Origin of the sequence: Pseudomonas sp. GL-RE-26 (assembly GCF_019956275.1) — a bacterium.
Lineage (GTDB): Bacteria > Pseudomonadota > Gammaproteobacteria > Pseudomonadales > Pseudomonadaceae > Aquipseudomonas > Aquipseudomonas grandcourensis.
Map to the genome: position 1 here is coordinate 57,672 of NZ_JAHBDI010000013.1, position 43,832 is coordinate 101,503.

The following is a 43,832-nucleotide window of genomic DNA, read 5'->3' on the forward strand; positions in this document are numbered from 1 at the left end:
GCTGGCCATCGTCAAGGCGATTGCGCTGATGCATGGCGGGGATGTGTTCGTGCGCAGTGATCATGGGATGAATACGTTCGGCATACACCTTCCCGTCTGAAACACACAAACTACTGTGGCGAGCGAGCTTGCTCGCGCTGGGCTGCGAAGCGGCCCTAAAAACCTGTGTGCGCGTTCTTTCAGACAGTCCATATTCCTCGGACCTGCGACTGCTGCGCAGCCGAGCGGGAGCAAGCTCCCTCGCCACAAAAGCGCTCGACACCACCAACTGTTGCTCAAGTCGCAACAGTCCTTTCATGAATCCGCTCTTTTTCCCCTCGCCTCATATCCTTATCTTTGCCCGCACCAAACAGCACTTGCCAAGCAAGAAGGTTTTAAAGATGTCCAACAGTATGGGTATTGCCAGCGCTTTCGTTTTGTCCTCTTTGTTCCTGTCGCCATTGGCGATGGCGGAAGAATCGCAGACTTTCGTCGCGCATAACGCCGCACGCGCTGCGACGTTCGAAGAGCATCAGGTCGAGATGACAGCCAAGGCTGCCCAAGATACCCAAGCCCCGCAAGCGTCCAGCATCCAGGCCCAGCCACGGGTCGAGAAAGACAGCTGACCGGCACCGATCACCCCCGTTTTCATCGACACTTTTCATCGGCTCTTCCCTTTGAAAAGTTGTCTCCAAAGCCGCTGCTGTCAGCGGCTTTTTTTATAGTGGCGACTCGGCCTTCTTTGCAATTTCTGTAACGAAAGTCACTGACGCCCACGCCATTGATCAATCGTTCGAGCAACAGGAAGGATTCACTCGGCTGCTACGTTTATGCAACTACGCTTAGAGCGTCCCTTTAGCAGACGTCAGCCCTATGACCGCAAGCCGCACCGCACATTTTCAAGGCCCGACCGGGCGACCCGAGATCTTGGTGATCTTCGGCAGCACCCTGACAGTCATCTCGATCCTGTGCATCGTCACCTTCCTGCTGATCCGCGAACACGCCAACGCCCAGCAGACCGCCACACGTAGCGCGACCACCATCGCGCAACTGATCGACGCCGATGTCTTGCGTACGGTCGAGCTCTATGACTTGACCCTGCAGGGCCTGATCGCTGCCGCCCAGCGGGACGACCTTAAACAGGTTGCACCGCAGATCCGTCATCTGGTGCTGTTCGACCGCTCCACCACTGCGCGCTACAAGGGCGACATCCTGCTGCTGGACAAGCACGGCGACGTACTGGCCGACTCATCATTGATCGAGCCGAAACCGGGGAACTTCGCTGACCGCGATTATTTCCTGGCCCATGTCTTCAATCGCGACACCGGCATGTTTATCAGCCGGCCGTTCAAGCCACGCTGCGACTGCGATGACAGCGACGAATGGCGCATCAGTTTCAGCCGGCGCATTTCATCGCCCACGGGTGAGTTTCTGGGGGTCGCGGTAGCGTCGATGCGCATGAGCTATTTCGATCAGCTGTTCAGCAGCCTCGACATCGGCAATGGCAGTACGCTTGGCATCATCAACGACGACGGGATTCTCCTGGCGCAGAAACCGTACCGTGAACAAAACGCCATCGGCAAAAGCATCTCCAGCCGCCCTAACGTCGTACGCATGCTGCGCGAGCGCAGTGGCACCTTTGAAAGCGTGTCGAGTGTCGATCATCAACGGCGCCTGTACACCTTTACCCGGGTCGGCAATCTGCCGTTGACCGTCATCGTGGCCCTTTCCATCGACGAAGTGTTCGCTACCTGGAACCGCACAGCCTATGCGATCAGCGGTGCAACAGGGGTTTTGTGCATCGGCCTGTTGTGGCTGACCTGGCTGCTCTGTCGGGAGCTGCGACGGCGCCAAAGTGCCGAGCAGGAATTGGCGCAACTGGCGGCCACCGATGCCTTGACCGGCGTGGCCAACCGTCGATCCCTTGATCAGACCCTGCGCCATGAATGGTTTCGCGCGCAGCGCAGCGGCAAGCCGTTGTCATTGCTGATGATCGATGCCGATCACTTCAAGGCCTTCAATGACCGACACGGGCATCAGGCCGGCGACGAAGCCTTGCGGGCGTTGGCCGAGGTCATCCGCGCCAATGTCCATCGCCCGGCGGACCTGGTGGCTCGCTATGGTGGCGAGGAGTTTTCGGTGATCCTGGCCGAAACTGACAGTGAAGGCGCGAAGCAGATCGCCGAGCACATCCGCGAGGCGGTGCAGAAACTGCCACTGGTGGACCCCGGTGAGCCGCCGATGAGCGTGAGCATCGGCATTGCCACCTGGACGGCGGCCAGCGATATCAACCTGGAGCAATTGCTGTTCAGCGCGGACAAGGCGTTGTATCAGGCCAAGGAAGGGGGGCGGAACCGGGTGGTGTGCGCCGGCTGATTTTTTTGTTGAGTGGACGGACGTCATCGCGAGCAGGCTCGCTCCTACAAGGGAATACAATCCACTGTGGGAGCGAGCTTGCTCGCGATGAGGCCAGCCGAGGCAACACAAAATTCGGGACATAAAAAAAGGCCACCCGAAGGCAGCCTTTAAAAACTAGAGAGGTTTTTTGCTTACACCGCCGCAACCGGGCGCATGTAAGAGATTGGTGCGGTGCTGGCGTCTTCGAACGTCACGACTTCCCAGGCATCTGTCTGCTCAATCAACTTGCGCAGCAGCTGGTTGTTCAGTGCGTGGCCGGACTTGAAGCCCTTGAACTCACCAATCAGGCTATTGCCCAGCAGGTAGAGGTCACCAATTGCATCGAGAATCTTGTGCTTCACGAATTCGTCTTCATAGCGAAGGCCGTCTTCGTTCAGTACGCCATCGGCGTCGACCACGATTGCGTTTTCAACGCTGCCGCCGAGTGCGAGGTTGTGCTTGCGCAGGTACTCGATGTCACTCATGAAACCGAAAGTACGGGCGCGGCTGACTTCTTTTACGAACGAAGTGCTGGAAAAATCCACGCTTGCACTTTGGGTGCGGTCCCGGAAAACCGGGTGATCGAAATCGATCTCGAAGCTCACCTTGAACCCTTCGAAAGGGACGAAAGTGGCGCGCTTGTCGCCGTCTTCCACTGTCACTTCACGCAGGATGCGGATGAATTTCTTGGCGGCGTCCTGTTCTTCCAGGCCTGCCGATTGAATCAGGAATACGAAGGGTCCAGCGCTGCCATCCATGATCGGGACTTCGGACGCGGAGAGCTCGACGTAGGCGTTATCGATGCCCAGGCCAGCCATGGCCGAGAGCAAGTGCTCTACCGTGTCCACTTTGACGTCGCCATTGATCAGCGTGGTCGACATAGTGGTTTCGCCGACGTTTTCCGCGCGGGCAGGAATCTGCACCACAGGGTCGAGGTCAGCGCGACAAAACACAATGCCAGTGTCGACAGGCGCAGGCTTGAGGGTCAGGTAGACCTTCTCCCCGGAGTGCAGGCCTACACCTGTGGCACGGATAATATTTTTCAGTGTGCGTTGTTTAATCATGGCTTGGGCCGCTTCAGCGCAAATTGCGAACTGGTATCAACAAAGGCTGGCGATGATAGCAGACCGAGCCTTTGCTGAACACCAATCACCTTCATAGCCCTGATACATTCCATCAATCGGCCTGACGACGCAGGAAAGCCGGGATGTCCAGGTAGTCCAGGTCATCTTGCGGATTCATCTTCGCGGCAGTCGCAGCACCGGCCTGGGCCTGGTTGCGCATGACGGTCGGACGGTCCAGGTCACGGTAGTTAACCGCTGGAGCTTCCTGACGAACAGGGGCCTGTTGTTGTGGCTGTGCAGCCATCGAAGTGTGAACGGTGTTGTCGATGACCTTCACAGGCTTCTCGATTTTAGCGCCAAGACCTGTGGCAACGACAGTCACGTGCAGCTCGTCGCGCATGTCCGGATCGATAACGGTACCGACCTTGACCATCGCGTGCTCGGAAGCGAAGGCTTCGATGATGCTACCCACGTCGGAGTACTCACCCAGGGACAGGTCAGGACCGGCGGTGATGTTCACCAGGATGCCGCGTGCGCCTTGCAGGTTCACGTCTTCGAGCAGCGGGTTGCGGATGGCCGCTTCGGTTGCTTCGCGTGCACGGTTCGGACCGCTGGCGCAGCCAGTGCCCATCATCGCCATGCCCATTTCGCTCATCACGGTACGCACGTCGGCGAAGTCGACGTTGATCATGCCCGGACGCTTGATGATGTCGGAGATACCGCGAACGGCACCGGCCAGTACATCGTCAGCCTTGGCGAAAGCCGACAGCAGGCTTGCGTCTTTACCGAGGATGGTCAGCAGCTTCTCGTTGGGAATGGTGATCAACGAGTCGACGCTTTCAGACAGCAGACGGATGCCTTCGTCGGCGATCTGCATACGCTTGCGGCCTTCGAACGGGAACGGACGAGTCACGACCGCAACGGTCAGGATGCCCATTTCCTTGGCCACTTCGGCGATGATCGGCGCAGCACCGGTACCGGTACCTCCGCCCATGCCAGTGGTGATGAACACCATGTTGGTGCCCTGCAGGACTTCGGCAATGCGCTCACGGTCTTCCAGAGCAGCCTGACGACCTACTTCAGGGTTGGCGCCAGCGCCCAGGCCCTTGGTCACACCGGTACCCAGTTGCAGGATGGTCCGCGCGCCGATGGATTTCAGCGCCTGGGCATCAGTGTTGGCGCAGATGAACTCGACGCCTTCGATGTTGCTCTTGACCATGTGGTTGACAGCGTTGCCGCCGCCACCGCCGACACCGATAACTTTGATTACCGGGCTTGCGGGGATGTTGTCTACGAGTTCGAACATTTTCCCTCTCCTTTCAATTCTCTAGTTTTTTCGCCTACTGCGTGCTTCGGTGTAACGGTATTACGGTAAATCTTCAGAAATTGCCCTGGACCCACTTCTTCAGGCGGTCCAGCAGCGGAGCCTGTGGCTCTTCGTTGCTGTAGCTGTCGCGGCTGCCGATGCCCGAGAACGAGATGCCGTCGGACTGCTTCTGCAGGCCGTACATCAACAGGCCGACGCCGGTGGAATAGATCGGGTTGCGCACCACGTCATCCAGACCTTTCACGCCGTGAGGCACGCCCAGGCGCACCGGCATGTGGAAGATTTCCTCGGCCAGTTCAGTGGCGCCTTCCATTTTCGCGGTACCGCCGGTCAGCACGATGCCGGCCGGGATCAGGTCTTCGTAGCCGCTGCGGCGCAGTTCGGCCTGGATCAGCGTGAACAGTTCGTCGTAGCGCGGTTCGACCACTTCGGCCAGGGCCTGGCGGGACAGTTCGCGCGGCGGACGGTCGCCGACGCTTGGCACCTTGATGGTTTCGCCGGCACCAGCCAGTTTGGCCAGGGCGCAGGCGTAACGGATCTTGATTTCTTCGGCGTACTGGGTCGGAGTGCGCAACGCCATGGCGATGTCGTTGGTCACCTGGTCACCGGCAATCGGGATCACAGCGGTGTGACGGATCGCGCCTTCGGTGAAGATCGCGATGTCGGTAGTACCGCCACCGATGTCCACCAGGCACACGCCCAGCTCTTTCTCGTCATCGGTCAGTACCGAGTACGCGGAAGCCAGTTGCTCGAGAATGATGTCGTCGATTTCCAGACCGCAGCGGCGCACGCATTTTTCAATGTTCTGTGCAGCGTTGACGGCGCAGGTGACCACGTGGACCTTGGCTTCCAGACGCACGCCGGACATGCCCAGCGGCTCGCGGACGCCTTCCTGGTTATCGATCACGTAATCCTGCGGCAGGGTGTGCAACACGCGCTGGTCAGCCGGGATCGCCACGGCCTGGGCGGCGTCGAGCACGCGTTCAAGGTCTGCCGAGCTGACTTCGCGATCCCGAATCGCCACGATGCCGTGGGAGTTCAGGCTGCGGATGTGATTGCCGGCCACGCCGACGAACGCCGAGTGAATGCGGCAACCGGCCATCAACTGCGCTTCTTCGATAGCGCGCTGGATCGATTGCACGGTGGATTCGATGTTCACCACCACGCCTTTTTTCAGGCCACGGGACGGATGAGTACCGATCCCGACGATTTCCAGCGTGCCGTCGTCCGCGACCTCGCCCACCAGCGCCACCACCTTGGAGGTGCCGATATCGAGACCGACGATCATTTTGCCGCTTTGCACGTTTGCCATGGGTCCTGCCTCTTCTTAATTCTTCGCGACAGCGGGTTGGGCTGCCGTGGGCGCTACAGGTTCCCGCCAGCCAACAGCGAGGCCGTTGGCGTAGCGCAGATCGATGCGCGCAATGTTCGTAATCTGTTCTTTGAGCGTCTTGTCATAGATGGCGATGAAACGGCGCATCTTTTCCACCTGGTTGCCGCGTCCCAGCAGCAGTTCGATCCCGGGACCCGCACTGCCGGGGCCGGTGGTCAGGAACCAGCTGCCGCGATCACGCAGTTCCAGGCGTGCAATCGAGAAGCCCAGCGGCCTGAGCATCTGGCTCAGCACCTGGTATTGCTGCATCACTTGCTGCTGGGCCCGTTGTGGGCCGAACAGCTGTGGCAGGTGTTCATAGTTCGCCAGCTCGCGCGGGGTGAAGGCCTGGCCCTGGTTGTTCAACAGCGACTCGTCGCCCCAACGGGCCACCGGCAGTTGTTCTTCCAGGCGGATCACCACTTGATCCGGCCACACCCGGCGCACTTCGGCATGGGCAATCCATGGCATCGTTTCCAGCTCGGTGCGCATGCTCGCCAGGTCGATGGTGAAGAAGCTCGACGCCACGTACGGGGCGATCCGCTGCTGCACTGCTTGCTGGCTGATGTAGCTCAGGTCGCCCTGCACGTTGATCTTGGTGATCGGCCGGTCGGCATACGGCAACAACCGTGTAGCGCCTTCGTAAGTACCGAACCCCAAAGCCACCAGCAGCACCGGCCAGAACAACGCTTTGAGAAAACCGAAGTTGGCTTTCGGCAGGCGCGCGGACATCGGCTCTTTGGCCACCATTCGGCTGGCGCCCCGCGGTACCGGCTTGCGGCCGGTCGGTGCGGTGGGCTGATGTCTGAGCTGAGCGCCTTGCATGGCCTTAACCTCTCGTCGACTCTTGGTTACCGGCAGCATTGCCGGCAACGCTCTCGGCCAGAATGGCCAGAACCAGTTGCTGGAAATCCAGACCGGCGGCACGGGCCGCCATCGGCACCAGGCTGTGATCGGTCATGCCCGGTGCGGTGTTGACTTCCAGGAACCAGAACTGCCCATCGGCGTCCTGCATCACGTCTGCCCTGCCCCAACCGGCGATACCCAGCGCTTCACAGGCTTTCGCCGTGAGGTCCATGAGTTCCTTTTCCTTGGCGCTGTCCAGACCGCACGGAATGCGGTACTGGGTATCGTTGGCGATGTACTTGGCGTCGTAGTCGTAGAAGCTGTGCGTCGTGCCCAGGGCAATTGGTGGCAACACCTGGTCACGCAGGGTGGCGATGGTGAACTCCGGACCGTGAATCCATTGCTCGACCAACACTTGCGAATCGTAGGTACTGGCCGCTTTCCATGCGTCGATCAATTCGGACGCTGAACTCACTTTGGCCATACCGATACTTGAACCTTCATGGGCCGGTTTGACGATCAAAGGGAAGCCCAGTTCCGTGGCCGCCGAAATACAATCGGCCTCGCTGCTCAGTACCGCGTGACGTGGGGTCGGAATGCCCAGGCTGTGCCAGACCTGCTTGGTGCGCAGTTTGTCCATCGCCAGGGCCGACGCCAGAATGCCGCTGCCGGTGTACGGAATGCCCAGGCATTCGAGCAGGCCCTGCATGCTGCCGTCTTCACCGCCACGACCGTGGAGGATGATGAAGGCGCGGTCGATCTTTTCGTTGAGCAGACGCTGCAGCAGGTCATCGCCCACGTCGAGGCCGAACGCGTCCACACCGGCGCTTTGCAGTGCGTCCAGAACAGCGTTACCCGACTTCAGGGACACTTCTCGCTCGGCACTCTTGCCGCCGAACAGCACGGCGACGCGGCCGAAATCTTTCGGCGCGATCGTGGAGACCAGGTTGGCGTAGGCAGCAGTCATTTCAACGTCCCCTTCTCCGGCGCGGCAACGGCACCGGCGAACAACTCACTTTTCAACAGTTTTGGTGCGAGACCGCCGATATCGCCGGCGCCCTGGCACAGCAGGATGTCGCCGGCGCGCAGCAGCGGCTTGACCACTGGCGCCAGGTCAACACCACGCTCGATATAGATCGGATCAAGCTGGCCACGCTGACGGATGCTGTTGCACAGCTTGCGGCTGTCGGCGCCCGGAATCGGCTCTTCGCCGGCCGGATAGACTTCCATCAGCAGCAGTACGTTGGCGTCGGCCAGTACATTGACGAAATCGTCGTACAGATCACGGGTGCGGCTGTAACGGTGCGGCTGGTAGACCATCACCAGGCGGCGCTCCGGCCAGCCACCGCGTACGGCCTTGATCACGGCCGCGACTTCCGTCGGGTGGTGACCGTAGTCATCGACCAGCATCACATTGCCGCCGTCCACCGGCAGTTCGCCGTAGACCTGGAAGCGTCGGCCGACACCCTGGAACCCGGACAGGCCCTGGACGATGGCTTCATCGCTGACGCCTTCGTCAGTGGCGATGCAGATGGTCGCCAGTGCATTCAATACGTTGTGGTTGCCCGGCATGTTCACCGAAACATCCAGCGGCTCGCGGTCAGGGCGCAGCACGGTGAAGAAGGTCTGCATGCCTTGCTGGCGCACGTTGATGGCGCGCACGTCGCAGTCTTCGCCGAAGCCATAGGTGACCGTCGGGCGTTTGACCTGCGGGAGGATTTCACGCACCACCGGATCGTCCAGGCACACCACCGCCAGGCCGTAGAACGGCAGGTTGTGCAGGAATTCGACGAAGGTTTTCTTCAGCTTGTTGAAGTCACCGTCATAGGTCGCCATGTGGTCAGCGTCGATGTTGGTGACCACGGCCACCAGCGGCTGCAAGTGCAGGAAGCTGGCGTCGCTTTCGTCGGCTTCGGCGATCAGGTAGCGACTGGTGCCGAGCTGGGCATTGGTGCCCGCGGCATTCAGGCGTCCACCGATCACGAATGTCGGGTCCAGGCCACCGGCGGCGAACACCGAAGCGATCAGGCTGGTGGTGGTGGTTTTGCCATGGGTACCGGCAACGGCGATGCCGTGGCGATAACGCATCAGCTCAGCCAGCATTTCTGCACGCGGCACCACCGGGATACGGCGTTCCAGCGCGGTAGCGACTTCCGGGTTGGAGGTGTTCACAGCGCTCGACACCACCAGCACGTCAGCGGCCGCGGCGTTCTCGGCGCGATGACCGATGAAGATCTGCGCCCCGAAGGACTCCAGACGCTCGGTCACCGGCGAAGCCTTCAGGTCAGAGCCGGACACGGCATAACCCAGGTTCAGCAGCACTTCGGCAATCCCGCACATGCCCACACCGCCGATACCGACGAAGTGGATACGACGGATGCGGCGCATTTCCGGTTGCGGCATGGCTTTCTGACTCTCAACCATGGGCCACCTCCAGGCAGCTATCGACCACGTTACGGGTGGCATCGGGTTTGGCCAGGCGGCGTGCCGCGGTAGCCATTTCGTTGAGTCGTTGTGGTTGCATCAGGACCTCTGTCAGGCGAGCGGCAAGATCCGCTGCACCAGTCGTTCTTTGCGGCATCAGGAAGGCTGCGCCTTCACGGGCCAAATATTCGGCGTTGCGGGTCTGGTGATCGTCGATGGCGTGAGGCAAAGGCACCAGCATCGAGGGCAGACCGGCGGCGGCCAGTTCACTGATGGTCAGCGCGCCTGCGCGACATACCACCAGGTCGGCCCAGCTGTAGGCTTGAGCCATGTCTTTGATGAAGGGCTGCACCTGCGCCTCGACGCCAGCCGCGCGATAGCGCTCTGCAGTCACTTCATCGTGGTTTTTGCCGGCCTGATGGAACACTTCCGGACGCAAGTCGGCAGCGACTTGCGACAGGGCTTCAGGCAGCAACTTGTTCAACGGTTCTGCGCCCAGGCTTCCGCCCAGGATCAGCAAACGCGCCTTGCGACCGGCCAGGGCAGGTCGCGATGTCTCGAGGAACAGCTCGGTGCGCACCGGATTACCAGTGGTCCGGCGGCTGTCCGACAGGGTAAAGGTGTCGGGGAACGCTTCACAGACTCGGGCGGCCAACGGCACCAGCAACCGATTGGCGGTACCGGCCACGGCGTTCTGTTCGTGAACGATCACCGGCACGCCGGCCAGTTTTGCCGCGACGCCGCCAGGACCGGTCACAAAGCCACCAAAACCCACGACGCAGACCGGTTGCAGACGGCGAATGATCGCCCGCGCCTGCCAGACCGACTTGAACAACATGAACGGCGCCTTGAGCAGGGACAATTTGCCCTTGCCGCGCAGACCGCTGGCGTTGATCCGGTGCAGCTCGATACCGGCTGCCGGTACCAGATCGTTCTCGATGCCACGCGGGGTGCCGAGCCAGTGCACGGTATAGCCGCGCGCCTGGAATTCGCGGGCACAGGCCAGCGCCGGGAACACGTGGCCACCGGTACCGCCTGCCATGATCATGACGTTAGCGCCCATGGTTCGGCTCCTCAGCGAAGTCGCTCTCATGGAACTCCATCTCTTCACTGCCCAGGTGGGTTCGACTTTCCCACTCGATGCGCAGCAACAAGCCGAGACAGGCACAGCAGATCACCAACGAACTGCCACCATAACTGAGGAACGGCAGGGTCAGACCCTTGGTCGGCAGCAGGCCGACGTTCACGCCGATGTTGATCAGGAACTGGCCGATCCACAGGAACGACAAACCGTAGGCAACATAAGCGGCGAAAAACTGCTTGGCCTTTTCCGCCCACAATCCGATGTACATGCCGCGAATACACACGAAGACGAACAGTGCCACGGTACACAACGAACCCACGGCACCCAGTTCTTCGGCCAGGACCGAGAACACGAAGTCGGTGTGGGCTTCCGGCAGGTAGAACTGTTTCTGCACGCTGTTGCCCAGGCCGACGCCCAGCCATTCGCCGCGACCGAAGGCGATCAAGGCTTGGGACAGCTGATAGCCGGCACCGAACTGGTCGGCCCACGGGTCGGCAAAGTTGGTCAGGCGCGCCATTCGATACGGCTGCATTTGAATCAACAGCACCACCGCGCCGACAGCCAGCACCACCATCAGGGAAAAACGGAACAGCCCGACGCCCCCCAGGAACAGCATCGCCGCCGCAGCGCCCATCATCACGACGGTGGCACCGAAGTCCGGCTCCATCAGCAGCAGGCCCGCCATCGGCAGCAGCACGATGAACGGCTTGAAGAAGCCCATCCAGCTTTCGCGCACTTCTTTCTGGCGACGCACCAGATAACCGGCGAGGTAGATCACCACGAACACCTTGGCGATCTCGGAAGGCTGGACGTTGAAGAAACTGAAGCCGATCCAGCGCATCGAGCCGTTAACTTCACGGCCGATCCCCGGAACGATCACCATCACCAGCAAGCCGAACGCACCCAGCAGCATCAGCCAGCCCAGACGTTGCCAGGTAGCGATCGGGATCATCATGGTGACGATGCAGGCACCCAGGCCCAGCACCACGTAAATAAGGTGGCGAATCATGTAATACAGGGCGCTGCCCGACTGCACGGCCGCCACTTCGGTCGATGCCGAGGCGATCATGATCAGCCCCAGGCCGAGCAGCGTCAGGCAACCGGCAAGCATCGGGAAGTCGAGGTCGATACCGCGCCCGGTGATGAGCGGCGATGGATACGGCTTGATGATGCCTTTTAGGCTCATGCCAGATCCTCCACGGCTTGGACGAACTGGTGACCACGGTCTTCGTAGTTCTTGAACATGTCGAAACTGGCGCAGGCTGGCGACAGCAGCACCACGTCGCCCGGCTGGGCTACGGCGCGGCATTGCTCGACGGCTTCGATCAGGGAGCCGGCGCCGATCAGCGGTACGGCATCGCCGATGGCCTCGCCGATCTTGTCGGAATCGCGGCCCATCAGGACCACGGCGCGGCAGTTGGCCGCCACCGGATCGCGCAGCTCCTTGAACTCGGCGCCCTTGCCATCGCCACCGGCGATCAGCACGACCTTGCCGTCAATGTCCGCGCCCAGGCCTTCGATGGCAGCCAGTGCAGCGCCAACGTTGGTGGCCTTGGAATCGTTGTAATAGCCCACGCCGTCGAGGTCACGGACCCACTGGCAGCGGTGTTCGAGACCGGCGAAGGTGCGCAGGCTCGACAGCATGGCATCGAATGGCAGGCCGACTGCATGGCCCAGGGCCAGGGCTGCCAGGGCGTTGGACTGGTTGTGGGCGCCGCGAATCTTCAATTCTCGCACTGGCATCAGAGTCTGGAATTCGAAGGCCAGGTATTTCTCGCCGTCTTCTTCACGAATACCGAAAGCTTTGAAATCGGGTTTGCTCAGGCCGAAGGTCCAGCATGGCTGCCCTTCGCCTATCAACGGACGACTCAGGGCGTCCTGACGATTGACCACAAACTGCCTGGCGCCACGGAAGATCCGGTGCTTGGCCAGGTGATAGGCCGGCAGACCGCTGTAACGGTCCATGTGGTCTTCGCTGACGTTGAGCACAGTCGCCACTTCGGCGTTGAGCTGATCGGTGGTTTCCAGCTGGAAACTCGACAACTCCATCACGTACAACTCGATGTCGTCGCTGAGCAAGTCCAGCGCCGGCGTACCGAGGTTGCCACCGACGGCAACACGCTTGCCTGCCGCAGCCGCCATCTCGCCGACCAGCGTGGTGACGGTACTTTTCGCGTTGGAACCGCTGATGGCCACGATCGGCGCCTTCGCGTTACGCGCGAACAACTCGATGTCGCCGGACAACTTCACGCCACGGGCGGCGGCAGCCTGCAGGGCCGGGGTCGCCAGCGCCAGGCCGGGGCTCACGTAGAGCTCGTCGGCACGGCACAGAAATTCGACGTCCAGCTCGCCACAACGCACTTCCACGTGCGGATGGTCACGCTTGAGCGTGGCCAGTTCCGGTGGATTTTCCCGCGTATCGGCCACGGCAAACGCCACGCCCCGGTTCGCCAGGAAGCGAACCAGGGACATGCCGCTCTTGCCGAGGCCGACAACGATGCGGAAGTGGTCAGAAGCGATCAGAGACACGTATTTCTACCTCAGCTTCAGGGTGGCAAGGCCAACCAGCACGAGAATCACGGTGATGATCCAGAAACGGACGATCACGCGCGGCTCGGGCCAGCCCTTGAGTTCAAAGTGGTGGTGAATGGGCGCCATGCGGAATACACGGCGACCGGTCAGTTTAAAAGAGGCAACCTGAATGACGACTGACAGGGTTTCCATCACGAACACGCCGCCCATGATGAACAGGACGATTTCCTGACGGACAATCACCGCGATGGTGCCCAGGGCCGCGCCCAGCGCCAGTGCGCCGACGTCACCCATGAAGACTTGTGCCGGATAGGTGTTGAACCAGAGGAAGCCCAGGCCTGCTCCGATCAGTGCGCCACAGAACACGATCAACTCACCAGCGCCCGGTACATAAGGAATCAGCAGGTATTCGGCGAATTTCACGTTACCCGACAGGTAGCAGAAAATGCCCAGGCCACCGCCGACCATCACGGTCGGCATGATCGCCAGGCCATCGAGGCCGTCGGTCAGGTTGACCGCGTTACTCGAACCGACGATCACGAAATAGGTCAGCACGATGAAACCGGCGCCCAGCGGAATGCTGTAGTCCTTGAGCATCGGCAGGATCAGGGTGGTTTCCACCGGCGTAGCGGCAGTCATATAAAGGAAGATCGCCGCGCCCAGGCCGAACACCGACTGCCAGAAATACTTCCAGCGGCTCGGCAAGCCACGGGAGTTCTTCTCGATGACCTTGCGGTAGTCGTCGACCCAGCCGATGGCGCCGAACAGCAGGGTCACCAGCAACACGACCCAGACGTAACGGTTGCTCAGGTCAGCCCACAGCAGAGTGCTGACACCGATGGACGACAGAATCAGCGCGCCACCCATGGTCGGTGTACCCGACTTGGACAGGTGCGACTGCGGGCCGTCGTTGCGAACGGATTGACCGATCTGACGGTTCTGCAACGTGCGGATCATCCATGGGCCATAGCACAGCGACAGGACCAGCGCGGTCAGTACACCGAGAATCCCGCGCAGGGTCAGGTACTGGAAGACCGCGAAGCCTTTGTAGAACTGTTGCAGATACTCCGCTAGCAGCAGCAGCATTAATGTTTCTCCAGACTGGACCCGCACAAGGCGGCGACGACGTTTTCCATCGCAGCGCTGCGCGACCCCTTGATCAAAATGGTGGTATTTGTGTCTTGCTCGGCACCCAGGGCCTTGATCAGTTCAGCCTGTGTGCTGAAGTGAAAAGCCTGCGGACCGAATGCGTTCACGGCGTGAGCCATCATTGGCCCGACGGCGTACAGCGCAGAAACCTTGCCACGGGCGTACTCGCCCACGTCGCGGTGCCCCTGCTCCGCCCATTCGCCCAACTCGCCGATATCCCCGAGCACCAGGACGGTGCGACCGGAAAAGCCGGCCAGTATATCAACGGCAGCGCACATTGAGGTGGGGTTGGCGTTGTAAGTGTCATCGATCACGCGCATGCCATTGCTGGCCAATTGCGCAACGGTGCGACCCTTGACCGGTTGCACCGCGCCAAGGCCGGCGGCGATACCGAACAGCGACACACCCAGGGCATGGGCGGCGGCAGCGGCGGCCATGGCATTGGCGACGTTGTGGGTGCCGAGCAGGTTCAGTTGAACGCGCTCCGAGCCTTCAGGGCTGTGCAGGTTGAACGCCGGGCAGCCGCGAGCATCGGTGGCCAGGTCACTGGCGTAGAAATCGGCACTGGTGTTGCTCAACGCAAACGTCAGCACTTTGCGGTCACCGGCGCGCGCCTTCCAGATACCGAATGCCTTGTCGTCGAGATTGAGAACGGCGACGCCATCGGCATCCAGCCCTTCAATGATCTCACCCTTGGCTTCGACGATTTTGTCCGGACCGCCGAACTCACCGACGTGGGCGGTCCCGGCGTTATTGAGAATGGCCACGTGCGGCCTGCTCAGGCCGACGGTGTAGGCAATTTCGCCCAGACGCGAAGCACCCAGTTCGATCACGGCAGCGGTGTGTTCCGGCGCCAGTTCGAGCAAGGTCAGCGGCACGCCGAGGTCGTTGTTTAAATTGCCACGAGTGGCCAGCACTGCGCCGCGCGTGCGCAGGATGCTCGCAAGCATTTCCTTGACCGTGGTCTTGCCGCTGGAACCGGTGACGGCCGCGACCGGATGGACGTAGGCGACGCGATTCAGCGCGCCCAACTGGCCCAGGGCCTGGCGGGTGTCGCTGACCAGTAACTGCGGCAGCGTGCTGCCAGCGACTTCACGCTCGACCAGCGCAGCCACGGCGCCCTTGGCGGCGACTTCGTTCAGATAGTCATGACCGTCAAAACGCGGACCGGTCAGGGCAATGAACAACTGCCCCGGCTTGATTGCACGGCTGTCGATGCTGACACCGTCGAAGCTGGCATCGACGGACACAAGGCGAGCATTCAGCGCAGCAGTCAGTTCACTCAGTTTCAAGGCCTTAAGCATGGGTCACCTCCCACGCAGTCAAGGCGCGATCGGCCTCGACCAGATCGGAAAAGGCATGACGCTCGCCGTTGATTTCCTGATAGTCCTCGTGACCTTTACCGGCCAGGACAATCACGTCATCCGCTGAGGCACTGGCGATCAGCCGGGCAATCGCCTGACCACGACCGGCAACGAATTCCACTTTATCCACTGCCGTGAAACCGGCGCGGATGTCATCGAAAATCACCGATGGGTCTTCAGTGCGCGGATTGTCATCGGTCACCAGCACGCCATCGGCCAGGCGCTCGACCACTTCAGCCATCAACGGGCGCTTGCCGCGATCGCGGTCGCCGCCACAGCCGAACAGGCACAACAACCGGCCCTTGGCGTGCGGACGCAGGGCCAGCAATACTTTTTCCAGGGCATCCGGGGTGTGGGCGTAATCGACCACCACCAGCGGCTGCGAACCACCGCCCAGACGCTGCATGCGACCGGCAGGGCCTTCAAGCTGCGGCAGCACCTTGAGGATTTCGTCCAGGGCGTAATCCAGACCGAGCAACGCGCCGACCGCCGCCAGGACATTGCTCAGGTTGAAGCGACCGAGCAAGGTGCTGCGCAAGTGGTGCTCGCCTTGTGGCGTGACCAGCGTGGCGCGCACGCCTTCGTCGTCGAATTGCGCCTGGCGGCAATACAGGTAAGCGCTGGAATCTTCCAGGCTATAGGTGATCAGCCGCGATTCGCACTTGTCGGCGGCCAGTTGCCGACCAAACTTGTCGTCGAGGTTGACCACGCGGCATTTCAAGTCATTCCAGGCAAACAGCCTGGACTTGGCTTCGCCGTAAGCCTGCATGGTGCCGTGGTAATCCAGGTGATCGCGGGACAGGTTGGTCATCACCGCCACATCGAAGGCCAATGCCGTCACGCGGCCCTGGTCCAGGCCATGGGAAGAAACCTCCATCGCCACGGCTTTGGCCCCGGCCTTTTTCAGGTCCGCCAGGGTCGCTTGCACGGCAATCGGATTCGGCGTGGTGTGCAGGCCGCTTTCCAGCGCGCCGTAGAAACCGGAACCGAGCGTGCCGACCAAGCCGCAGTGCTGGCCGAGCAGGTCCAGTGCCTGGGCAACCAATTGAGTCACGCTGGTCTTGCCATTGGTGCCGGTCACGCCCACCAGGTTCAGGTGATGGCTCGGCTCGCCATAAAAGCGCCCTGCGATGTCCGACAGCTGAGCCGCCAGGCCTTTGACCGGAATCAGCGGCACTTCAGTGATCGGCAGGACTGTGGAGCCTTCTACTTCATAGGCCACTGCGGCAGCACCGCGTTGCAAGGCGTCGGCAATATGCGCGCGCCCATCGAATTTCCCACCCGGCACGGCGAGGAACAGATCGCCCGCGCGCACATTGCGGCTGTCCAGGGCGAGTTCGCGAATCAGCAGATCGTGGCCGGCGTGAGGGAAAATCTTGTTCAGGCTCAGAGACATCAGCCGCGCCCTCCATTGGCTTTCAGCGGAACGACCGGTGTTGCGTTCGCTTGTTGAGTAGGTGGCAGGTTGTCCGGGGTAATGTTCATCAGGCGCAGGGTGCCCGACATCACGCGGCTGAACACCGGTGCGGAAACCAGGCCGCCGAAGTAACCGGCCTTGGTCGGCTCGTCGATTACCACCACGATGGCGTAACGCGGGTCGCTCATCGGGCCGAAGCCGGCGAACAGCGAACGGTAGGAGTTCTCGGCGTAACCCTTGGTGCCGACCGAGGTTTTACGCGCAGTACCCGACTTGCCGCCCACGTGATACGCCGGCACCTGCGCACGGAATACACCGCGCGGGGCCTCGATCACTTGCTGCAGCATGCCCTGCATGGTTTTCGCGACCGCCTCCGGCAGCACCTGGGTGGTTTGCGGCGCTTTGTCAGTCTTGATCAGGGTCAGCGGTGCGAGGCGACCATTGTTGGCCAAGGCCGAGAAGGCGTGGACCAGCTGGATCGCGGTCACGGAGATACCGTAGCCGTAGGACAGCGTGGCGGTTTCTGCCTTGCGCCATTCGCGGTAGTTCGGCAGGTTGCCGACGCGCTCGCCCGGAAAACCCAGGCCGGTGTCCTGGCCGAGGCCGACTTTCTGCGCCAGACGGAAAATGGTTTCGCCACCAATATCGAACGCGACCTTGCTCATGCCGACGTTACTGGAGTTGATCAGGATGCCGGTCAGGTCGAGCACCGGACCTTCGGTCTTGGAAACGTCCTTGATGGTGTACTTGCCAATCTGCAAGGAGCCCGGATACACCTCGACGGTGTCGCTCGGTTTCCAGCGGCCGGTTTCGATCGCGGCGCTCATCGAGATCGCTTTCATGGTCGAGCCTGGCTCGAACACGTCGATCATCGCGCGGTTACGCATCATCGCCGGCTGCAGGTTGCGGCGGTTGTTCGGGTTGTAGGTCGGCTGGTTGACCATTGCGAGAATCTCGCCGGTCTTCACGTCCATGATCACCAGGCTGCCGGCCTTGGCGCCGTTCTCGATGATCGCATTGCGCAATTCGCGGTTGGCCAGGTATTGCAGGCGCAGGTCAATGGACAACGCCAAGGGCTTACCGGCCTTGGCGTTTTTGGTGACCTGCACATCCTTGATCAGCCGGCCGCGCCGGTCCTTGATCACTTGACGCTTGCCAGGGACCCCGGCCAGCCATTCGTCGTAGGCCAGTTCGACGCCTTCACGACCGTGATCATCGATGTCGGTAAACCCGACCATATGAGCAGTGACTTCGCCGGCCGGGTAGAAACGCCGGAACTCTTCGATGCCATAAACACCCGGCACCTTCAGATCGAGCACAGCCTGGCCCTGCTCCGGGGTCAGTCCGCGCACCAGATAAATGAATTCTTTGTTGGCCTGGGCTTCGAGACGTTCGGCCAGGGCTTTCGGGTCCTGCCCCAAGGCAGCCGCCAGTGCCGGCCACTTCTCTTTGGCTGTTTGCATTTCCTTGGCATTGGCCCAAAGGGTGGTGACCGGAGTACTCACGGCCAAAGGCTCGCCGTTACGGTCGGTGATCAGACCACGGTGAGCCGGAATGGGAATATGACGAACACTGCGGGCATCGCCCTGACCTTTAAGGAAGGCACGGTCGACCACTTGCAAATCGATGATGCGCCAGGCAATCGCGGCCACCATGATACCGAGCAAACCCAGCACCACGCGGAACCGCCAAGGAAAGAGTGCACCTTCGAGTTTCATCATGGCGCCACCATCTTCACGTCAGCGGCACCAGGGATATGCATTTTCAATTGTTCGGTAGCCAGCACTTCGATACGACTGTGGGCGGTCCAGGTGCTCTGCTCCAGAATCAACCGGCCCCACTCCGCCTGCGCCTTGTCGCGCACGCTCAGTTCGTTGTACAGCGAATTCAATAGCTGACGGTTCCAGTGCGCGCTGTAGGACACGCCGATGGCCGACACGAGCACGCCGATAAACAGCAGCAGCATGAAGAAGCTTCCGCCGGGCAATGGCTTGGCGAAAAGCTTGCTCACCGCAGCTTCTCCGCCACGCGCATGACAGCGCTACGGGAACGTGGGTTGGCTTTGAGTTCGGCGTCGGAGGCCGTCTGCGCTTTGCCATGGACTTTGATTTTCGGTTCGAAGGCGACATGCCGAACCGGCAGGTTGCGCGGCAGGTTGTCGGCTTCGCCTTTGACCAGCTTGCGCATGAACAGTTTGACGATACGGTCTTCCAACGAATGGAAGCTGATCACCACCAGGCGACCGCCCACTTCCAGGCACTCCAGCGCGGCTTCGAGACCGGTTTCCAGATCACCCAGTTCGTTGTTGACGTGAATACGCAATCCCTGGAAAGCGCGGGTTGCAGGGTTCTTGCCCTTTTCCCACGCCGGGTTGGCGACCTTCAGGACTTCAGCCAGGTCACCGGTGCGCTCGAATGGCTTGATGTCGCGGCGCTCGGCCACGGCACGGGCCATGCGGCCGGAGAAACGCTCTTCGCCGTATTCCTTGAACACCCGGGCGATTTCTTCCACCGGAGCGGTGTTGACGAATTCGGCGGCGCTGATGCCACGGGACGGATCCATGCGCATATCCAGGGGACCGTCGTTGAGGAAGCTGAAGCCGCGCTCAGGGTCGTCGAGCTGTGGCGAAGACACGCCCAGATCCAGCAGAACGCCGCTGACCTTGCCGGCCAGACCGCGTTCGGCGACTTCCGAACCGAGCTCGGCAAAGCTGCGCTGCACAACGACAAAGCGGCCGTCTTCGGCCGCTAGCGTCTGCCCAGTGGCAATCGCTTGTGGATCTTTATCGAATCCGAGCAACCGACCATCGGGACCGAGCTGGCTGAGGATCAACCGGCTGTGTCCGCCGCGCCCAAACGTGCCGTCCAGATAGCAGCCATCAGGACGTACGGCGAGAGCCTCGACGGCTTCGTCAAGCAGTACGGTGATGTGGTTAAAGCCGCTATCAATAGTCACAGGATCAAATCACGCAGTTCATCAGGCATCGCGCCCGGTTGTTGAATGGCAGCCAGGTCAGCGGCAGAAACCGCGTTCCAGGCATCCTCGTCCCACAATTGGAACTTGTTCAGTTGGCCTACCAACATCGCGCGCTTATCCAACTTGGCATATTCACGAAGACGCGGCGGAACCAGAAAACGACCACTGCCATCGAGCTCGAGGTCGACGGCATTACCAATCAGTAAACGTTGCAGGCGACGGTTCTCTTCGCGAAGCGAAGGCAGTGCGCGCAGTTTGGTTTCAATAATTTCCCACTCATCGAGGGGGTAAACACACAAACAAGGATCAACGGCATCAATTGTCACGATTAACTGACCGGAGCTGCGCGAATCGAGCTCGTCACGGTACCGGCTCGGCATTGCGAGACGGCCCTTTGCATCGAGACTGATAGCGTTGGCTCCGCGAAACACGTCAGCGTTTCTCCAAATTCTAGCGTTTTGAGTTCAAAAAACCCACTTCATGCCACTTTCCGCCACTTGCGCACACTATAGGAATGCGCCCACCACACCGTCAAGGCACGGAGCAAAGGAAAACCCTTACAGAACTGAGATTTAGGAGCATTAACGGAGAGGTAACGAGAATCCGGCAGATGAAACTGACCGATAACTTGAATCAGCACGGGAGGCTGCGTTCGGAAGTTAAAGTAATTTATTAAGAGTAAGATTTTTTTGGTATTACAAAAGAGGTTCTGCGGATGATTGTGTAAGGAGGGAAACCGGTGCTGCGTGGAGTTTATGCGATCACTACAAGCGCGGGCTAATCGATATCACAAAACCGCTTCTGCTGACGATGGTGCAGGAGGGAAATTGCTACCACCGACACACTCTGCCCAATAAATTAAGCAGAGAGGAGAAAAAGGTGGAGAGTCGATCTGTAAGCCGGGTTCTGTCTTGAACAGTCATTCGTCTACGATGGCCATCACTGGACATCTTTAGCAACCTACCCGGTCCCAGCGCGGGCCACGCCTTGGGACCCTATTTGGTCTTGCTCCAAGTGGGGTTTACCTAGCCACGAACTGTTGCCAGACGTGCGGTGCGCTCTTACCGCACCTTTTCACCCTTACCGGCGCCGAAGCGCTTAGGCGGTTATTTTCTGTGGCACTTTCCGTAGGCTCACGCCTCCCAGGCATTACCTGGCACTTCGCCCTATGGAGCCCGGACTTTCCTCCCCCCCCTAATTTTCATAGAGGGCAGCGACTGTCCGATCGACTCTCCGCCGCGAAGGTTACCGGCACAGCGCCCGAAGAACAAGCGCCAAGCGCCATTGAGCACGCCTATGCGTCGGGTTTTACTCGCCCTTCTGCTGATCCAGCGCGATCTGGTACAGCACATTCTTTCGCTCGCCGGTGATTTGCGCCGCCAACGCCGCCGCACGCTTGAGCGGCATTTCTTCGAGCAACAGGTTGAGGATGCGCATCGCTTCGCTGCTGACAGCACCTTCCTCCTCGGGCGCGGACCAGCCCGCCACCAGCACCACGCACTCGCCGCGCTGCTGATTGCTGTCCGACTCGACGAACTCGCGTAGCTCCGCCAGCGGCAACCCCTTGAGGGTTTCAAACGTCTTGGTCAGCTCACGGGCAAGCAGCGCCGGGCGCTCGGGACCGAACACCAGCTCCATGTCTTGCAGGCATTCAAGGATGCGATGCGGGGCCTCATAGAAGATCAATGTGCGAGGTTCTTCTTTTACCTGCTCGAGACGCGCACGCCGCCCCACCGCCTTGGCCGGCAGAAAGCCTTCGAAAATGAAACGGTCGGAAGGCAGCCCCGCCGCCGACAACGCTGCAATCAATGCGCAGGCACCCGGAACCGGCACCACATTGATGCCCGCCGCCCGGGCCTGCCGCACCAGGTGATAACCCGGATCGGAAATCAGCGGCGTCCCGGCATCCGAGATCAACGCCACGTTGTCACCGGCAAGCAGGCGAGTGATAAAGCGACTACCTTCATCACGCTCGTTGTGCTCATGGCAGGCCGCCAATGGCGTCGAGATGCCGAAGTGTTGCATCAAGCGCTGGGAATGACGGGTGTCTTCCGCGGCGATCAAGGCCACTTCACGCAGGATCTTCAGCGCCCGCGCACTGATGTCATCCAGGTTGCCGATGGGCGTCGCCACCACATAAAGCGAGCCAGCAGCGGAATTCAAAGCACCTGGAGCAGTCAAAGCGCACACCTCATGATCGGTAAAAGTCGCCATTGTAGCGCGTAGCGAGACTCACGATACCCGCAAGCAAACGAGGTATCGGTGACCGTTTGTGCGCTGGCGCAACATTTACACCAGCTAAATTGATCGATTCACGCCAGTAACATCGCGCCCCGGCCAGTGCTTGGGTACAATTCCACGCTAATTTGATCGAGTATCAGGAACGCTTACATGATCGCTTGCCTGCGGCTGTTATCTGCCCTCTGCCTCGCTGCCTTGCTGGCGGCTTGCGCCAGCTCGCCCTCGTCCAGCCTTGGCGAACTTCCACGGACACCGGACGCCAGTATCGAGCAACTGCTTGAGAAGGCCTCCCAAAGCAAATCACCGGAAGATGCCGCCCTGCTGCGCTTGAGCGCTGCCGACCTGGCCTATCACCAGGGCAATGCCGGCCAGTCCGCGCAAATCCTGCAACAGGTTCCGATCGAACAGCTCAAGCCTGGCCCACAGGTTTTCGCCAACACCCTGGCGGCCGAACTGGCCATGACCCGCAATCAGCCCAAGGCCGCACTGGCCGCCTTGAGCCACCCAAGCATGCAACGCTTGAGTGAACTGCCCGTCGAACAACAGGTCCGCACCGGCACCGTTCATGCCCGCGCACTTGAAGCCGATGGCCAGACCCTCGCCGCAGCCCGCGAGCGCATTTTCATCGCCCCGATGCTCAAAGGCGAAGCCGCGAGCAAAAACCATGAAGCCATCTGGACCCTGATCGCTTCGCTGCCGACCGATCAGTTGCAGCCAAACACCACCGACGACCTCGGCGGCTGGATGGCCCTGGCACTGGCCGTGAAATCCGCCGGCACCCTGGAGCAGCAACAGGCCGCCATCGATAACTGGCGCGCGCAGAATCCGAAGCACCCGGCAGCCAAACAATTGCCGCAGTCACTAACCCAACTCAAGGAGCTGGCCAGCCAGCCCCTGAGCAAGATCGCCCTGCTGCTGCCTCAGGACGGCCAACTGGCCTCGGTCGGCAAGGCACTGCGCGACGGCTTCATGGCCGCTCACTACCAGGCCCAACAGGCCGGGCAGAAACCACCTGCCATCGAGTTTTATGACAGCTCGCGCCTGACGTCCATGGATGAGTTCTACCGCAAGGCCCAGGCCGATGGCGTGCAACTGGTCGTCGGCCCGCTGGAGAAGCCGCTGGTCAAACAGCTGAGCACTCGCCCGCAATTGCCGATCACCACCCTGGCACTCAATTACAGCGAGGGCGATCAAGGCCCGGCGCAGCTGTTCCAGTTCGGCCTTGCCGCCGAAGACGAAGCCCGCGAAGTGTCGCGCCGCGCTCGCGCCGACGGCCTGCATCGCGCAGCCATCATGGTGCCGAAAGGTGAATGGGGCGACCGCGTACTCAAGGCGTTCAGCCAGGATTGGCAAGCCAATGGCGGCACCATCGTCGTCACCGAACGCGTCGATCAGCCGGTCCAGTTGGCCCAGCAGATTGCCGACATGTTCCAGCTGCGTCAGAGCGAAGGCCGCGCCAAGAGCCTGCAAAGCACCGTTGGCTCGCAAGTGGCTGCCCAGCCATCGCGCCGCCAGGACATCGAGTTCATTTTCCTCGCCGCAACACCGCAACAGGCCCAGCAGATCAAACCGACCCTGAACTTCCAGTACGCTGGCGATGTTCCAGTCTACGCCACCTCCCACGTGTTCAGCGCCAGCGGTGACGTCAACCAGTACAACGACATGAATGGCATTCGCTTCTGCGAGACGCCATGGTTGCTGGACGCCAATGATCCACTGCGCCGCCAGGTCACTGCTCAGTGGCCACAAGCCGCCGGCAGCCTGGGGCGCCTCTATGCCATGGGCGTTGACGCTTATCGCCTGGCGCCACGCCTGGGCCAGCTCAAGTCACTGCCGGACAGCCGCATCGACGGTGAGTCGGGCAGCCTTGGCATGTCTCAGAGCCAGCGGGTCGTGCGCCAGCTGCCATGGGCCGAGTTCGCCAATGGTCAGGTTCAGCGCCTGCCGGACACCGCTCGCTGATGCCCGACAGGTCACGCCAGCAAAGCGGCAAGGATGCCGAGCGCCATGCGCTCGAGCATCTTCAACAACAGGGTCTGCGCCTGCTGGCGCAGAACTGGTTGTGTAAACGCGGCGAGCTTGATCTGGTCATGCTAGATGGCGATACAGTAGTATTCGTTGAAGTCCGCTACAGAAAAAACACTCAATGGGGTGGCGCGCTCGATAGCATCGATGAGCGCAAACGGCAAAAACTGGTTTTCGCCGCGCAATACTTTCTTCAGCGCGAGCCGCGCTGGGCCAATTCCCCTTGCCGCTTCGACGTGATTGCCATCGACAGCAACCTCGATCAATTGAACTGGCTACAGAATGCCTTCGACGGCTGATCGCCGGCATTGCGAACCGGACACTATCACCCAACACTTTTGCTCTTTGCTTTGCGGGCTGCACATTCACGTGCCGAACAGCCGCGCTACTTAAGGTCACACAGATGGACATGCAATCCCGAATTCGCCAGCTTTTTCAGGCCAGTATCGACACCAAGCAACAGGCGATGGAAGTACTTGCACCGCACATCGAGCAAGCCAGCCAGGTTATGGTCAACGCCCTGCTCAACGAAGGCAAAATGCTTTCCTGCGGCAACGGCGGTTCGGCTGGCGACGCCCAGCACTTCTCGTCCGAGCTGCTCAATCGCTTTGAGCGCGAGCGCCCGAGCCTGCCGGCCATCGCCCTGACGACCGACAGCTCGACGATCACCTCGATCGCCAACGACTACAGCTACAACGAAATCTTCTCCAAGCAGATCCGTGCACTCGGCCAACCGGGAGATGTGCTGCTGGCTATCTCCACCAGCGGCAACTCGGCCAACATAATTCAAGCGATCCAGGCCGCACATGATCGCGAAATGATTGTCGTAGCTATGACGGGACGTGATGGCGGCGGCATGGCGTCGCTGCTGTTGCCCGAGGACGTCGAGATTCGCGTACCGGCCAACGTCACCGCTCGTATTCAAGAAGTCCACCTGCTGGCGATCCACTGCCTTTGCGACTTGATCGACAGCCAATTGTTCGGGAGTGAAGAATGACCCCTAATCGCCTTGGCCTACTGGCCTTGACCCTGTGCCTCGGCATCAGCGGCTGCACCTCGGTAGTGACCGCCAGCCGTGAAGCACCGATTGAAGATGACCGTGGCACTCGCACACTGGGCAGCAAGATCGACGATTCCCTGATCGACACCAAGGTTGGTGTGAACGTCGCCAAGGCCGACCCGGCCCTGGATAAGGATTCACACATCGTCGTCACCAGCTTCAACGGTGTCGTGCTGCTCGCCGGGCAAACGCCACGCGCTGACCTCAAGGCCAAGGCCGAACAGGCCGCCGCCGCTGTCCAGCGCGTGAAACAGGTACACAACGAACTGCAAGTCCTGCCACCCTCCTCGTTGCTGGCACGCCAGAACGACACCTGGCTGACCACCAAGATCAAGGCCCAGATGCTCACCGATGCGAACATCCCTGGCTCGCGCATCAAGGTTGTCACTGAAAACGGCATCGTCTACATGCTGGGCCTGCTGACCAAGCAGGAAGCGGCGCAGGCGACCAACCTGGTTCAGGGCGTTTCCGGCGTACAGAAGATTGTGAAGTTGTTCGAGTACATCGACTGACCTGCAATCCCGCGCAATAAAAAAGGCGATCCATCTGGATCGCCTTTTTTATTACTTCACCACTTTCAGACTGGGGCGACCGCTTGGACGCGGTGGCTCACTGTCAGGTGGCGGAAGATCGTCATCCGGTTCGATCTCGTCGTCCTCGCCCATCGGCGATTCCAGATCGAACACCATGCCCTGGCCATTCTCCCGGGCGTAGATACCCAGGATCGAAGCAATTGGCACGTACAAGGTGTGCGGTACGCCACCAAAACGCCCTTCGAAACTGACCGCCTCGTTATCCATGTGCAAATGACGCACGGCTTGTGGCGATACGTTCAGGACAATCTGTCCGTCACTGGCAAACCCCTGAGGCACCTGCACCGACGGGTACTCGGAATTGACCAGCATGTGCGGGGTGCAATCGTTGTCCACAATCCACTCATAGAGCGCACGGACCAGATAAGGTCGACTGGAGTTCATAACGGCTCCTTAAGCCTTAGCGCATGTCGCGTTCGACACCAGACAGACTTGCCTGGAAAGCCTCACGCGCAAACTGGCGCTCCATATAATCAAGCAGCGGCTTGGCCGGCCGCGGCAGTTCTATACCCAGAATCGGCAATCGCCAGAGTATTGGCAATAGGCAGCAATCCACCAGACTTTGTTCCTCACTGAGGAAAAACGGTTTGTCGGCAAACAGTGGCGACACACCCGTCAGGCTTTCGCGCAACTCTTTTCGAGCCACGACACGGGCCGCTTCCTTGGTCCGCGAGTCCAGAATCAGATCCACCAGACCACACCAGTCGCGCTGAATGCGGTGTATCAGCAGGCGGCTGTTGGCACGCGCCACGGGATAAACCGGCAGTAGCGGCGGATGCGGGTAACGCTCATCCAGATATTCCATCACCACAGTCGACTCCCACAACGCCAGGTCGCGATCGACCAGTGTGGGCAGACTGCCATAAGGGTTCACTTCAATCAGTTTAGGTGGCTGGCGACCAGCCTCCACGTAAATGATCTCGGCGCTGACACCCTTCTCTGCCAGTACTATGCGCACTCGGTGGGAATAGTGGTCGGCGGGGTCGGAGTAACAGGCCAACCGATTGGTCACGCCCATGGCGATCCTCCTCGCTTGTAGAAATTATCGAAAGCTCAAAAACGAGCGCGCCCAGAGGGCGCCTCTCGTAACGACTGGATCACCAGTTTCGCTACATCTTCAGAGGCGCCCTTGGGCGCGCGCGATTAACAGCAATAGCTTGAAGCTTTATCAGTGCACGTCTTTCCAGTATTCGCGCTTGAGCAGGTAAGCGAAGACGAAGAAGAACGCCAGGTACAACAATACGTATGTACCGATGCGCTGATGTTGCAGCTTAACCGGGTTAGCCGAGTAAGCCAGGAAGGTTACCAGATTCTTGACCTTCTCATCGAACTGCTCTGCAGTCAGGGCACCGCTTTTCGGCACGATGGTCAACTGATCGCACGCTTCATGAGTCAGCGCCGTACCAGTCAGAGGATCATATTGCTTCTTGCCGTCTTCGACGATCTGAACCTGTTTGCAACCAACCACCTGGCGACCTTGCAGGCCGGCCAGGACGTTAGGCATACCCACGTTCGGGAAAACCTTGTTGTTCACGCCCCATGGGCGCGCAGGATCTTCGTAGAACGACCTCAGGTAACCGTAGAGCCAGTCGGTGCCGCGAACACGGGCAACCAGGGTCAGGTCCGGTGGCGCCGCTCCAAACCAAGCCTTGGCGTCCGCCGGCTGCATGCCGATGCTCATGTGGTCGCCGATCTTGGCACCCGTGAACATCAGCTTCTCGAGCATCAACTCATGGGGAATGCCCAGGTCGTCGGCAACACGCTCATAGCGTTGGAACTTGGCACTGTGGCAACCCATGCAGTAGTTGGCGAACGTACGTGCGCCGTCCTGCATGGCTGCTTTATCGGAAACGTCAATATCGACTTTTTCCAGCTCGGGGCCACCGTGTTCAGCTGCGAAAGCAAACACTGGCAGCGCAGCAAGCATCAATACAGCAAATAGTTTTTTCATCAGCCAGTCACCCTTTCCGGAACCGGTTTGGTCTTCTCGAGCCTGGTGTAGAACGGCATCAGAATGAAGTAGGCGAAGTACAGGAAGGTACATACCTGCGACAGCAACGTACGCTCAGGGGTTGGGGCCAATACGCCCAGCACGCCCAGGATCACGAATGCGATGCAGAACACCCAGAGCCAGATCTTGCTCAGCCAGCCCTTGTAGCGCATCGACTTGACCGGACTACGGTCCAGCCACGGCAGGACGAACAGCACAGCGATGGCCGCGCCCATGGCGATTACGCCCAGGAGCTTGTCCGGAATCGCACGCAAGATGGCGTAGAACGGGGTGAAGTACCAGACCGGAGCGATGTGCTCTGGGGTCTTGAAGGCGTTCGCCACTTCAAAGTTCGGCTTTTCGAGGAAGTAGCCGCCCATTTCCGGGAAGAAGAACACGATCGAGCAGAAGATGAACAGGAACACCACCACGCCGACGATATCTTTCACGGTGTAGTACGGGTGGAAGGCAATGCCGTCCAGCGGTATGCCGTTTTCGTCCTTGTGCTTCTTGATGTCCACGCCGTCCGGGTTGTTCGAACCGACTTCGTGCAAGGCCAGGATGTGCAGCACCACCAGACCCAGGATAACGATCGGCAGGGCAACCACGTGCAGGGCAAAGAAGCGGTTCAGGGTAATACCGGAAATCAGGTAGTCACCACGGATCCACTGGGTCAGGTCGTTGCCGATGACAGGGATCGCACCGAACAGCGAGATGATCACCTGGGCACCCCAGTAGGACATCTGGCCCCATGGCAGCAGGTAGCCCATGAAGGCTTCGGCCATCAGCGCAAGGTAGATCAGCATGCCGAAGACCCACACCAGCTCACGCGGCTTCTGGTACGAACCGTAGAGCAGGCCACGGAACATGTGCAGATAGACCACGATGAAGAACGCCGAAGCGCCGGTGGAGTGCAGCAGACGCAGGATCGAGCCGTACTCGACGTCACGCATGATGTATTCGACGGAAGCGAACGCCTCTTCCGCCGACGGGTTGTAGCTCATGGTCAGCCAGACACCGGTGACGATCTGGTTGACCAGAACGAGCAGCGCCAGGGAGCCAAAGAAATAGAAGAAGTTGAAGTTCTTCGGAGCGTAATACTTGCTGAGATGGTCTTCCCACATCTTGGTGGCGGGAAAGCGTGCATCAACCCAATCCATGAACTTGCTCATCACGCTTTCTCCGTATCGACGCCAATGATAATGATTTCATCGGTCTCATAGGAATGCGGGGGAACTGGCAGGTTCAAAGGCGCAGGCTGCGACTTGTAGACGCGACCGGCCAGATCGTAGTGGGAACCGTGACAAGGGCAGAAATAGCCGCCTACCCAGTCTTTACCCAGATCCGCAGGTGCCACTTCGGGACGGAAGGTCGGCGAGCAACCCAGGTGCGTGCAGATACCGATCAGCAGCAGGACCTCGGGTTTGATCGAACGGGTTTCCGGATCAACGTAAGTCGGTTGTGTCGAGTTCTTGGAGGTCGGGTCAGCGAGCTGGCCCTCGATCTTCTTCAGATTCCCCAGGATTTCCTGTGTACGGCGGACGATGAACACCGGCTGGCCGCGCCACTCAGCAATCATCTGCTGGCCTGGCTCGATTTTGCTGACATTCACTTTCACCGGTGCACCTGCGGCTTTCGCCTTGGCACTGGGAAACCATGACCCCACGAACGGGACCGCAGCCCCCACCGCTCCTGCAGCACCCACCACGGATGTGGCTGCTACCAAGAAGCGACGCCGGCCTGCATTCACGCCGTCATTGCTCATTCAGTCCTCTCCCATCAGCTTTGTGGCCTGTTAAATCAGGCATCTACTAAGTAAAACTATGTACTTATAAAAATTTTGCCGAATGGTAATGAAAAGCCCCAATTCTGACAAGGTAATTACCGGAGCCCATCACCCCCAAGCCTTGTAGTATAGGGCGTCTGCGGATGTGGCAAGTTGTCACAGCGCAATTCTTTGATAAATCGCAGACATAAAAAAACGCCCAGCTCCGTGAGGAAACTGGGCGTTCTTTTTTTGAACGTGAAAGCGAATTAACGCTTCGAGTACTGCGGACGCTTACGCGCTTTACGCAGACCGACTTTCTTACGTTCAACTTCACGAGCATCGCGGGTTACGAAGCCGGCTTTACGCAGGGCGCTGCGCAGAGTCTCGTCGTAGTCCATCAGAGCACGAGTGATGCCGTGGCGGATTGCGCCAGCCTGACCACTCACACCACCGCCGATCACGGTGACGTAGATGTCGAACTTCTCGACAGTCTCAGTCAATTCCAGCGGCTGACGAACTACCATGCGGGCAGTTTCGCGGCCGAAGAAATTATCCAGCGAACGGTTGTTGATGGAGATGTTACCAGTACCCGGACGCAGGAAAACGCGTGCGGTTGCGGTCTTGCGACGGCCAGTGCCGTAATTTTGAGTCGCCGACATAATGTACTATTCCGTTAAAACTTCAGTTCTTGGGGCTGCTGAGCAGTATGTGGGTGTGCAGCGCCCGCATAGACTTTCAGCTTACGGTACATGTCGCGACCCAGCGGGTTCTTAGGCAGCATGCCTTTGACCGCGGTCTCGATCACGCGCTCAGGGGCCTTGGCGATCAGCTTTTCAAAGTTGATCGACTTGATGCCGCCCGGGAAACCGGAGTGGGAGTAGTACATTTTGTCAGTGGTTTTAGCACCGGTAACACGGATCTGCTCAGCATTGATTACGACGATGTAGTCGCCGGTGTCAACGTGAGGAGTGTACTCAGGCTTGTGCTTGCCACGCAGACGGCTCGCGATTTCGGTGGCCAGACGACCCAGGGTCTGACCAGCAGCGTCGACGACAAACCAGTCGCGCTTTACTGTTTCCGGTTTAGCAGTAAAAGTCTTCATTCTTTATAGCCTCAGGGGCCGCCCTGTAAATTAGACGGCGGATCTTACTGAATAGTGCGTACTTTGACAAGTCAAAGGCAGCCGGATACAGACGCTTTCGGGGGCTCGGGTCGGCGCGTCCGTTCAACGGCAAGATTCTTCGGCGGCGGCGCATCACTTCCACTGCAGAAAGAGGTGCGCAATTATGCAGATTGCGAAAAATAATTCAACCTGCTTTTATGATTGTTTTGCCCAAGGAGCACCCGATGGACTATCGCCAGCTAGGCCGGACCAATCTGAACGTGAGTGCCCTCTGCCTCGGAACCATGACCTGGGGCGAGCAAAACAGCGAGGCAGACGCCTTCGCCCAGATTGAACGGGCCAAGAGCGCATGGATCAACTTCATCGACACCGCCGAGATGTACCCGGTGCCACCCAAGGCCGAAACCTACGCCACCACCGAACGCTATATAGGCAATTACTTCAAAAGCCGCGGTGACCGCGCCGACTGGATCCTGGCCAGCAAGATCGCCGGCCCCGGCAACACCATCGACTACATCCGCGATAAAAACCTGCGCCACAACCGCCAGCACATCAGCGAAGCGGTGGACGCCAGCCTCCAGCGCCTGCAGACCGATTACATCGACCTGTACCAATTGCACTGGCCGGAGCGCAGCACCAACTTTTTCGGACAACTGGGCTACAAGCACAAGATCGAAGCCAACCTGACCCCGCTCGAAGACACCCTCGAAGCGCTGGACGAGCAGGTTCGCGCCGGCAAGATCCGCCACATCGGCCTGTCCAACGAGACGCCATGGGGCACCATGCGCTTCCTGGCCCTGGCCGAAGCCCGAGGCTGGCCACGCGCCGTGTCGATCCAGAACCCGTACAACCTGCTCAACCGCAGCTTCGAAGTCGGCCTTGCAGAAATCGCCATCCGCGAACAGTGCGGCCTGCTCGCCTATTCGCCGCTGGCGTTCGGTTTCCTGTCGGGCAAGTACGAAGGTGGCGCCCGCCCGCCAAAAGGTCGCCTGAGCCTCTACAGCCGCTTCAGCCGCTATTTCAACCCGCAGTCGGAAGCGGCCTGCAGCCGTTATGTGGCCCTTGCTCGCGAGCACGGCCTGGACCCAGCACAAATGGCCTTGGCGTTCGTGACGCAGCAGCCATTCGTGACCAGCAACATCATTGGTGCGACGACGATGGAGCAACTGGAGAGCAACATCGCCAGTTTCGACTTGAAGCTGTCGGAGGAAGTGCTGGAAGGGATCGAGGCGATTCACAAGGATCACCCGAATCCGGCGCCTTGATCGATAGATAAACAGCATTCGCGAGCAAGCCCGCTCCCACATTCGACCGCATTCCCCTGGGAGAGCTCGATTAAATGTAAGAGCGGGCTTGCTCGCGAAAGCGTCCGCCCAGTCACCGCAAATTCAAAGCGACCGCGCAATGATCTCCTTCATGATTTCATTGGTGCCGGCATAGATCCGCTGCACCCGCGCATCCGCCCACGCCCGCGCGATCGGGTACTCCCACATGAACCCGTAGCCACCGTGCAACTGCACGCACTCGTCGAGCACCTTGCATTGCAGGTCGGTGCCCCAGTACTTGGCCATCGCCGCCGTCGGCACATCGAGCTTGCCTTGCAGGTGCAGTTCCAGGCAGCGGTCGACGAAGACGCGGCCGATCTGGATTTCCGTGGCCATCTCCGCCAGTTTGAACCGGGTGTTCTGGAAATCCGCGATCGACTTGCCGAACGCCTTGCGCTCGCGGGTGTAGTCCAGCGTCCATTGCAGCGCCGCTTCCGCTGAAGCCAGCCCGCCAATGGCCACCGTGAGGCGCTCCTGGGGCAACTCCTGCATCAGGTAGGCAAAGCCCATCCCAGCCTGCCCCAGCAGGTTTTCCTTGGGCACACGCACGTCCTGGAAGAACAGCTCCGAGGTGTCCTGGGCTTTCATCCCGACTTTCTCCAGGCGCTTGCCCTTGTCGAAGCCCGGCGTATTGGCTTCCACCAGAAACAGACTGGTGCCCTTCGCGCCGGCCTTCGGATCGGTCTTGGCGACGACGATCACCAGATCGGCCAGGTAGCCGTTGGTGATGAATGTCTTGGAGCCGTTGATCACGTACTCATCGCCATCGAGCACGGCCGTGGTTTTCACCCCTTGCAGATCGGAACCGGCGCCCGGCTCAGTCATGGCGATTGCGGTAACCATCTCGCCGGACACCAGTTTCGGCAGGTATTTATGCTTCAGCGCTTCACTGCCGTAATGCAGGATGTACGGCGCCACGATGTCCGAGTGCAGGGAAAAACCGATGCCGGTCAGGCCCAGTCGCCCCACTTCTTCGATCACCACCGCACTGTAGAGAAAGTCCGCCCCCAGGCCGCCGTACTCTTCCGGCAGGTGCGAACACAGCATCCCCGCCTCCCCCGCCTTGTTCCACAGCTTGCGGTCGATATAGCCCTGTTTTTCCCATTGCCCATGGAACGGCACCGCCTCTTTTTCGAGGAACGTCCGCACGCTGTCACGGAAAAGCTCGTGCTCGGAACTGAACAGGGTTCTGGGGATCATGCGGCACCTTTTCTTTGTTTTTAGAAGGAGTTGACCTTCAGAGACTATGCCTCGCTTCCGATACAGGACACTGGACACATCCGACAAAAAATAAGACGATCCAGCCGTCTGGTGACCACTTCCCCCTATAAAAATAAAGTTGAATTATGTCTAACCAAGCCTCCACGCCCCTGCGGCGCGTCAGCATCCTGGCCATCGACCGGGTTTTCGCTTCCACCCTCATGCAAGCCAAGGATTTCTTCCACCTCGCCAGCCTGCGCTACGGCAAACAGCTGGGCCAGGGCCTGACACCGGCGTTCGAAACCCGCTTGGTCAGCCCCGACGGCAAACCGGTCAACACCTTCAGCGATGTGATGATCCCGGTGGATGGCGGGCTGGAAAACGCCGACATCATCATTCTTCCCGCGTTCTGGGACGATTTCGACAGCCTCTGCAAACGTTATCCGCAAGTCCTGCCCTGGCTGCGCCAGCAACATGCCCGCGGCGCCGTACTGTGCGGCGAGGCCACCGGTGTTTTCTGGCTGGCCGAAGCCGGGCTGCTCAATGGCAAGGAAGCGACCACCTACTGGCGCTTCTTCAATGCCTTCGCCGAACGCTTCCCCCAGGTCCAGCTCAATCAGGACAAGCACCTGACCGACGCCGATAACCTGTACTGCGCCGGCGGCACCACCTCGGCATGCGACCTGTACATTTACCTGATCGAGCGCTTCTGCGGCGCCAACGTGTCCCAGGCCGTGGCCCGGGACATCCTCTATGAAGTGCAGCGCAGCTATTCACCAGGACGGATTGGATTCGGCGGGCAGAAGCTGCACCAGGACGTGATCATCCTGCAGATCCAGCACTGGCTCGAAGAACACTTCGCCGACAAGTTCCGTTTCGAGGACGTCGCCCGCGAGCACGGCATGAGCATCCGCAACTTCATGCGCCGCTTCCAGACCGCCACCGGCGACAAGCCATTGCATTACCTGCAACGCCTGCGCATCGAAACCGCCAAGGGCTTGCTGTCCGGCAGCCGCAAGAGCATCAAGACCATCAGCTATGAAGTTGGCTATGACGATGCGAGCTTTTTCGCACGCCTGTTCCGCCAGCACACGGAGTTGTCACCGAACCAGTATCGGCAGCAGTTTCAGCAGGCGGCGTAGGCCTCAGGCCAACAATTTTCCAATGTGGGAGCGGGCTTGCTCGCGAAAGCGGAGTGTCAGCAAAAAGAGTATCAACTGACACGACGCCTTCGCGAGCAAGCCCGCTCCACACGGAGTTGCGAAGAACCTGCAGGGTTTCGTCAGCGCACAAAAAAGGCCTGCAATCGCAGGCCTTTTTTATTTTCCGAATCGTCCTACGGCTTGTGCGCCCGGGCCAGGAATTCGTGGGATTGCATTTCCAGCAGTCGGCTGAGGGTTCGCTGGAACTCGAAGTTCAGGCGGCCACCCGTGTACAGGTCTTTAAGCTCGACTTCAGCAGAAATGATCAGCTTCACGTTACGGTCGTAGAACTCGTCGACCATGTTGATGAAGCGTCGAGCGATGTCGTCGGTGGTGACGCTCATCTGCTCGACATCGCTGAGCAGCACGGCGTGGAAGATCTTGCCCAGCTCGATGTAATCGTTCTGGCTGCGTGGACCGTCACACAGTTCGCGGAAGTTGAACCAGGCCACGTCATCGCAGGTGCGCACGGCACGAATTTCACGGTTTTCGATCATCAGCACGTCATTTTCGACCGCCGCCGTGCATTCCGGCGTCAGCGCCCGGAAGCTCTTGCGCAGGCTTTCGTTGGCGGCCTCGTCGAGCGGATAGTGGAACAGCTCGGCTTGTTCGAGGTGACGCAGACGATAGTCCACGCCGCTGTCGACGTTGACGATCTCGGTATTCTGCTTGATCAGCGCAATGGCCGGCAGGAAGCGCGCGCGTTGCAGGCCGTCCTTGTACAGGCCGTCCGGCACGATGTTCGACGTCGCGACCAGGGTCACGCCGTTCTTGAACAGTTCTTCCATCAGGGTGCCAAGGATCATGGCGTCGGTGATGTCGGAAACGAAGAATTCATCGAAGCAGATGACCCGGGCTTCGGTGGCGAAACGCTTGGCGATGATGGTCAGCGGGTTTTTCTCGCCGCTCAGGGTCTTCATCTCTTCGTGCACGCGCTTCATGAAGCGGTGGAAGTGCGTACGGGACTTTTCCTTGAAGGGCAGCGCTTCGAAGAAGGTGTCCACCAGGTAAGTCTTGCCGCGACCTACGCCGCCCCAGAAATACAGGCCCTTGACCGGGGTCTGATCCTTCTTGCCAAACAACTTGCCCAGCAGGCCCGGCTTGTTTTGCTCGGCCGCGACCAGGTCGTCGTAAAGGCGCTGCAAATGACGCACGGCAGTTTCCTGTGCGGCGTCATGGAAGAATTCCGGGCGTTTCAGATCAGCTTGATATCGTTCTAGGGGCGTCATAATTCGTTAGCAAGGCAACAAAAACGGGCCGACACTGTAGCGACGGCCCCGAGGAATGGCAATCGGCCCTTGGTCGGGCCGAACCGTTGTTTATTCCTGAACCGGCGTCAGGGCGATGCGCAAGGCTTCGATGGCAGCGTCACGCACGGCGCTGTCGGCAAAGGCCGGGCTGTCGGCAACGCAATCGCCTTCCAGCCAGACGCTGAAGCCCAGGCCTTCACTGCGCACGTCCAGATCCTGGCCCGCTTGCAGTTGCTTGGTCACCTGCCCCGCGGTTTTACCGTCGGCGAAGTTGCGCGACAGCAGCAGTTGTTCGCCATCGGCCGCCAGCAGACGGAAGCGGAAACTGCCGTCGTCTTCACGGAAGCTGACAAAACGCGCAGCCTTCACGGCTTTCTTCTTGGTGGTCGCCGCCACTTGGGTCTGGGCAACGAAGGAGCGCAGGCCCACCGCCTCACGCAGTTCGTTGAGGAACGGCGTCGCTACCGAACGGGCCTTTTTCGCGCCGTGCTGCAGGATGTCTTCCAGATCCGCCGGACGCTCGATCAGCTGGTTATAACGCTCGCGGGATTCGCCCAGTTCGCTGTCCAGCAGCTGGAACAGACGATTCTTCGCCTCGCCCCAACCCAGGCCCTGCAAGAGTTCGCTGCGGAACTCGTCGGCTTGCGCCGGGGTGGCGAACGCCTGGAACAGGGTGAACAGGTGCGAGTTATCCGGATCCTTGGCTTCGCCCGGCGCGCGGGAGTCGGTGACGATCCGCGAAATCGCGTCCTTCATCTCTTTGGCGCTGCTGAACAGTGGGATGGTGTTGTCGTAGCTCTTCGACATCTTGCGGCCATCCAGGCCCGGCAACGTGGCGACGCTCTCTTCGATCAACGCCTCGGGCATGGTGAAGAACTCTTTGCCCTGGCCAAACAGGTGGTTGAAGCGTTGACCGATGTCCCGCGCCATTTCCACGTGCTGGATCTGGTCACGACCGACCGGCACCTTGTGCGCATTGAACATCAGGATGTCCGCGGCCATCAGTACCGGGTAGCTGTACAGGCCCATGGTGATGCCGGCGTCCGGGTCTTCACCGGTCTCGACGTTCTTATCCACCGAAGCCTTGTAGGCATGGGCGCGATTGAGCAGGCCCTTGGCGGCAACGCAGGTCAGCAGCCAGGTCAGCTCAGGGATTTCCGGGATGTCGGACTGGCGGTAGAAGGTCACGCGGTCGACATCCAGGCCACCGGCCAGCCAGGTCGCGGCGATTTCCAGACGCGAGCGCTGGATGCGCAGCGGGTCATCGCACTTGATCAGGGCATGGTAGTCGGCCAGGAAGTAGAACGAATCGGCATTGCTGTCGCGGCTGGCGACGATCGCCGGGCGGATGGCGCCAGCGTAGTTGCCCAGGTGCGGCGTGCCGGTGGTGGTGATGCCGGTGAGGATACGGGTACGAGTCGTCATGGGTAATCGCTTGTCAGACTGCAATCAATTCGAGAGACGCGGCAGGATCAGATCCTTGAGATCGGTCAGCTTGCCATGAAAAAAGTGCCCGCATTCTGCCACTTTCAGCAGCTCATGGGGACGTTCAAGCTTGTCGGACCATTCGTAAACCAGCTGCGGATCGATCACTTCGTCGGTTTCCGGCTGGATCAGGGTCAGTTCGCCCTGTTGCGGCAGCTGATCCTGATCGCCCAGGCGCATGACCGCCGGCGCGACCATGAACAGGTGCTTGAGCTGTTCGCCCTTCGCTTCCAGACGTCCACCGAGACTTGCTGCAACAAATCCACCGAAGGAGAAACCGAACAGGGTCAGCGGCAATTCCGGGTGTTTGGCCCGGAACCACTCGGCCACAGCCTGGGCATCATCGACTTCACCGGTACCCATGTCGTGGGTGCCTTCGCTGGCGCCGACTCCACGGTAGTTGAAGCGCAAAGTAATCAAACCGGCATCACGCGCGGTGCGCTGCAGGGTCGAGACCACTTTGTTGAGCATGGTGCCGCCCTGCACCGGGTTCGGATGGCAGATGAGCGCCAGGCCACGCAGCTGCTCATTGTCCAGGTACAGTGCTTCCAGTTGACCCACCGGGCCATCAATCACTACAGGGGTTTCACGCATAAGCAAGGAAGGAACTCCGTGACCTCGAATCGGGTCGACTCGTCTAGCAAATTGTCTGTGGCTGTCTATTGCGAGTGAATCGCGGTATACAGCGCAGGTTCGAGCCGTTAACGTAAAGCAAAGCCGTTTATAGAGGAAGGACTCGTGGAACACTCGCTCTTAGTTTGGTTGTTACCGACTCTTGCCCTGGTTGTGGGTGTCGCCATTGGGTTCCTGATCGCTCGCGTTGCTCCGAACGCCGCGCCCAGCCGCACGCAGCGTCAGCTGGACGATATTCAGGAACGTTTCGACAGTTATCAGAACGAGGTGGTGACCCACTTCAACAGCACCGCGACACTGGTCAAGAAACTGACTCAGAGCTATCAGGAAGTGCAGGACCATCTCGCCGAGGGCGCCAACCGCCTGGCCCTGGACGAACAGACTCGCCAACGCCTGCTGGCCTCCCTGCACGCCGACGCGGCGCAGGCACCTCGTGAGCGCCTGACGCCACCGCGCGATCAGGAGCCGCCACGCGACTACGCTCCCAAATCCCCGAACTCGCCTGGCATGCTCGATGAGCACTACGGCCTGAAGAAGTAATCAGCTTTCGCGCGTAGCAAAAAGCCCCCGGACATTCACTTGTCCGGGGGCTTTTTTGTTTCTGCGTTCTTCGTTGACTGTACTGGCCTATTCGCGAGCAGGCTCGCTCCCACAATTGATCTTCAGCGGACACAACCTCTACGACCAAAGAAGATCCCCTGTGGGAGCGAGCCTGCTCGCGATGGGGCCAGAACTGACGGTACAAAAAAGCCCGCCTGATCTGGTTAGGATCGAGCGGGCTTTTTACACCTGGGGTTCAATCAGACGATCAAGGGTACTGCTGAACCTGACCTTGCTGCTGACCACCATACTGCTGGCCAGGAATCGCCTTGAGGTTGACCTCTACACGGCGGTTCTGCGCACGGCCATTGACGTCAGCGTTACTGGCAACCGGGCCATCCGGGCCGGCACCGCGAGCGCTCAGGTTGGCACCGCTGACACCTTGCGAGGTCAGGTAGGTTGCCACGCTCTGGGCACGACGCTGGGACAGGTCCATGTTGTGCTGGCGGCTGCCAGTGCTGTCGGTATAGCCGACAATCTCGATCTGGTTCTGGTTGAACTCTTTCAGCGAGCCCGCCAGGTTGTTCAGCGGCTGGTAGAAACCTGGGGCAATGTTCGCCGAATCGGTAGCGAACGTGATGTTACCCGGCATGATCAGCTTGATCTGGTCGCCCTGGCGCTGCACTTCAACACCGGTGTTGGCCATGCTGGCGCGCAGCTTTTTCTCTTGCTGATCGGCGTAGTAGCCGTAGCCGGCGGCGGAAGCACCAACCACTGCTGCACCGATCAATGCGCCCTTGCCACGGTTATCGTGGTTGATCGCAGCACCAGCCAGCGCACCGGCCAGAGCGCCCAAGCCACCGTATTTAGCGGTCTTGCTCATGCCTTCGGAGCCGCTATCCGTCTGGCCCTGAGCCTGGCCCTGACCGCCGTATGGGTTAGGCGAAGCACAACCGGACAAAACGGCCACAGCCGTAGCGAGAATAATCAAACGACGCGTGGTGAACATGTAAAGCTCCTACTTTTTTGCATTCTGTGGTGCAACGGACCAAGGCATCAGCCTTTGCGGGCGTTGGATCACGTTAACGGGTAAAAATTCCGAATGTTACAAATCAGCCCCGAACAAAGGGGTTCTCGCGCATTTCGTCGCCCAGGCGGGTATCCGGACCATGCCCGGTCACCACGGTCGCGTCTTCGTCGAGGGTGTACAGCCGCTGCTTGATCGAGCGCACGATGGTCGCCTGGTCGCCGCCCCACAAATCCGTGCGTCCGACGCCACGACGAAACAGCGTATCACCGGCAATCAACAGCTTGGCCTCGGAAAACCAGAAGCTCATGGAGCCCGGCGTATGACCTGGCGTGTGCAGCGCCACGCCACAGCCGCAGGCCAGCTCTTCATCATCGGCCAGCCAGCGATCCGGGGACGGCACCGGGGTATAGGGAACACCGAACATCTGGCACTGCATTTCCAGGTTGTCCCACAGGAACTGGTCTTCCTTGTGCAAATGCAGGGTCGCGCCGGTTTTCTCCTTGAGTTGGCCGGAAGCCAGGAAATGATCGAGGTGCGCGTGGGTGTGAATGATGCTGACCACTTTCAGACCCAGGGCGTCGAGCCGCGCCAGGATCAGCTCATGATTGCCACCCGGATCGACGACGATGGCCTTTTTCGTTACCGGATCGCCGATGATCGTGCAGTTGCACTGCAAAGGACCGACGGGGAAGGTTTCGCGGATGAGGGCGGGGTGCTGGGACATCGGAGCCTGCTCGATAAACGGGGACGAACGATTTTCGCACAATTGAGTATCCAGCCAATGGCCGCGATGTGTAACGTGAAAAATCCTTAACCCAGCACCCCCAATTCCTTGGCTCGCGCCACCGCCTGCGTACGCCTCTCGACTCCAAGCTTGCTATTGATGTGGCTGGCGTGGGTCTTGACCGTGTGCAGGGAAATAAACAGCTGATCGCTGATTTCCTGGTTCGAACAGCCCTGGGCGATCAATCGCAGGACTGCCATTTCCCGGGTGCTGAGCTGTTCCGCGACCGCGCAGGACTCCAGCCCGGGACGGGCAGCCAGTGCCGGCAGTTTTTCACTGAGGCTCAGGGAGACGGGGGTTGGCGGACAGTTTTGAAGCTGCCCACGCAGCCAGTCCGGGTGCTCGGCAAGCAAGCCCTCAAAGGGTTGCAGTACCCCTCCGCCGGCGGCGTCCAGCGCCTGGGCCAGCGCCTTGCGTGCTTCCGGCTCCCGTCCGCTGCCCAGCAACAACGCCACTTTCTGGGTCAGCGCCATGGCACTGAGCATCTGCCGACCGCTTTGCTGACCATGTTCGAGCAGCGCATTCAAACGCCCTTCGGCCAGCATCGGTTGGCCCTGGATGACGTCGAGCAGTGCTTGTTGCAATTCGATATGCAGCGGCAATTGCGGGTGGAATTCCGGTGGTGCCGCCCCGTTTTCGCCGTTATAGGTCTGCCCCAGGCGCGCCAGCCAGGCTTCGGCCAGATCGGTGCGCCCCTGGGCTAGCCAGAGTTCACATTTGACCAGGGTGATCATGGCCAGGTAGTAGATCGGTGGCACATCCCAGATGTGCATTAGCCGTTCGGCTTCGGCAAGTTCGGCAAAGGCTTTGGCGAATTCGCCGCTACTGCCTTCCAGCCTGGCAATCACGCAGTGGCCGATCAGCACGCTGATGTCACGGCAGGCACGCGCCTCGCTCAAACCGGTCTGCAATCGCACCCGCGCCGCTTGTGGCTGCATGCGCAGGGCCAGCAAAAAGCCTTCGTACAAGGTCAGCCGGGCTCGAACCGCATACAGCCGTTGCGCAGGCAAGCTCTGCAGGCGCTGCATTCCCTGACGGACCTCTTCCAGCGCCCGACAGATTTCCCCGCGCGCTTGCAGCACCCGGGCGCGGTCGTAATGTGCCAGTGCTTCGAACAAGGGGTTGCCGACCCGTTGCGCCAGCTCCAGCGATTCGCGGTTCAATCCCCGCGCCCGCCACAAATCACCGTCGGCAATGGCCAGGTTAGACAGGGTCGAGAGGCACATCAGGCGTTGTCCGTAACGCTTGGACGGAAGACTTTCCAACGCTTCGCCGCAGTACCGCAGCGTCAGTTCGCGGTTGCCGCGCCCACGGGCAATGATGCCGCTCAACGCCAGCCATTGGGCCAGCATCGACTTCTGGGCGGTGGCCGACGGAGCGGGCAGGAAACGGCTCAAATGGCTGGCCAGTTCTTCCGCGGCATCCAGTTGGCATGCCATCCCCAGCGCCCAGCTATACAGCACGATCAGTCGCGGTGTGCTGATCAGCAAGCTGTCAGGCAAGTCCATTTTCCAGCGCAGCAACATGCCGACGTTCTGCTCGGCCAGCAGTTGCTCTTCGGAGAGGTTCTGCACCAGGTTGGCCGCGACATCCAGGTGACCGGCACGCAAGGCCTGCTCCACGGCCTCATCGAGCAGGCCCTGGGCATTGAACCAGCGGCAGGCACGCAGGTGCAGGCTGGCGGCCGGCACCATCGACTGGGAAGTCGGGCGCGTGCGCAACAGATCGGAAAACAGGTGGTGGTAACGATACCAGTGGCCATGTTCATCCAGTGGCACCAGGAACACTTGGTGGGCGAGCAGGAAGCGCAGGATTTCCCCGCTGTCATGGGCGTCGCGAACGGCGTCGCACAGTTCGCTGCAAAAACGTTCCTGGGGCGCCGTGTCATAGAGGAACGACTGGACCTCGGCGGGCAGGCAATCGATGACTTCTTCGAGCAGGTAATCGCGGATCAGCCCTTCCCCGCCGTGCAACGATTGCGGCAGTGCGCCATCGGTGCCCGCCTCCGAGGCGGCCAGCAGCCAGAAACGTAACCCTGCGACCCAACCTTCGCTGCGCTGGATCAGGTTTTCCAGTGCCTCTCCGCGCAGGGAACTGCTGTGTCGGTCGAGTAGGCTCAACGCTTCGTCGTGGGTCAGGCGCAGATCCTGTTCATGTAACTCAAGCAATTGCCGCGACAGCCGTAGCCGCGCCAGATGCCAATCGGGACGCTGGCGACTGGTGACCATCACCAGCAAGCCATCGGGAAGATGGTTGAGGAAAAATTGCAGGCAACGATCCAGCACTGGCCCCTGGGCCAGATGGTAATCATCCAGCACCAGCAGCAATGGCGTCGCGGTGGACAGGTGTTCGGCCAACTCGTCGAGCAGGCCGTCCAGCCATTCTTCGAATGCGAAAGGCTGATGGCGCTGGCGCATTTTCAACAGCCCGAGGGATTGCCTGCCCAGGTTCGGGAAATAGTCCTGAAGGCCTTCGAGCAAGCGCTCGAGAAAACGCCCCGGGTCACTGTCTCGCGGACTCAAGCCCAGCCAGAGACTTTGCCAGTGTGCCGGCAAGCCCTGACAAAACTCTACCGCCAACGAACTCTTGCCGAACCCTGCCGGTGCGCTGACCAGCAGCAACCTGCCACCGAGCCCGGCACTCAGGCGCTCGCACAAACGTGGACGCAGCACATGGCCGTCGGGCAACGGCGGGCGGAAGAAGCGCCCGTCGAGTGTTGCGACAGCAATGTTTGCAGAACCTGGGGATGTAGACAAATCAGTCATAGCCGGCTCTTGTTTGAATTGCGGGTGGCGGCGTTGCAGATGTCCGCAGACTAGCCGTAAACGGATAGGGAATGAAGGTAATTGCTACAAATGGCTACAAAAAGTCTACATCGAGTAGGAGGCGGATTTACATCCGCCGTCCTCTCACACCACCGTACGTACGGTTCCGTATACGGCGGTTCAGGTTAAGCGGTTAAGCCGGGTTATCGTGTCCAGTATTGAGACCAGCCCGAGTCGATCCCAGAGTTTCTTCGGCAGCGCCTGATTCATATGGGGTGCTCCCGAATTCCACCAAGGGCCTCGACCGTTGAATGCTGAGTGACAAGCACGAGCTTCGTTGAGCCCTAGACGCATCAAGTTGCGCGCCCTCGTCGAGGGCTGCTTCCATTGGCGCCAGATGATACAGCGAAGTTTGTGACGCACCCAGCCATCAAGATACTCAAGTGGCCGCTTGCTCTGACTCAGCTTGAAATAGCCAGCCCAACCGCGCAGTACGGGGTTTATCCGCTCGATGACGCTCGCCACTTTGTGGCTTCGCGTTGTGCGCAGCAGGCTTCGAAGTCGGTCGCGTAAGCGATCCAGACTCATCGTTGCCACTCTTAGTCTCGGCTGTTGATGCCAGCTCATCCCATAGCCCAAGTAATCACACATCCACGACCCGGCTACTCGGCTCTTTTCCCGGTTCAGCGTCAGTTTCAGGCGCTCGCTCAGGAAACGCTCAACGCTGGCCATCACCCGTTCACCTGCGCGACGACTGCGTACATAAATGTTCGCGTCATCGGCATACCGCACGAAGCGATGGCCCCGCCGCTCCAATTCACGATCAAGTTCGTTGAGCAGGATATTCGACAGCAACGGCGAGAGCGGGCCGCCTTGCGGCGTCCCTT

Annotated in this window: 42 protein-coding genes and 1 other RNA gene (1 of these 43 only partly in view); 10 read left to right on the top strand and 33 right to left on the bottom strand. The window is 60.0% G+C overall.

The window, feature by feature from the left end; all coding sequences use genetic code 11:
• The 3 genes from KGB07_RS11550 to KGB07_RS11560 all read left to right on the top strand — a co-directional run.
• Positions 1-100 carry the final stretch of a heavy metal sensor histidine kinase gene (locus KGB07_RS11550; protein WP_046041934.1) on the top strand. Its footprint begins 1,265 nt before the window's first position, so only the last 100 of its 1,365 coding nucleotides appear in the window; its start codon lies off the left edge, out of view; the stop codon is at positions 98-100.
• A gap of 280 nt (positions 101-380) precedes the next feature.
• On the top strand, positions 381-605 hold the full coding sequence (locus tag KGB07_RS29585) for a hypothetical protein (protein ID WP_046041933.1): 225 nt from the start codon (positions 381-383) through the stop codon (positions 603-605).
• A 247-nt stretch (positions 606-852) separates the two neighbouring features.
• Positions 853-2,355, top strand: a complete 1,503-nt coding sequence (locus KGB07_RS11560; protein WP_046041932.1) for a sensor domain-containing diguanylate cyclase — start codon at positions 853-855, stop codon at positions 2,353-2,355.
• A gap of 173 nt (positions 2,356-2,528) precedes the next feature.
• Here the strand turns inward: KGB07_RS11560 and lpxC are convergent, their stop codons facing one another.
• The 18 genes from lpxC to rsmI form a co-directional block, all read right to left on the bottom strand.
• Positions 2,529-3,440 (bottom strand): UDP-3-O-acyl-N-acetylglucosamine deacetylase, encoded by a 912-nt coding sequence (gene lpxC / locus KGB07_RS11565; RefSeq protein WP_007916984.1) that lies wholly within the window; start codon positions 3,438-3,440, stop codon positions 2,529-2,531.
• A 112-nt stretch (positions 3,441-3,552) separates the two neighbouring features.
• Positions 3,553-4,746 carry a cell division protein FtsZ gene (gene ftsZ, locus KGB07_RS11570; protein WP_046041931.1) on the bottom strand — a complete coding sequence of 398 codons (1,194 nt, stop codon included), beginning with the start codon at positions 4,744-4,746 and terminating at the stop codon, positions 3,553-3,555.
• Positions 4,747-4,819: 73 nt separating this feature from the next.
• The gene (ftsA, locus tag KGB07_RS11575) at positions 4,820-6,079 is read right to left on the bottom strand and encodes a cell division protein FtsA (protein ID WP_007972611.1); all 1,260 of its coding nucleotides are present in this window, start codon (positions 6,077-6,079) and stop codon (positions 4,820-4,822) included.
• 15 nt (positions 6,080-6,094) lie between these two features.
• Positions 6,095-6,964 carry a cell division protein FtsQ/DivIB gene (locus KGB07_RS11580; protein ID WP_008045915.1) on the bottom strand — a complete coding sequence of 290 codons (870 nt, stop codon included), beginning with the start codon at positions 6,962-6,964 and terminating at the stop codon, positions 6,095-6,097.
• Between the two features lie 4 nt (positions 6,965-6,968).
• Positions 6,969-7,952, bottom strand: coding sequence for a D-alanine--D-alanine ligase (locus tag KGB07_RS11585; RefSeq protein ID WP_223465448.1), 984 nt, complete (start codon positions 7,950-7,952; stop codon positions 6,969-6,971).
• Complete coding sequence (gene murC / locus KGB07_RS11590) at positions 7,949-9,409, bottom strand: UDP-N-acetylmuramate--L-alanine ligase (RefSeq protein ID WP_046041927.1); 1,461 nt, start codon at positions 9,407-9,409, stop codon at positions 7,949-7,951. The genes KGB07_RS11585 and murC overlap by 4 nt, the downstream gene beginning before the upstream one ends.
• Positions 9,402-10,472, bottom strand: a complete 1,071-nt coding sequence (gene murG / locus KGB07_RS11595; protein ID WP_046041926.1) for an undecaprenyldiphospho-muramoylpentapeptide beta-N-acetylglucosaminyltransferase — start codon at positions 10,470-10,472, stop codon at positions 9,402-9,404. The genes murC and murG overlap by 8 nt, the downstream gene beginning before the upstream one ends.
• Complete coding sequence (gene ftsW / locus KGB07_RS11600; RefSeq protein ID WP_046041925.1) at positions 10,462-11,679, bottom strand: putative lipid II flippase FtsW; 1,218 nt, start codon at positions 11,677-11,679, stop codon at positions 10,462-10,464. Before ftsW ends, murG begins: the two co-directional genes overlap by 11 nt.
• Complete coding sequence (gene murD / locus KGB07_RS11605; protein ID WP_223465449.1) at positions 11,676-13,022, bottom strand: UDP-N-acetylmuramoyl-L-alanine--D-glutamate ligase; 1,347 nt, start codon at positions 13,020-13,022, stop codon at positions 11,676-11,678. Before murD ends, ftsW begins: the two co-directional genes overlap by 4 nt.
• 6 nt (positions 13,023-13,028) lie before the next feature.
• The gene (gene mraY, locus KGB07_RS11610; RefSeq protein WP_016773275.1) at positions 13,029-14,111 is read right to left on the bottom strand and encodes a phospho-N-acetylmuramoyl-pentapeptide-transferase; all 1,083 of its coding nucleotides are present in this window, start codon (positions 14,109-14,111) and stop codon (positions 13,029-13,031) included.
• Entirely contained in the window at positions 14,111-15,478 is a 1,368-nt protein-coding gene (locus tag KGB07_RS11615) for a UDP-N-acetylmuramoyl-tripeptide--D-alanyl-D-alanine ligase (RefSeq protein WP_046041923.1), read from the bottom strand. Before KGB07_RS11615 ends, mraY begins: the two co-directional genes overlap by 1 nt.
• Positions 15,471-16,934 (bottom strand): UDP-N-acetylmuramoyl-L-alanyl-D-glutamate--2,6-diaminopimelate ligase, encoded by a 1,464-nt coding sequence (locus tag KGB07_RS11620; protein WP_223465451.1) that lies wholly within the window; start codon positions 16,932-16,934, stop codon positions 15,471-15,473. Before KGB07_RS11620 ends, KGB07_RS11615 begins: the two co-directional genes overlap by 8 nt.
• The gene (locus tag KGB07_RS11625) at positions 16,934-18,673 is read right to left on the bottom strand and encodes a peptidoglycan D,D-transpeptidase FtsI family protein (RefSeq protein WP_177323526.1); all 1,740 of its coding nucleotides are present in this window, start codon (positions 18,671-18,673) and stop codon (positions 16,934-16,936) included. The genes KGB07_RS11620 and KGB07_RS11625 overlap by 1 nt, the downstream gene beginning before the upstream one ends.
• Positions 18,673-18,966, bottom strand: coding sequence for a cell division protein FtsL (ftsL, locus tag KGB07_RS11630; RefSeq protein WP_046041919.1), 294 nt, complete (start codon positions 18,964-18,966; stop codon positions 18,673-18,675). Before ftsL ends, KGB07_RS11625 begins: the two co-directional genes overlap by 1 nt.
• Positions 18,963-19,910: a 16S rRNA (cytosine(1402)-N(4))-methyltransferase RsmH gene (gene rsmH / locus KGB07_RS11635; RefSeq protein WP_007972589.1), complete on the bottom strand. Its 948-nt coding sequence runs from the start codon at positions 19,908-19,910 to the stop codon at positions 18,963-18,965. The genes ftsL and rsmH overlap by 4 nt, the downstream gene beginning before the upstream one ends.
• Positions 19,907-20,362, bottom strand: a complete 456-nt coding sequence (gene mraZ, locus KGB07_RS11640) for a division/cell wall cluster transcriptional repressor MraZ (RefSeq protein WP_007917012.1) — start codon at positions 20,360-20,362, stop codon at positions 19,907-19,909. The genes rsmH and mraZ overlap by 4 nt, the downstream gene beginning before the upstream one ends.
• A gap of 448 nt (positions 20,363-20,810) precedes the next feature.
• Positions 20,811-21,164, bottom strand: an RNA gene (rnpB, locus tag KGB07_RS11645) — RNase P RNA component class A.
• 75 nt (positions 21,165-21,239) lie between these two features.
• Positions 21,240-22,145, bottom strand: coding sequence for a 16S rRNA (cytidine(1402)-2'-O)-methyltransferase (rsmI, locus tag KGB07_RS11650; RefSeq protein WP_162130270.1), 906 nt, complete (start codon positions 22,143-22,145; stop codon positions 21,240-21,242).
• A 177-nt stretch (positions 22,146-22,322) separates the two neighbouring features.
• On the opposite strand from rsmI, the gene KGB07_RS11655 reads away from it, so the two are divergent.
• The 4 genes from KGB07_RS11655 to KGB07_RS11670 all read left to right on the top strand — a co-directional run bounded on the left by KGB07_RS11655 (position 22,323) and on the right by KGB07_RS11670 (position 25,769).
• The gene (locus KGB07_RS11655) at positions 22,323-24,134 is read left to right on the top strand and encodes a penicillin-binding protein activator (protein ID WP_046041918.1); all 1,812 of its coding nucleotides are present in this window, start codon (positions 22,323-22,325) and stop codon (positions 24,132-24,134) included.
• Positions 24,134-24,496, top strand: coding sequence for a YraN family protein (locus KGB07_RS11660; RefSeq protein WP_046041917.1), 363 nt, complete (start codon positions 24,134-24,136; stop codon positions 24,494-24,496). The genes KGB07_RS11655 and KGB07_RS11660 overlap by 1 nt, the downstream gene beginning before the upstream one ends.
• 104 nt (positions 24,497-24,600) lie before the next feature.
• The gene (locus KGB07_RS11665; RefSeq protein WP_028624534.1) at positions 24,601-25,194 is read left to right on the top strand and encodes a phosphoheptose isomerase; all 594 of its coding nucleotides are present in this window, start codon (positions 24,601-24,603) and stop codon (positions 25,192-25,194) included.
• Positions 25,191-25,769 (top strand): BON domain-containing protein, encoded by a 579-nt coding sequence (locus KGB07_RS11670; protein ID WP_046041915.1) that lies wholly within the window; start codon positions 25,191-25,193, stop codon positions 25,767-25,769. Before KGB07_RS11665 ends, KGB07_RS11670 begins: the two co-directional genes overlap by 4 nt.
• Before the next feature lie 51 nt (positions 25,770-25,820).
• Here KGB07_RS11670 and KGB07_RS11675 read toward each other — a convergent pair whose 3' ends face one another.
• The 7 genes from KGB07_RS11675 to rplM all read right to left on the bottom strand — a co-directional run bounded on the left by KGB07_RS11675 (position 25,821) and on the right by rplM (position 30,710).
• On the bottom strand, positions 25,821-26,234 hold the full coding sequence (locus KGB07_RS11675; protein WP_007998247.1) for a ClpXP protease specificity-enhancing factor: 414 nt from the start codon (positions 26,232-26,234) through the stop codon (positions 25,821-25,823).
• A 16-nt stretch (positions 26,235-26,250) separates the two neighbouring features.
• Complete coding sequence (locus KGB07_RS11680; RefSeq protein WP_007939828.1) at positions 26,251-26,868, bottom strand: glutathione S-transferase N-terminal domain-containing protein; 618 nt, start codon at positions 26,866-26,868, stop codon at positions 26,251-26,253.
• Between the two features lie 150 nt (positions 26,869-27,018).
• Positions 27,019-27,801: a cytochrome c1 gene (locus KGB07_RS11685; RefSeq protein WP_046041914.1), complete on the bottom strand. Its 783-nt coding sequence runs from the start codon at positions 27,799-27,801 to the stop codon at positions 27,019-27,021.
• Positions 27,801-29,012, bottom strand: coding sequence for a cytochrome b (locus KGB07_RS11690; protein WP_008016686.1), 1,212 nt, complete (start codon positions 29,010-29,012; stop codon positions 27,801-27,803). The genes KGB07_RS11685 and KGB07_RS11690 overlap by 1 nt, the downstream gene beginning before the upstream one ends.
• A complete protein-coding gene (gene petA / locus KGB07_RS11695; RefSeq protein WP_046041913.1) occupies positions 29,012-29,605 on the bottom strand; it encodes a ubiquinol-cytochrome c reductase iron-sulfur subunit in 594 nt (197 codons plus the stop codon). The genes KGB07_RS11690 and petA overlap by 1 nt, the downstream gene beginning before the upstream one ends.
• Before the next feature lie 269 nt (positions 29,606-29,874).
• The gene (rpsI, locus tag KGB07_RS11700; RefSeq protein WP_003228056.1) at positions 29,875-30,267 is read right to left on the bottom strand and encodes a 30S ribosomal protein S9; all 393 of its coding nucleotides are present in this window, start codon (positions 30,265-30,267) and stop codon (positions 29,875-29,877) included.
• Positions 30,268-30,281: 14 nt separating this feature from the next.
• On the bottom strand, positions 30,282-30,710 hold the full coding sequence (gene rplM, locus KGB07_RS11705) for a 50S ribosomal protein L13 (RefSeq protein WP_007917032.1): 429 nt from the start codon (positions 30,708-30,710) through the stop codon (positions 30,282-30,284).
• Positions 30,711-30,955: 245 nt separating this feature from the next.
• On the opposite strand from rplM, the gene KGB07_RS11710 reads away from it, so the two are divergent.
• The gene (locus KGB07_RS11710) at positions 30,956-31,996 is read left to right on the top strand and encodes an NADP(H)-dependent aldo-keto reductase (RefSeq protein ID WP_223465453.1); all 1,041 of its coding nucleotides are present in this window, start codon (positions 30,956-30,958) and stop codon (positions 31,994-31,996) included.
• 123 nt (positions 31,997-32,119) lie between these two features.
• Here KGB07_RS11710 and KGB07_RS11715 read toward each other — a convergent pair whose 3' ends face one another.
• Complete coding sequence (locus tag KGB07_RS11715) at positions 32,120-33,256, bottom strand: acyl-CoA dehydrogenase family protein (RefSeq protein ID WP_046041911.1); 1,137 nt, start codon at positions 33,254-33,256, stop codon at positions 32,120-32,122.
• 221 nt (positions 33,257-33,477) lie between these two features.
• Here KGB07_RS11715 and KGB07_RS11720 point away from each other — a divergent pair, with 221 nt between their 5' ends.
• Positions 33,478-34,398 (top strand): GlxA family transcriptional regulator, encoded by a 921-nt coding sequence (locus KGB07_RS11720; RefSeq protein WP_172435333.1) that lies wholly within the window; start codon positions 33,478-33,480, stop codon positions 34,396-34,398.
• 194 nt (positions 34,399-34,592) lie between these two features.
• On the opposite strand, the gene zapE is transcribed toward KGB07_RS11720, so the two are convergent.
• The 3 genes from zapE to KGB07_RS11735 all read right to left on the bottom strand — a co-directional run bounded on the left by zapE (position 34,593) and on the right by KGB07_RS11735 (position 37,787).
• On the bottom strand, positions 34,593-35,687 hold the full coding sequence (zapE, locus tag KGB07_RS11725) for a cell division protein ZapE (RefSeq protein ID WP_046041904.1): 1,095 nt from the start codon (positions 35,685-35,687) through the stop codon (positions 34,593-34,595).
• A gap of 90 nt (positions 35,688-35,777) precedes the next feature.
• Entirely contained in the window at positions 35,778-37,133 is a 1,356-nt protein-coding gene (locus tag KGB07_RS11730) for a tryptophan--tRNA ligase (protein ID WP_046041903.1), read from the bottom strand.
• A gap of 24 nt (positions 37,134-37,157) precedes the next feature.
• Positions 37,158-37,787 carry an alpha/beta hydrolase gene (locus tag KGB07_RS11735; RefSeq protein ID WP_046041902.1) on the bottom strand — a complete coding sequence of 210 codons (630 nt, stop codon included), beginning with the start codon at positions 37,785-37,787 and terminating at the stop codon, positions 37,158-37,160.
• Between the two features lie 144 nt (positions 37,788-37,931).
• Here KGB07_RS11735 and KGB07_RS11740 point away from each other — a divergent pair, with 144 nt between their 5' ends.
• Entirely contained in the window at positions 37,932-38,366 is a 435-nt protein-coding gene (locus tag KGB07_RS11740; RefSeq protein WP_046041901.1) for a YhcB family protein, read from the top strand.
• Positions 38,367-38,634: 268 nt separating this feature from the next.
• Here the strand turns inward: KGB07_RS11740 and KGB07_RS11745 are convergent, their stop codons facing one another.
• The 4 genes from KGB07_RS11745 to KGB07_RS11760 form a co-directional block, all read right to left on the bottom strand.
• Positions 38,635-39,375 (bottom strand): OmpA family protein, encoded by a 741-nt coding sequence (locus tag KGB07_RS11745; protein ID WP_046041900.1) that lies wholly within the window; start codon positions 39,373-39,375, stop codon positions 38,635-38,637.
• A gap of 103 nt (positions 39,376-39,478) precedes the next feature.
• On the bottom strand, positions 39,479-40,120 hold the full coding sequence (locus KGB07_RS11750) for an MBL fold metallo-hydrolase (RefSeq protein ID WP_046041899.1): 642 nt from the start codon (positions 40,118-40,120) through the stop codon (positions 39,479-39,481).
• An 86-nt stretch (positions 40,121-40,206) separates the two neighbouring features.
• Positions 40,207-42,945, bottom strand: a complete 2,739-nt coding sequence (locus KGB07_RS11755) for a LuxR C-terminal-related transcriptional regulator (protein WP_223465455.1) — start codon at positions 42,943-42,945, stop codon at positions 40,207-40,209.
• A gap of 180 nt (positions 42,946-43,125) precedes the next feature.
• The coding region (locus tag KGB07_RS11760) for a group II intron maturase-specific domain-containing protein (RefSeq protein WP_263290417.1) at positions 43,126-43,832 on the bottom strand (707 nt) is incomplete at its 5' end.

Excerpts from the sequence above, each read along its gene's own strand:
- KGB07_RS29585 (WP_046041933.1), top strand. The coding sequence starts at position 381 with ATGTCCAACAGTATGGGTATTGCCAGCGCTTTCGTTTTGTCCTCTTTG.
- KGB07_RS11560 (WP_046041932.1), top strand. The coding sequence starts at position 853 with ATGACCGCAAGCCGCACCGCACATTTTCAAGGCCCGACCGGGCGACCC.
- lpxC (WP_007916984.1), bottom strand. The coding sequence starts at position 3,440 with ATGATTAAACAACGCACACTGAAAAATATTATCCGTGCCACAGGTGTA.
- ftsZ (WP_046041931.1), bottom strand. The coding sequence starts at position 4,746 with ATGTTCGAACTCGTAGACAACATCCCCGCAAGCCCGGTAATCAAAGTT.
- ftsA (WP_007972611.1), bottom strand. The coding sequence starts at position 6,079 with ATGGCAAACGTGCAAAGCGGCAAAATGATCGTCGGTCTCGATATCGGC.
- KGB07_RS11580 (WP_008045915.1), bottom strand. The coding sequence starts at position 6,964 with ATGCAAGGCGCTCAGCTCAGACATCAGCCCACCGCACCGACCGGCCGC.
- KGB07_RS11585 (WP_223465448.1), bottom strand. The coding sequence starts at position 7,952 with ATGACTGCTGCCTACGCCAACCTGGTCTCCACGATCGCGCCGAAAGAT.
- murC (WP_046041927.1), bottom strand. The coding sequence starts at position 9,409 with ATGGTTGAGAGTCAGAAAGCCATGCCGCAACCGGAAATGCGCCGCATC.
- murG (WP_046041926.1), bottom strand. The coding sequence starts at position 10,472 with ATGGGCGCTAACGTCATGATCATGGCAGGCGGTACCGGTGGCCACGTG.
- ftsW (WP_046041925.1), bottom strand. The coding sequence starts at position 11,679 with ATGAGCCTAAAAGGCATCATCAAGCCGTATCCATCGCCGCTCATCACC.
- mraY (WP_016773275.1), bottom strand. The coding sequence starts at position 14,111 with ATGCTGCTGCTGCTAGCGGAGTATCTGCAACAGTTCTACAAAGGCTTC.
- KGB07_RS11615 (WP_046041923.1), bottom strand. The coding sequence starts at position 15,478 with ATGCTTAAGGCCTTGAAACTGAGTGAACTGACTGCTGCGCTGAATGCT.
- KGB07_RS11620 (WP_223465451.1), bottom strand. The coding sequence starts at position 16,934 with ATGTCTCTGAGCCTGAACAAGATTTTCCCTCACGCCGGCCACGATCTG.
- KGB07_RS11625 (WP_177323526.1), bottom strand. The coding sequence starts at position 18,673 with ATGAAACTCGAAGGTGCACTCTTTCCTTGGCGGTTCCGCGTGGTGCTG.
- rsmI (WP_162130270.1), bottom strand. The coding sequence starts at position 22,145 with ATGGCGACTTTTACCGATCATGAGGTGTGCGCTTTGACTGCTCCAGGT.
- KGB07_RS11655 (WP_046041918.1), top strand. The coding sequence starts at position 22,323 with ATGATCGCTTGCCTGCGGCTGTTATCTGCCCTCTGCCTCGCTGCCTTG.
- KGB07_RS11660 (WP_046041917.1), top strand. The coding sequence starts at position 24,134 with ATGCCCGACAGGTCACGCCAGCAAAGCGGCAAGGATGCCGAGCGCCAT.
- KGB07_RS11665 (WP_028624534.1), top strand. The coding sequence starts at position 24,601 with ATGGACATGCAATCCCGAATTCGCCAGCTTTTTCAGGCCAGTATCGAC.
- KGB07_RS11670 (WP_046041915.1), top strand. The coding sequence starts at position 25,191 with ATGACCCCTAATCGCCTTGGCCTACTGGCCTTGACCCTGTGCCTCGGC.
- KGB07_RS11675 (WP_007998247.1), bottom strand. The coding sequence starts at position 26,234 with ATGAACTCCAGTCGACCTTATCTGGTCCGTGCGCTCTATGAGTGGATT.
- KGB07_RS11680 (WP_007939828.1), bottom strand. The coding sequence starts at position 26,868 with ATGGGCGTGACCAATCGGTTGGCCTGTTACTCCGACCCCGCCGACCAC.
- KGB07_RS11685 (WP_046041914.1), bottom strand. The coding sequence starts at position 27,801 with ATGAAAAAACTATTTGCTGTATTGATGCTTGCTGCGCTGCCAGTGTTT.
- KGB07_RS11690 (WP_008016686.1), bottom strand. The coding sequence starts at position 29,012 with ATGAGCAAGTTCATGGATTGGGTTGATGCACGCTTTCCCGCCACCAAG.
- petA (WP_046041913.1), bottom strand. The coding sequence starts at position 29,605 with ATGAGCAATGACGGCGTGAATGCAGGCCGGCGTCGCTTCTTGGTAGCA.
- rpsI (WP_003228056.1), bottom strand. The coding sequence starts at position 30,267 with ATGTCGGCGACTCAAAATTACGGCACTGGCCGTCGCAAGACCGCAACC.
- rplM (WP_007917032.1), bottom strand. The coding sequence starts at position 30,710 with ATGAAGACTTTTACTGCTAAACCGGAAACAGTAAAGCGCGACTGGTTT.
- KGB07_RS11710 (WP_223465453.1), top strand. The coding sequence starts at position 30,956 with ATGGACTATCGCCAGCTAGGCCGGACCAATCTGAACGTGAGTGCCCTC.
- KGB07_RS11715 (WP_046041911.1), bottom strand. The coding sequence starts at position 33,256 with ATGATCCCCAGAACCCTGTTCAGTTCCGAGCACGAGCTTTTCCGTGAC.
- KGB07_RS11720 (WP_172435333.1), top strand. The coding sequence starts at position 33,478 with ATGCAAGCCAAGGATTTCTTCCACCTCGCCAGCCTGCGCTACGGCAAA.
- zapE (WP_046041904.1), bottom strand. The coding sequence starts at position 35,687 with ATGACGCCCCTAGAACGATATCAAGCTGATCTGAAACGCCCGGAATTC.
- KGB07_RS11730 (WP_046041903.1), bottom strand. The coding sequence starts at position 37,133 with ATGACGACTCGTACCCGTATCCTCACCGGCATCACCACCACCGGCACG.
- KGB07_RS11735 (WP_046041902.1), bottom strand. The coding sequence starts at position 37,787 with ATGCGTGAAACCCCTGTAGTGATTGATGGCCCGGTGGGTCAACTGGAA.
- KGB07_RS11745 (WP_046041900.1), bottom strand. The coding sequence starts at position 39,375 with ATGTTCACCACGCGTCGTTTGATTATTCTCGCTACGGCTGTGGCCGTT.
- KGB07_RS11750 (WP_046041899.1), bottom strand. The coding sequence starts at position 40,120 with ATGTCCCAGCACCCCGCCCTCATCCGCGAAACCTTCCCCGTCGGTCCT.
- KGB07_RS11755 (WP_223465455.1), bottom strand. The coding sequence starts at position 42,945 with ATGACTGATTTGTCTACATCCCCAGGTTCTGCAAACATTGCTGTCGCA.